The sequence below is a fragment of the Dokdonella sp. genome, assembly GCF_044227025.1.
Lineage (GTDB): Bacteria > Pseudomonadota > Gammaproteobacteria > Xanthomonadales > Rhodanobacteraceae > Dokdonella_A.
On sequence record NZ_JBGAFX010000001.1, the window covers coordinates 738,324 to 795,994 of the forward strand.

Here is a 57,671-nt window from a genome sequence, read left to right on the forward strand (position 1 = left end):
GCGGGGGCGTTGCGGAGGGATCCGCAAACTCCACTAACGCGGCATCGATGCCGTCCGCGCTGGTGCCGGAAATCAGGCCGAGGTAGAGCCGCGTGCCCGCAGGCACGTCAATCGTTGTTGCGGGCAAGCTGCGAGCCGCCGACGAGCTTGAGCTTGGCCAGTACCGGCGCGCTCTGCTGACGGAATTGCGCGAGCTGGCTTGCCGGCAGCGGTTCCGGCGGCGGCAGCGTCACGGTCAGCGGGTCGCGGTGGCCGCCGTCGATGCGGAACTCATAGTGCAGGTGTGGCCCGGTGGCGAGGCCGGTCATGCCGACGTAGCCGATCGTCTCGCCCTGCTTGACGTGGTCGCCGAGCTTTTCGCTGGCAAAGCGCGACATGTGGCCGTAGGCGGTGCTGATGTGCGCGTTGTGCTGCACGATCACGAAGTTGCCATAGCCGGACATCCAGCCGCGGTAGGTGATTTTGCCGTCACCGGCGGCGCGGATTGGCGTGCCGGTCGGCGCAGCGTAGTCGACGCCCTTGTGCGCGCGCATGTAGCCGAGGACCGGATGCATGCGACCGGTCGAGAAGGTCGAGGAAATGCGCGTGAATTCCACCGGCGTGCGCAGGAACGACTTGCGCAGCGGACGGCCGTCCTCGGTGTAGTACATCGTCTCGCCGTCCGCATTGGTGTAGCGAATCGCGGTGTAGCGCTTGCCCTGGTTGATGAACGTCGCCGCGATGATGTCGCCGTCACGCAGGCGCTCGCCCTCGCGATAGAGGTCGTCGTAGATCACGCTGAAACTGTCGCCCTCGCGCAAGTCCTGCGCGAAGTCGATGTCGTAGCCGAACGCGTTGGCGAGCTTGAGTACCATGCCGTCGCTGAGGCCGGCGCGTTCGCCCGCATAGAACAGCGAGCGCGTGACGACGCCATGCGCGACATGGGTGCGGCGTTCCACGGCGCGGTCGGTCGCGTCCTCGCTGACCCCGTCCGCGCCGAAATGCAGCACGACGCGGGTAGCGTCGCCGCGTTCGAATCGCATCGCGCTCAGCGTGCCGTCGGCGGCGCGCGCGAACGCGAACTCCTGCCCGGGCCGGATGTGGCGCAGCGCCGAGGCGTCATCCTGCGAATCGAGCACGCGCTGCAGGTCGTTCGGGCCGAGGCCCTGCTCGCGGAAGATGTCGGAAAGCGATTGACCTGCGCGAACCGTCACCACATGCCAATCCGGCTCGCTCGCCGCGCCATAGGCGCCGATCGCGGCATCGGCCTCGTCGCCGAGATTCGGCAAGTCGAGAGCCATCGTCGTGTAGGGTATCGGGGCCGGCTCGTGGCGGGTCGCGTTGGCGAAGGTTGGAATCACGATGCCGACCAGCGCGGTCAGCAGCACGCAGACGCCGCCGAGGATCCAGTGTTCGGCGCGCCAGCTGATCGGCGATGCGGACACGTTCTGCAGGAACGTCCAGTTGGACACGCGCGAATAGAAATGAAAATGCCGACGCTGCGCGTGGCGCCGGAGGGTGAGGCGACGAGCCTTGTGGCGAGTGTTCTTGAGGTCGTGCTGGTGGTCGGTCACAGGTCGCAGTCCGGTCAATCGCGGGGTACCATAAAGGCGTAGTGAGGTTGCCGTCAACGCCAATGCCGACAAGGACTTGCGAACAATCGTTCACTAACGAATTATTAACCGTGACGTCTGTATTCGCGACGTCCCCATTCAACATCGGTGACGCCCCGGGCATTCGCCGAGTACAGGGATTTTCATGACGGACATGCAGGCAGCGCTCGACCTGATCGGCCGCGGCGCCGACGAGCTCATCAAGAAAGAGGACCTCGAGGCGCGCCTGCGCCTCGGCCGGCCGCTGCGCATCAAGGCTGGCTTCGACCCGACCGCTCCCGACCTGCACCTCGGACACACGGTGCTGCTGAACAAGATGCGCCAGTTCCAGGACCTCGGCCATCAGGTGATATTCCTGATCGGGGATTTCACCGGCATGATCGGCGATCCGACCGGCAAGAATGTCACGCGCAAGCCGCTTTCGCGCGAGGACGTCGCGGCGAACGCGAAGACCTATGCCGAGCAGGTGTTCAAGGTGCTCGACCGCGAGCGCACCGAGGTGCGCTTCAATTCCGAATGGTTTGGCACGATGTCGGCGGCCGACATGATCAAGCTCGCCGCCCAGCACACGGTTGCGCGCATGCTGGAGCGCGACGATTTCTCCAAGCGCTATGCCGCGCAGCAGTCCATTGCCATCCACGAATTCCTGTATCCGCTGGTGCAGGGCTACGACTCGGTGGCGCTGCAGGCGGATGTCGAGCTCGGCGGCACCGACCAGAAGTTCAACCTGCTGATGGGTCGCGGCCTGCAGGAACACTACGGCCAACCGCCACAGATCGTGCTGACGATGCCGCTGCTGGAAGGCCTGGATGGCGTCGCCAAGATGTCGAAGTCGCTCGGCAACTACATCGGCATCGCCGAGCCTGCCATCGACATCGTCAACAAGACGATGAAGATCGGCGACGAGCTGATGTGGCGCTGGTACGAACTGCTCAGCCTCGAGCGGACGCTGGCCGACATCGGCAGGATGCAGGCCGAAGTGACGGCTGGCCAACTCCACCCGCGCGACGCCAAATTGGCGCTTGCGCGTGAACTGGCCGCGCGTTTCCACGATGCAGCCGCGGCCGAGCAGGCAGTCGCGCAATGGACGGCGCTGGTGCGCGAGCAGCGTGTCGACGTCGACCTGCCGCTGATCGACATCGTGGTGCCGGCCGAAGGGATCCGCGTCGCGCCGTTGTTCGTGGCGGCGAAGCTTGCGGGCAGCAATTCGGAGGTCGCGCGCAAGATTGCCGAGCGCGCGCTGCGGGTCGATGGCGCGGTCATCGAGGATCGCGATCGCCTGCTGGCGTTGGGCGGCGAGCACCTTTTGCAGATCGGCAAGCGTTCATTTGCGCGCGTGCGCCTGGTGGTTGCATAGCTTCCCCACCCGGCTCTCTGTCGCCCGGGGGAAAAGTCCGCGCGAGGGCTTGACGAAAATTCGTTTGGTTGTAGGATTCGCGGCCCTTCGCTGCCGACCCTTTCGGGCCATCGGCGAAACGATATCCCCCGCAATGTTGCCCCGCAAAAAAAGTTTGCCGTGGGGGTTGACGAAGCGGGAATCGGATGTAAGATGCGCCCCCCTTCGACGGGAAGCCCAAACGGGCGACGCGGGAGAGGGCAGCGGAAGGCGGAAGATCGCCGGATGCTGCGAAGCGAAAAAAGTCGCTTCGAGGTGTTGACGGATACGAAAAACGATGTAAGATGCACGGCTCACCTCGGACGAAATGTCCTGAGGCGCGGATCAGAAAAGTTCCGCAAGCCAATGATCTTTGACAGTGTGCGCAGGTAACTTGTGTGGGCGCCTTGTGGTGGATGAAAGTCCATTGATACAAAGTGCGTCCAAGCAAACGTCAAGCAGCAATGTTTTACGCAAACGCTTGGTTCTCACTCAGAGGTTTGGTTGGAAGGCTTCGGCCGGAAGACCTGAAGTTTTAACTGAAGAGTTTGATCCTGGCTCAGAGTGAACGCTGGCGGCAGGCCTAACACATGCAAGTCGAGCGGCAGCACGGGGGCAACCCTGGTGGCGAGCGGCGGACGGGTGAGGAATACATCGGAATCTGCCTTGTTGTGGGGGATAACGTAGGGAAACTTACGCTAATACCGCATAAGACCGAAAGGTGAAAGTGGGGGACCGCAAGGCCTCACGCGACAAGATGAGCCGATGTCGGATTAGCTAGTTGGTGAGGTAATGGCTCACCAAGGCGACGATCCGTAGCTGGTCTGAGAGGATGATCAGCCACACTGGAACTGAGACACGGTCCAGACTCCTACGGGAGGCAGCAGTGGGGAATATTGGACAATGGGCGCAAGCCTGATCCAGCCATGCCGCGTGGGTGAAGAAGGCCTTCGGGTTGTAAAGCCCTTTTGTTGGGGAAGAAATCGTACGGGGTAATATCCCGTGCGGATGACGGTACCCAAAGAATAAGCACCGGCTAACTTCGTGCCAGCAGCCGCGGTAATACGAAGGGTGCAAGCGTTACTCGGAATTACTGGGCGTAAAGCGTGCGTAGGCGGTTCGTTAAGTCTGTCGTGAAAGCCCTGGGCTCAACCTGGGAATTGCGATGGATACTGGCGAGCTAGAGTACGGTAGAGGATGGTGGAATTCCCGGTGTAGCGGTGAAATGCGTAGAGATCGGGAGGAACACCCGTGGCGAAGGCGGCCATCTGGACCAGTACTGACGCTGAGGCACGAAAGCGTGGGGAGCAAACAGGATTAGATACCCTGGTAGTCCACGCCCTAAACGATGCGAACTGGATGTTGGGCACACTTAGGTGCTCAGTGTCGAAGCTAACGCGTTAAGTTCGCCGCCTGGGGAGTACGGTCGCAAGACTGAAACTCAAAGGAATTGACGGGGGCCCGCACAAGCGGTGGAGTATGTGGTTTAATTCGATGCAACGCGAAGAACCTTACCTGGCCTTGACATGTCCGGAATCCTGCAGAGATGCGGGAGTGCCTTCGGGAATCGGAACACAGGTGCTGCATGGCTGTCGTCAGCTCGTGTCGTGAGATGTTGGGTTAAGTCCCGCAACGAGCGCAACCCTTGTCCTTAGTTGCCAGCACGTAATGGTGGGAACTCTAAGGAGACTGCCGGTGACAAACCGGAGGAAGGTGGGGATGACGTCAAGTCATCATGGCCCTTACGGCCAGGGCTACACACGTACTACAATGGTCGGTACAGAGGGTCGCAATGCCGCGAGGCGGAGCCAATCCCAGAAAGCCGATCTCAGTCCGGATCGGAGTCTGCAACTCGACTCCGTGAAGTCGGAATCGCTAGTAATCGCGAATCAGCATTGTCGCGGTGAATACGTTCCCGGGCCTTGTACACACCGCCCGTCACACCATGGGAGTTGGTTGCTCCAGAAGCAGGTAGTCTAACCGCAAGGAGGACGCTTGCCACGGAGTGGTCAATGACTGGGGTGAAGTCGTAACAAGGTAGCCGTATCGGAAGGTGCGGCTGGATCACCTCCTTTAGAGAATGACTTCACCATCCCAAGGTGCCCACACAAGATACCTGCATCCAGAGACGCGGCTCGGCCGCGAGTCCCCTCAAGGGGCCATAGCTCAGCTGGGAGAGCACCTGCTTTGCAAGCAGGGGGTCGTCGGTTCGATCCCGACTGGCTCCACCACTGGCATTACGCGGATCCCTCCGCGAGAGCCCGCACATCCTTGTGCGGACTTTCAACGGATAATCCGGGTCTGTAGCTCAGGTGGTTAGAGCGCACCCCTGATAAGGGTGAGGCCGGTGGTTCGAGTCCTCCCAGACCCACCATTCTCTGGATCAGCACACTCTCAGAATTTTTCACGATGCGACGTTGAAGTGCGCATCGTGCTCTTTGAAAACTTGGGACGTAAACAAGCGTTTTGGTTCTGTCGAACCAGACGTGTCGTTGAGGCAAGTAGGCGAAGTGCAAGACAGTAATTCCGAGGCGACTTGGAGTTATATGGTCAAGCGAATAAGCGCATACGGTGGATGCCTTGGCGGTCAGAGGCGATGAAGGACGTGGTAGCCTGCGAAAAGTTCCGGGGAGCTGGCAACAAGCTTCGATCCGGAAATGTCCGAATGGGGAAACCCACCGCGCAAGCGGTATCCCGGTTTGAATCTATAGAACCGGGAAGCTAACTCAGGGAACTGAAATATCTCATTACCTGAAGGAAAAGAAATCAACCGAGATTCCCCTAGTAGCGACGAGCGAACGGGGAAAAGCCCAAAAGTCGTGCAAGTTCTAGTGGAACGGTCTGGAAAGTCCGGCCATAGACGGTGATAGCCCGGTATGCGAAAGGGCTTGCACGATGAAAGTGAGTAGGGCGGGGCACGTGAAACCCTGTCTGAACATGGGGGGACCATCCTCCAAGGCTAAATACTCCTGACCGACCGATAGCGAACCAGTACCGTGAGGGAAAGGCGAAAAGAACCCCGGAGAGGGGAGTGAAATAGAACCTGAAACCGTATGCGTACAAGCAGTAGGAGCCCGCAAGGGTGACTGCGTACCTTTTGTATAATGGGTCAGCGACTTACGTTTTGTGGCAAGCTTAACCGTATAGGGGAGGCGAAGGGAAACCGAGTCTGAATAGGGCGCATAGTCGCAAGGCGTAGACCCGAAACCGGGTGATCTAGCCATGCCCAGGGTGAAGGTGCGGTAACACGCACTGGAGGCCCGAACCCACTCCTGTTGCAAAAGTAGGGGATGAGGTGTGGCTAGGAGTGAAAAGCTAATCGAACCCGGAGATAGCTGGTTCTCCTCGAAAGCTATTTAGGTAGCGCCTCGTGTATCACTGCTGGGGGTAGAGCACTGTTATGGCTAGGGGGTCATCGCGACTTACCAAACCATGGCAAACTCCGAATACCAGCAAGTGCAAGCACGGGAGACACACGGCGGGTGCGAACGTCCGTCGTGAAAAGGGAAACAACCCAGACCTGCAGCTAAGGTCCCAAAGTCATGGCTAAGTGGGAAACGATGTGGGAAGGCATAGACAGCCAGGAGGTTGGCTTAGAAGCAGCCATCCTTTAAAGAAAGCGTAATAGCTCACTGGTCGAGTCGGCCCGCGCGGAAGATTTAACGGGGCTAAGCCATGCACCGAAGCTCGGGGTTCACACGCAAGTGTGAGCGGTAGAGGAGCGTTCCGTACGCCTGCGAAGGTGGATCGTAAGGTCTGCTGGAGGTATCGGAAGTGCGAATGCTGACATGAGTAACGATAAAGGGGGTGAAAAGCCCCCTCGCCGAAAGCCCAAGGTTTCCTCGCGCAACGTTCATCGGCGCAGGGTTAGTCGGTTCCTAAGGCGAGGCGGAAACGCGTAGTCGATGGGAATCTGGTTAATATTCCAGAACCATTCGTGATTGCGATGGAGTGACGGAGAAGGCTAGGTGTACCGGGCGTTGGTTGTCCCGGGGAAAGGAGGTAGGCGGATCCCTTAGGCAAATCCGGGGGGTCATACGCCGAGCACCGAGACGAGTCCTTATGGACGAAGTCACTGACGCCACGCTTCCAGGAAAAGCTTCTAAGCTTCAGATCACGAATGACCGTACCGTAATCCGACACAGGTAGGCAGGGTGAGAATCCCAAGGCGCTTGAGAGAACTCGGGTGAAGGAACTAGGCAACATAGCACCGTAACTTCGGGAGAAGGTGCGCCCAGGAGTGTGGCTACATGCGTAGCTGAGCATTCTTGGGCCGCAGTGACCAGGCCGCTGCGACTGTTTATCAAAAACACAGCACTCTGCAAACACGAAAGTGGACGTATAGGGTGTGACACCTGCCCGGTGCCGGAAGGTTAATTGATGGGGTCAGCCGCAAGGCGAAGCTCTTGATCGAAGCCCCGGTAAACGGCGGCCGTAACTATAACGGTCCTAAGGTAGCGAAATTCCTTGTCGGGTAAGTTCCGACCTGCACGAATGGTGTAACGACAGCGGCGCTGTCTCCACCCGAGACTCAGTGAAATTGAAATCGCTGTGAAGATGCAGCGTTCCCGCGGCAAGACGGAAAGACCCCGTGAACCTTTACTATAGCTTTACACTGAACGTTGAGTTCTTCTGTGTAGGATAGGTGGGAGGCTTTGAAGTGCAGGCGCTAGCTTGCATGGAGCCATCCTTGAAATACCACCCTGAAGTGCTTGACGTTCTAACCTAGGTCCGTAATCCGGATCGGGGACCGTGTATGGTGGGTAGTTTGACTGGGGCGGTCTCCTCCCAAAGAGTAACGGAGGAGCACGAAGGTACGCTCAGCGCGGTCGGACATCGCGCACTGTGTGCAAAGGCATAAGCGTGCTTGACTGCAAGATCGACGGATCAAGCAGGTACGAAAGTAGGTCTTAGTGATCCGGTGGTTCTGTATGGAAGGGCCATCGCTCAACGGATAAAAGGTACTCCGGGGATAACAGGCTGATACTGCCCAAGAGTTCATATCGACGGCAGTGTTTGGCACCTCGATGTCGGCTCATCACATCCTGGGGCTGTAGCCGGTCCCAAGGGTATGGCTGTTCGCCATTTAAAGTGGTACGCGAGCTGGGTTCAGAACGTCGTGAGACAGTTCGGTCCCTATCTGTCGTGGGCGTTGGAGATTTGAGAGGGGCTGCTCCTAGTACGAGAGGACCGGAGTGGACGAACCCCTGGTGTTCCGGTTGTCACGCCAGTGGCACTGCCGGGTAGCTACGTTCGGAAGCGATAACCGCTGAAAGCATCTAAGCGGGAAGCGCGCCTCAAGATGAGATCTCCCGGGACACAAGTCCCCTAAAGGCCCCATGAAGACTACGTGGTTGATAGGTCAGGTGTGTATCGCAGTAATGCCGAGCTAACTGATACTAATGAGCCGTGCGGCTTGATCATATAACTCCAAGCCGCTTCACTGAAAACCTCAACGAAATCGTCTGGCGTACAGCCGACGCTTGAATACGTCCCAAGTCCCCATGCCGAGTCCGCGCAGTTGTTGCGCGACTCGCACCAGTTCCCTGGTGAAATTAGCGCTGTGGTCCCACCCGATCCCATCTCGAACTCGGAAGTGAAACGCAGCTGCGCCGATGGTAGTGTGGCTTAAGCCATGCAAGAGTAGGTCATCGCCAGGGGCTTTACCCAGAACGCCTCCCCGGAAACGGGGAGGCGTTCGCTTTTTGGCGATCAGGAACGGCCGGAGTGGCTGCTATTGCAGGAGCAAATGCAGACGGACGCCAGGATTGCCTGGTCCGCAGGCGCTCCCGGCTTCTGCGAACATTTCCCACGTCCGTGCGAGTCGCATTGCAGGAGCCAATGCAGGCTTTGCAAATGGATGGCGGAACTGCCTCCACCTCTGTCTTGGATATGAATTCCATGTCCCATACGCGTTGCTTCATCTACAGGAGTTCGCGCAAGGTCGGCGCGTATCTGTACGTCGTCAGCGCGGACGACTTCTCTGCGGTGCCGGTGGCTTTGCGCCAAAGGCTCGGTCGCCTGGAGTTCGTCATGGAATTGGAGCTGACGTCCGATCGCAAGCTTGCCCGTGCCGATGCCGCCCAGGTCAGCGCTGCGCTGTCCGATCAGGGCTACTACCTGCAATTGCCGCCCGCCGATACGACGGGTGGCATTGCCTGACGTCCCGCCCGGATGCGTCGTTCAGTGTTTCCTGATCATTGGGCAGCGAGCGTCGATATACTCGATTGATGCGGTATCCGACCGCGCGCCGAACAGAGGTGGGAATGCGAAAACGCGCCTCCAATGGTTTGCAGGTCCTGCGCACTGCGATCCGGTTGCTGTTGCCGGCGTGGTTGTTGTTCGGGGTTGCGGCGCTGGTCGTTCATCCGGTGTCCCTCGTCGCTCTCCTGCTCGCGAACGCGATTGTGATGACCGCGATTTCGCGCGCGATCGGTTTCGATCAGGACACGGGATTCGCGCGGGGTCTCGCGCGCCGCGGCGCTGCCTACTTCGTCGCATCCTCGGCCTATGCCGCGCTGGTGGCTGCATTCGTGGCCCTGCCCGCCTGGTGGCTGCTGAAAGAGGGCTCGCTGCTTGCAGCGCTTGGCTTGTCGGCCGCCTTGATGTTGTCGCTCGTGTGCCTGTGGCGGATATGGCCTGCGTTCGCGCTGCCGCTGCTTTGGGACGACGCGTATCCACATCCGGACGAACGCGGTTCATGGCTTTTGAAGGTATTGCGCAGATCGCTGGCGTTCGCGCGGCACATGACCGGCGAGCACGAATTGTTTTTCACCCGCGGCCTCCCGGCGGCGCTGGGGTTGCTGCTGCTCGCCCTTGGCGCGCTGGCGCTCTCCGGGATCGGCGGACTGTTGTCCGGTGAAGTGCGGACGGTCGCAATCGTCCTGTATGCAGCGATCCTTTCCCCGTTCGCGCACTTGTTGCTTGTCAACCGTTGCCTGCATGCAATGTTGGCCGATGCGCGCGGGCGTCGCCACGCTGCGGTGATCGAGCCGGAGGCACGGTCCGACGCGCAGGACGCCGAACAAGCGCGCATTCCAGATGGAATCGCGCGTGCCGACCTCGATTCCACCTTGCTGTGTGCGGTGCATTCGACCCAGGTGAGCCTCGCGCTGGCGGCTCTGGAGCGCGGCGCCGATCCCGACACCACTCCCGGGCCGTCGCATCGCGATCAGCGCACGCCGCTGATGCTCGCGGTCACCTTGCCGGACCTGCGCCTGTTGCGCGCGTTGATCGCCAAAGGCGTCGACATCAACCGCGTGCACGGCGGCATCACGCCGCTGATCGCAGCAACCCGCGACAGCCATGACGGCCGGCCGGATGCGGTCACGACCCTGCTCGCGAACGGCGCCGATGCGCGCATGCCCGATGCGGCCGGCAACACGCCCTTGCACCACGCCGCGCGTTGCGCGCAACCGATCATCGCGGCGCTTCTGGTTGATGCGGCAATCGACGTCAACGCGGTCAACGCCGAAGGCATGACCGCGCTCGCCGTCGCCTGTGCGAACGCAAACTGGAATGTCGCCACATTCCTGCTTGAGCATGGCGCGAAGCCCGACGTCGAGCACGCGCAACCGGCCCTCCTTTGCGCATGCACGATTGCCGAAGACGATCCGTTCGGCGTCCGATTGCTGCTCAAGCACAAGGCGCGCGTCGATGCACGCGGCATGCTCGAGCGCAGCGCGTTGATGACAGCCGCTTTGTCCGGCCACGCACGCATCGTCGATGCGCTGCTGGGTGCTGGCGCAACACCGGAACTCGCCGACGCGCGCGGCACGACGGCATTGATGGAAGCCGCGCGCGCCGGCTCCGCCGCCTCGATCCATGCGCTGGGAAAGCGCAAGGTGGATGCCGATCGCGTCGACGCCAGTGGCCGCAGCGCCTTGATGATCGCCTGCCAGTCCCGCCATGCCGGCGATGACGCGGTGCGCGCCCTTTTGGCGCTTGGTGCGACGCGCTCGCTGACGGGCGCCGACGGCAAGCGCGCACTCGATTACGCCGCGACCGCAGGACGCTGGCATATCGTCGCGTTGCTCGATCCGACCTACCCGTTGCCATCCAGTCTCTCGGCCGCATCCATCGAAGCTTCGACGGCGAATGCGGACCATCTGCTCGATGCCCTGCGATTTGGCCACTGGAACGTGGCGAACGAGTTCGTTGGCGTGGTCGGAGCCTGGCCCGCGGCCGCGCTTGCCGACCTTTACCTCGACCTTGCCGAGCCCGAGCATGCCGACGCGCGCAACTGGCTGCGCAACCACGGGCTTGATGCAGCGGCGCGCTGCGGATCCGGAACCAGCTTGTTCGACGCGTTGGTCGAGCGGCTTCCACAGGCGATTCGCGCACTCGCCGAGCTTGTCGCCGTCGGTGCACCGCTTGGGGGGGCCGGACTAGTCGCGCGCGTGCTCGCCGCGGCGCCGGCTGCAGAGCCTGCCGCGATGGTCGCGCTCGCGTCCGATCTCCTCGCGCGCGGCGCGGACTGGTGTGGCACCACGGACAGCCACCAGTCCCCATTGCATCTCGCAGCGGCGCTCGGCGAGTGCAATCTCGTTGCTTCCCTGCTGGATCGCGGCGCCGATCCCGATGCGCGTGACGCGCAAGGGAACGCGCCGCTGCATCTGGCGCTGCGCCATGACCACGAAACCGCCACCACGATGCAGCGGTTGTTGATCGCCGCCGGCGCCAACCCCGAGATCGCGAACGCGAACGGCGAAACCGCGCTCGGCCTGGCGCTCGCGCGCGGTGAAGGGGAATGGGTGCACTGGCTGAGCTGGAGCGGATGGCGCTTGCCGTTGCGCCGCCTACGCGACGCCGACCTGCCCGCCGCCGCTGCCGAAGGCGATCTCGAAGCAGTGACACGGCTGCAGGCGCTGGGCATCGCGGTCGATGCCGAGGACGCGCAAGGCGCCACGGCGCTCGTGCGTGCCGCGGGTGCCGGCCACGCCGCGCTGGTCGTTCATCTCCTTGCCGCGGGTGCGGACGTCGCCCATCTGACCCGGTCCGGGGTGCACTGCCTCGCAGCCGCGGTCGGCGCACGCCGCGAAGCGGTCGTTCGCACGTTGCTCGCGCACGGCGTATCGCCGGATCTGCCGATCGCCGGCGGCGGGTCGTGCCTGTTGTTTGCCGCTGCGCTCGCGGACGAGCGCACCGCGCGCGCATTGCTCGAAGCCGGCGCAAACCCGAATGCCGCGGACGAGCAGGGTACGACCGCCCTGCACGCGGCTGCACAGGGCGCATTCGAAAGCGGTGACACGCAGCGATCGCGCGCGATGTTCGACGTGTTGCTGCGTGCCGGTGCGCGCCTCGACGCGCGCAACCGGCAAGGACAGGATGCCCTGCTGGTCTTGCTCGGTGCGCGCTCCCAGCCTGGCGCGCGTTGCGACGCCGAGCACCTGCACCAGCTCGTCGCATGGCTGCTCGAGCGCGGCGCGCGCGTCGACACGCAGGACTCGCGTGGCGTCAGCGCCCTGCACGCGTGCGCCCTGCACGGGCTATCCGGCTGCGCGCGCCTGCTCAAGTCGCACGGCGCACCGCTTGACCTCCTCGATGGTTTCGAACGCAGCGCGGCCGACGTCGCCGCGCTGCTCGGCTACGTCGACGTTGCCGCAGAGCTCGATGGCGCGCGTTCCGCGCCGGTCCCCGGCGTGCGCCAGACCTTGCGGCGCCCGGCGCGCGCATCCGATTGACACGGGTTCTATTCGCGCATGCGGCGATAGAGCGGCCAGGGCAGGCAGCGGACGATCAGTGCGATCAGCGCGAACCTTCGCGGCAGGTACCATCCTGCCGATCCGCGCGTAAGACGCGCGGCCACGATCCGCGCGATCCGCGCGGGATCGGTCGCCGCGATCGGCAACGCCGTGCCGTGGGTCAGGTTGGTCGCGAGGAATCCGAGGCGGTACAGCTGCACGCGCAGGTCACGCGTTGCATGGCGTTGTCGCAGGCTCTCGTACAGCGATTCGAGCGCGCGTTTCGCGCCGGCGTAGACCACGTTGCGCCCGCGCCCGCGCACCGCCGCGACGCTGCCGAACAGCACGACCACGCCACGGTTCGCGCGCAGGCGCGGCAGCAGCGCATGCACGATTGCCAACGGCGCATGCAGGTTGATCGCCAGCAACTGGCCGATGCGTGCCGCGTCGAGGCGGAAGTCGTCGTCGGTGCGCGACAGCCCGACCGGCAGCAACAGCGCATCGAGTGCCGGCAACGCATCCAGCACCTGTGAAAGACGCGCGCCGGGATCGGCTTCGTGGGCGAGCTCGAGCGCGAGCACATGGACGCGGGCCGCGCACCGCAAGGTGAGGTCTGCGGCGATCGCGTCGAGGTCGCGCGCGTCGGAGGAGACCAGCAGCAGCTCGTGGCCGCGGCCGGCGAGCTCCGCCGCCAACGCGCGCCCGAGACCGCTGGATGCGCCGACGATCAGCGTCGTCACAGCGCGAGCCTCCGCACAAGTTCCGAAGTGCGCAGGCCGCCGCGGTTGTGCCCCGCCAGGCGCGTGCGCGCGGATTCGAATCCAGCCAGCGCGCGCCGCACCGTGGTCGCATCGAGGCTGGATTGCTTGATCAGGTTGGGGCGACCGTCGTGGGCGATCGCGATCTCGGTCAGCGCATCGAGGAACGCGCGTTGCGTGGCGCTGGTCGGTGCCGGCAGCTGGATCGCGAGGGCAATGCCCCTGCCATCAAAGGAAAAGCCGTCCGCTGTTCCGGCGAACAACTTGCTCGCAAGCAGGGCGATGCGCGGCCGCATTCGCGCGACGCATTCCGCCAACGCGTTGGCAAACGCCTCGAAGCGCGGGTGCGGCACCAGCCATTGCGCCTCCGTCATGCCGGCGGGTCCGAAACCGGCGAAATACAGGTGCGCGCGGTTGAGCGGAAACAGCGCTTGCGCGAGCGGCAACGGCGTCTGGCCTGGCCGGCACCAGCGCGCCTCCAGCCAGGTGTTGGCAGCGGCGATGCCGACGCGATTCCACAACGCAAACGGCAGCACGGGCAGCGTCGCCGGCAGGTCGTGCGTCGCATCGGGCGATTCGCTGTGTGGCGTGTCGCCGTCATCGCTGGCCAAGCCGACGCGGATCACGCCGCGACCGAAGCGCCCTGCGCGCGCATCATGCCAGCCATACAGCACCGGTGCGTTGGCCGCTTCGCGCAGGACGCGTGCCGCCTCGGCAAGATTGGCGACTGGCACGCGCCGCAGCACGAGCGCACTCGGCGGTCGCGCCAGGCGCAGAGTCGCACGCGTGATGGTGCCGGTCAGTCCGAATCCGGCGAACGTCGCATCGAACAGGTCACGGTCGCGTGCGGGGTCGACGCGGGCGACGCCCGTTCCCGCGCAATGCAGGTCGAACGAATCGACCCACGCGCGGAACGTGCCGTCGCGCGCGGGATTTTTGCCATGCACATCGGCGGCGATGCAGCCGCCGATGCTCGCGCGTGGATGGCCGGGCGCGACCGGAAGATACCAGCCGCGAGCGAGCAGGAAGCGCTGCACGTCGCCGATGCGTGCGCCGGCCTCGACCGTCAGTAAACCGCGCACGGCATCGAACGCGAGCAGGCGGTCGAACGCGCCAAGATCCTGGCAGACCGCGTCATTGCCGAAGCTCGCGCCGACGTACGACACGCCGCCGCCACGCGCGATGCTCGGGGCGTCGGGGGGCAAGGCATCGAGCAGTCGGTAACGATCCGGCCGCTGCACTCGGCAACGCGCGCGGAACTGGCGGTCGAAACTTCCCAGCTCGACGTCGGCGATTGCGTAACCACGCATCTCAGGGCCCTTCATCGTCGCCGAAGTCGGCTTCGAACAGGCGCACGAGATCCTCGCGAGCCTCCTGCGACGTCTGCAGCAGAGCCGCCTCGTCGTCGTAGACCGGATACTGACTGGCCAGCACACGCTCGTCGTGTGCGCGGAAGCGGCGCACGTACTCGGCGGCGGCCGCCTCGTCATAGCCGAGTGCCTCGAACACGCCGCGCGCGATCTCCAGGCTCGAGAAGAACGTCTCGCGCACGATGCTGCCGACACCCAGATCCATCAGCTTGAAAACGTGCTGGCGGTTGCGTGCGCGCGCGAACACCTTGAGGTGCGGAAAATGCCGCTTGAGCAGGCGTGCGGTGCGCAGGTTCGCGTCCGGGTCCTCGGTCGCGATCACGAAGATCTCGGCCTTGTCGGCCTGAGCTGCCCGCAGCAGGTCGAGGCGCGAGGCATCGCCGTAGAACACCGTGTTGCCGAAGTGGCGCATGAAGTCGACCTGTTCGGGGTCGCTTTCGAGCGCGGTGAACGCGATCCGGTTCGCGTTGAGCATGCGCGCGACGATCTGGCCGACGCGGCCCATGCCGGCAATGATCACGCGCGGAGCGGCGGCGTCGACCTTGTCGAACTCGCGCGTCGGCTTGGTTTTCGTGGCCGGCGCGATATCGCTGCGCAAGCGCACCAGCAAGGGCGTTGCCGCCATCGACAGCGTGATGACCAGGATCGCGAGGTCGCGCTGCCCGGTCGATACGAGGCCGTTGGCAGCAGCGAGCGTGAACACGACGAAGGCGAACTCGCCGCCTTGGGCGAGGATGGCCGCCAGCGCAAGCGACTGCTGGTGATCCTCGCGTGCGGCAACACGTGCGACCAGATAAAGCACCAGCGCCTTCGAGACGATCAACGCAAGCAGCAGCCAGCCGACCAACTGCGGCTGCGCCATCGCCAGCTGCACATTCAGCGACATGCCCACGCTGATGAAGAACAGGCCCAGCAGCAGGCCGCGGAACGGTTCGATCTGCGCTTCGATCTCGTGGCGATACTCCGAGTCGGCGAGCAGCACGCCGGCGAGGAACGCTCCGAGCGACATCGAAATGCCGGAAAGTTCCATCAGCCAGGCGATGCCCATCACCACCAGCAGCGCCGTCGCGGTGAACACCTCGGGCGTTCCCACCTGCTGCGCGGCGGCACGGAACATCGGCCGCAGCAGATAGCGACCGCCGACGATGACGAGCGCGATGGTCGCGATCACGCGCAGGGCGGCAAACGCTTCCTGCAACGCGCCCGAATCCGCGTGCGATCCGCCGAGGATCGGGATCAGGGCGAGGATCGGGATCGCGGCGACATCCTGGAACAGCAGGATCGCGAACGCGAGTCGCCCATGCGCACTATTGAGCTCCTTGCGCTCGGCCAGCAACTGCAGGTCGATTGCGGTCGATGAAAGGGCGAGGCCGAGGCCGATCACCAGCGCCGTCTTCCACTCGAGCCCGAAGGCGAGTGCGGCGCCGCCGATCAGCGTGGCGGTCGCGACGACCTGCAGGCTGCCGCTGCCGAACACGCTGCGGCGCATGACCCAAAGGCGCTGCGGCGAAAGCTCGAGGCCGATAACGAACAGCATCAGCACGACCCCGAGCTCGGAGATCTGCGAAATCTGTTCAGTGTTGCCGATCAGGCGCAGGCCGGACGGCCCGATCAGCGCGCCCACCGCGAGGTAGCCGAGCACGGCGCCGAGCCGCCAGCGCTTGGCCAGCGGGACCGCCAGCACGGTCGCGAGCAGCAGCACCACCGCGTATTGCAGGAAACCGTGGTTCTCCACGCGCACTCCATCGAATCCGACGCGAAGTATCGCACGCAGGCCGCGCCGGTCACCCGTCCGGTCGCAGCTTCTGAGATGGGGCGCACGCAGCCTGCGCACTCCAGCCATCCACCCGGAGCCCGTCATGTTCGTTGCGCCGTTTTCGTTGCCGCTCCCCGTCGAGCATCCGCACCCGCGAATGCGCGAAAGCCCGCCGGGCGCGGCTCTGGGCGCGCTCGCCGCATGGCTTGTCAGCGGCGCCTGCCTGCTCGCGCTATTTCCTGCATTGCGTGGCGGTGCGACACTGGGCGCGACGCTGCCGTTCTGGCTCGTCGCAGCACCGACGATCAACCTCGTTTGGCTCGCGCGTGGCCGGATCGCCACTGCCGTCCAGCACGCGCTGCGTCGCCTGCAACGACCTGCGATCCGACAGGCGCGACGCTTTCAATCGCGCGCGCGCCCTGACAGGTCGAGCAGATAGTAGTCGCGGTCGTCGACGCGTATGACACCCGGCTCGCGTTCGAGTTGCCGGGCGACCGCGCCAACGGCTGCCGGCATCCAGGCATATTCCTTTGCCGCGATGGCCGGTTGCGGCAATACAAGGAAATCGATGTCCTGGTCGCGCATGAAGCTCGTGAATCCGGCTTCCGTTTCGACGAACTCGGGGCGTGCGAAGGAGATCGTCAGCAGATTTTCGAATTGCGTCGGCAACCAGAGGCTTGCCGGTTCGGTCGCGTAACCGACTGCGCGGGCATGGGCGTGCGCATGCTCTTTCAGATGGCGTCCGATTTTCTCGATACCGGCGGATGCAAGCATCGTCCATCGCAAGCGGCGATCATCGTGCCAGTTTCGCGTCATCACCAGATCGAAGCTGCGCGTGCCGGGTGCCCAGCCCGCACTGGCAAAACCGTAGGCCGCCTGGAACAGTACGAAGGCCGACAAGCAGACCATCAGGACGAGTCGCACGGAGTCCTTGCCGCGCGCGAACGCGCTGTTCGCCGCGAGCAGCACGCCGGGCAGCAGGCCGATCAGGAAGTAGTTGCCGTCACCGCCGCGCTCGCGGTATCCGATCGCGGTCGCGAGCACGAAAGCAGTGACGGCCATTGCCGCGAGCGGCCAGATGGTTCGCGCGCCCTTCGCGGTGCCTTGGCCGAGCAAGCCTGCGCCCATGCCGAGTACGGCGAGCCACAGCCAGACGTTGCCCATCCAGCCGATCACGATGTGCGGCATCGTCTGCGGGCGGAGCAGCCAGTCGACGAACACGCCGGGCAGGCTGGCCCAGTTCTGCGGCCACGTCCATTGCAGCGTGCCGACGGGGTCGCGCAGCTGCATGCCGAGCGAACTCCACAATTTGAACAGCACATCCGGGCCGATGGTCGGCATGCCCGTCAGCAGCCATGTACGTGCGGTCACGAACACGGCGACGGCCAGCGCGCCGGCGAGTGCCCACACCGCAACGTCCTTGTTCACGGCCGCATCCTGATCCGGCGCATGGCGCTGCGGGCGCCACGCTTGCAGGAGGCTGCCGAGCACAAGCACGCCCATGAACGGAATCGCGGTGAGTTTTGCCATGCAGGCGAGTGCCGCGGCGGCGGCGATCCAGCACCAGTCCGCCCACTGGCGCGTGCGCGCGAACGCGAGCGCGCCGTCCACGGCGATCAGCGCGAACAAGGTGGAGATCACATCCGGTTTGGGTTCGAGCGCAGTGGCGGCAAGCGCGGGCAGCGTCGCGATTGCCGCCAGCACCGGCAGTCGGTCGCGTGCATCGATGCCGATCGTGTCGGCAATGCGCGCGCATACCGCGAGAATCAGCAACAGCACCCAGATCGACATGCCGCTGATGACGCTGCTGTCGCCAAGCGCGCTGACCGGCAACAGAAAGACCTCGTACAGCTTCGGAAAATAGTGGACCGGCGAGACCAGACCGAGCGCATCGAACACGGAATGCCCGGGAGCGAGCACGTATTCTCCCCGCAGCCCATACCAGAGCGAGTCGTAGCCGTGGACGACGTTCGTGCGCGCATACAGAACCGCCAGCCACGCGGCGAGTGCGCCGCCCCACGCACGTGCGAGGCGATCCTGCGCGCGCAGGCTGCGCCAGAGGAAGACAAGCAGCGGCGGCGTGCGCGCCAAAAGGGTCGTGGCACCGAGCGCGAGGGTGATCGCGCGCAACTCGCGGATCGAGCCGACACCGAACGCCGACGCGGTCCAGGCGATGAGACTCCAGGCGATGAAGCCGAGCACGAAGGCCTGCAGGTAGGCGGCCGTGTCGCGGGCGTCGCTCAGGCCGCAGACACGCCGCACGAGCATGCCGAGGCCGATGACGATCTCGAAATACAACAGGTCGATCAGCAACGGAGCGTCGACCGCGTGCCGGCGCAGGAACAGTGCCAGCGCGGCTGTCGCGAGCAGCACCGCCGCCCCGGAGGAACGCAGTGTGAACGCGCCGGCGACCAGCGCGATCAGTGCCAAGGCTTCGAGGCCGCCCTGCACGAACTCGGGCTGCCGGATGTGCCAGTCGAACGGACCGGGCCCGATCAGTTGCCAGGCCGGTATCGCGATGAAGGCCGCGGCGAGCGCGAGGGCAAACCCAGCGAACGCGTGGGTGGAGCGTGCACTTGTCGGCATGTTGTCGAGGTGGCTCGCGCAGGGCGCGCGGGTTGCAATTTCAGGAGGCGGTCTGTGCGAGCGTGCGCGATGCCGTTCAGCCGCGCAAGCCGAGCCGCTTGCGCTCCATCCGGCGCAGGAACTCGTCCATGATGCGGCGGTAGAGGTCGTCGCCGAGGTAGGCATCCTCGACGCTGGCATCGATCGAAGGATTGTCGTTCACTTCGATGACAACCAGGCGATCGCCGGCCTGTTTGAGGTCGACGCCGTAAAGGCCGTCGCCGATCGGCGCGGTCGCCCTCAATGCGAGCTTGAGCACGTCGGCCGGTACTGCGCACGCCGGTGCTCGCGGACCCGATGCGTACCGCCCACGGCGGTGCCGGAGTCCAGCCAATGCCATGGGCAGGGATGGCATCGCCGATGGTCGGCGACGGCCCCGTCGTCTAGAATCTGGCGTGCCGAGCGCGATGGACCGCCATGCCTCCCGCCCAGGCTTTGCGCGCAATCACGTGAGCCTGCCGGAGCAACCGATGTTCGGACGCCTGTTCTTCCTGTTGCGCCTCGTCGGGGTGGGCATCGCCATCGTCGCATCGTTCGACGCGGTGGTGTTCCGCAGCGGATGGTATGCGCGGTGGTTGGAGCCGGAATCCGTCGCCGGCGCAACCCGCAGCACCGTGCGAAGGATCGAAGCGACGACACTGCCGGGGCGGCGCAACATCCTGGTCATCGGCAATTCGAAAGTCGGCGAAGGACTGTCGACCGTGCTCGCGGACAGCGCGGTCTCGACGCACGGCCTCCATTTCGTCGCAGGAGCCATCCCGGGTTCGGATGTCCGTATCTGGTACTACCTGTTGCGGGAAATCGATCCCGATGCACGCCGGTTCCGCGCGATTGTGCTCGCACCTCCATTGGCCGTCGATGAAGACCTGGCCAAGATGGCAGACCACGCCGCGGACATCGCCTATCTCACGACGCTGTTGCGCTTGGGCGACATCGCTTCGTTCCCGTCCTCGTTCGAGGACCCGATCCTTCGCGATCGCGCATCGAGGGCCATCCTCTTCCCGGCCCAGCCATTGCGCCGGGACGTCGCGACGTTCCTGTGGGCGCCTGCGCTGCGATATGCCAAGGTCAAGGACAGCGAGGCGAACGGCGTGGCGAACTACCTTCGCTACCCCGGGCGCAGCCAGGCATTTCCCGATCTCCCGATCGATCCCGCGACGCGGGCACCGTCCCGTTGGGACGGCATCGACGACCCTACCCGGCAAGGATTGCTGGACCACTATTTCCGATGGCTGCACGCACGTCCCGCTCCGGACGTGGTGGCGAGCAACGACCGCTACTATCGCCACTGGCTGGGTCTGCTCGTCGAGCGGTATCGGGGTACCGGCGTGCCGCTCATCCTGTTCGAGGCGCCGCGCGGGCCCTGGCACGGCTCGGAGGTTCCCGCGGCGGAGCCGAACGGTGCCATCGCCGACCTCATCGCGTCCGGCGACGTGCTCGCGTTGCCTGGAAGCACGTTCGTGGACATCGAGAGGCCGCACAACTTCTTCGATTTCCAGCACATGAACCGCGCAGGCCGGGAACTGTTCACCGCGCGCCTGGCGCAGCGCATCGAAGCACTGCTGCGCTGAGGCACGATGCTCTTCGACACGCTCGCCTATTGGCTTTTCTTCGCCGTCGTCCTGGCCGCCTACGCGGCGCTGGACACGCGCCGTGCACGGGTCCTGCTCGTGGTGGCGAGCTACTTCTTCTACGCGGTCTGGGACGTCCGGTTCTGCCTGCTTCTCGGCGGCGCCACGGTGGCGAACTACCTGTTCGGTACCTGGATCGACGCCCTCGATGGCGCGGCTCGCCGCAGAGCCGTCAGCGTGGCGATCGCCGCCAACCTCGCATTGCTCGGATTCTTCAAGTACTTCAATTTCTTCGTGGAGTCATTCGCCGCGCTGTGCGGATTGCCGGCGGACAGCCTGACGCTCCGCATCGTGTTGCCGGTAGGCATCAGCTTCATCACGTTCGAAGGCATCGCCTACGTCGTCGACGTGTACCGCCGCGACCTGCGCGCTGTCCGCAAGCCGCTCGATTTCGCCCTGTTCGTGAGCTTCTTCCCGCACCTGGTCGCGGGTCCGATCATCCGGCCGGTGGATTTCCTGCCGCAAGTCGGCCGGCCATTCGTCCTCGCCGACGACTCCGCGCGCTGGGGCTTGCGTGAAATCCTGAAGGGGCTCTTCAAGAAGCTCGCGTTGGCGAACTATCTCGCGCCGATCGCCGACGCCTGTTTCGGGAACGTGCCGTACGACGGCGTCGACGTCCCCGCCTGGACGGGCGTGCTCGCGTTCTCCCTGCAGATCTACTTCGACTTTTCCGGCTACACCGACATTGCGCGCGGATGCGCGCGCCTGCTCGGATACCGCTTTCCACCAAACTTCGAGCGGCCGTACCTGAGCACGAGCATCACGGAATTCTGGCGGCATTGGCACATCTCGTTGTCCACCTGGTTGCGCGACTACCTGTACATCCCGCTCGGCGGCAACCGTCGCGGTGTCGCGCGGACCTACGCCAACCTGCTGGTCGTGATGGGACTCGGCGGGCTCTGGCACGGTGCGAGCTGGAATTTCGCCGCGTGGGGCGTGTATCACGGCGTCCTGCTCGCGCTGCACCGCGCGCTGCGCCAGCGGATCGATGCATGGGGCTGGGCGCGGATTGTCGACTCGCCATCGGTCGCTCCGCTGTGGATGCTGCTGACGTTCGTCCTGGTGACCGTGGGATGGGTGCCGTTCCGCGCACCCGACTTCACGTCCACCCTGGCGACGCTGAAAGCCCTTTGCGCACCGCCCGACGTCGCGTTCGTCAGCGCGCATCCGGGAACGGTCATCATCCTCGTCGGCAGCCTGGCGTGGTGTCTGCTCGACCGCCACAGACGCTTGCAGGCGTGGTTCGTCGAGCGCGCGCCCTGGCCGGCCGCCGCGCTTGCGGTCGGCCTGGCGGGACTCGCGATCGAATTCTGCGCGTACGTCGACCAGCAGATCCCGTTCGTCTATTTCCAGTTCTGAGCGACCGCGCGCTCGCGGTGCCGTTCAGCCGCGCAAGCCGAGCCTCTTGCGCTCCATCCGGCGCAGGAACTCGTCCATGATGCGGCGGTAGAGGTCGTCGCCGAGGTAGGCATCCTCGACGCCGGCATCGATCGAAGGATTGTCGTTCACTTCGATGACAACCAGGCGATCGCCGGCCTGTTTGAGGTCGACGCCGTAAAGGCCGTCGCCGATCGGCGCGGTCGCCTTCAATGCGAGCTTGAGCACGTCGGCAGGAGCCGAGCGCACCGGCAGCGTCTCGAAGCCGCCGGACTTCGCCGTGCCCTTGGCGCCGTGGTTGTAGATCTGCCAGTGCCCGCGCGACATGTAGTACTTGCACGCGTACAGCGGCTCGCGGTTGAGCACGCCGATGCGCCAGTCGAATTCGGTGAACATGAATTCCTGCGCGAGCACCAGTGCAGTGTGCTGGAACAGGTCGTCAACGGCGGCCTTCAGCTGTTGCGGGTTCTCCGCCTTGACGATGCCACGCGAGAACGAGCCATCGGGAATCTTCAGCACGATCGGGAAGCCGAGCCGGTCGGGCAGTTCGGCGAGTTTCTTCGGCTCGTCGCGGTAGAGGATCTCGGTGCGCGGAGTCGCCAGCTTGCGCGAGCGCAACAGGTCATGCAGGTAGATCTTGTTGGTGCACTTGAGGATCGAGCTCGGGTCGTCGATGACGACCATGTCTTCCTTCTCCGCCTTGTTGGCGAAGCGGTAGGTGTGGTTGTCGAGCGCGGTCGTCTCGCGGATGAACAGGCCGTCGTATTCGGCCAGCCGGGTGTAGTCGTTCTTGGTCAGCGTGTCGACTTCGATGCCGAGCTCGGCGCCAGCGGCAACGAAGGACTTCAGCGCGCGCTTGTTCGACGGCGGCATCGGATCGCCGGGGTCGGCCAGCATGGCGAGGTCGAAGCGGAATTTCTTGCGCGCGCGCGGTTTGCGCCAGAGCTTCTTGGAAAACTTGTCGAGCGCCTGGGCGAACGCGTCTTCCTGTGCGTCCGCAAGCGTATGCAGGCCGGTCGGCTTGATCGCGGCGATCTGCCAGACCCGCTCGCGCTCGAACTCGATGCGCAGGATCGGGCACGGGAATGTCTCGAACACCTGACGCACGATGTCTTCGAGGCTTCCCGACGACGTCTCTCCGAAGTAGACGAGCACGCCGAAGTCGGTCGTGTCACGTCCGCCGTCGGGGAGGAACTTCGCGAGCTTCTGGTTGAGGTCGTCGATGTCGAGGCCGTACAGCGAGCGCCGGCGCAGATCGTTGATCGTGCGCACCGACGGGATCACCTTGTGACCGCGCGCCTCCGCCAGCAGAGACACGTAGTAGCCGGTGCCAAGGTACTTGAAGCTGCGGCACAGGTTGATGACCTGGGTGCGCTCGTCGTCGACGCCGATCGGCTCCTTCAGGTAATCCTGCGCCGTGACGACGTTGTCGGACGGGTAGTAGGAGCCCCAGTCCGAGGCTTTCTCGACGACGATGACGAGTCGACTCATGCACAGCGCCTGGATGCGGTATCGGGGGAGCGGATGCCTCGGGTCACTGCGCGCGGATCGACGGAATTGGCGGGAGCGGCAGGGACATGGGCGTTTGGCGGCGCGCAGTTTGACACAGGCGCGCGCGCGCCGGCAGTGCGAAACCGCGCAGGCGGGAGGTCCGTTAAGCGCGGATAAACGGATCGCGTCGTCGCATTGCGGTGCATGCCGGACCGGACTAGGCTGCGCCGTGCCCGCGCCCGCAGAACTCCACTCCCCGACCTCGACTGCCACGACGCATGTGCGTCGTGCGACCGGCGACGACCTCGATGCCCTCGTCGCGCTGGAACAGGCGACTTTCTCGCTCGACCGCATGAGCGAGCGCCAGTGGCGCCGCCACCTCGACAGCGCGAGCGCCGAGGTGCTCGTCGCCGTGCGCGAGCGCCGGCTGCTCGGCGCCGCGGTCGTGTTCTACCGGCGCGGCGGTGACATCGCGCGCCTGTATTCGATCGCGGTCGCCGCCAGCGAGCGCGGCGCGGGAACTGGCGCGTTCCTGCTCGCCGCGGTGGAGCGGGCCGCGCGTCAACGCGGCTGCAAGCGCCTGCGCCTCGAAGTCCGCGCCGACAACACCGCCGCGCAACGCCTGTACGAGCGCGCAGGCTATCGGTTGTTCGGCCTGCATCGTGCGTATTACGAGGACGGCACCGACGCACAACGCTACGAAAAGTCCTGGTAAGAAGCGCCCCTTGCGCGGCCGCGCCACTCCGGCGACGCCAAGGCATGTCATCCGGTCGCGCGCAGGGTGCGCTGCTACGGAGCGGGCGCGGCGGCGATCCTGCGTGCGGTTTCTTCGTCCGCCGGGCGCGCGACCAGTCCGCCGGCGGCGGCGAGCGTGACGACATAGCGGCCGTCATCGACCAGTGGCAGGTAGGCGGCGCTGCCGTAGTCGGCGTCGATCCATGGCAGCCACTGCGGGAAGCGCCGCTTCAACGTCCACAGGTCCGGCAACACCGAGTCGTCCAGCGCCACCACGCTCTTCATCGCCGTACGTTCCTGTGCGATGTCGCGATAGCGTCCGCCGATGCGTTCGAGCCGGTACAGCGGCGGCGCGCCGAGGATGACCGCGCGCGATGTCCACTTGATCACGCGCGCGTCGAGCTGCCAGTCGTCGCCGGCAAGCTCGACGTGTTGGCGCTCGCCATCCGGCGTCAGGATGTCGACCGCGTAACGTTGGGCAGAAAGCGCACGCGCTTCGATCCGCGCCACTTCGGCTTCCGCGGCGAGGCGCCGATAGCCCAGCAGCACGATGCCGGCGAGGCCGCCGAGCAGGGCGAAGCCGAGGAACACCAGGCACCACAGCACGCGCAAGGTCGCCGCGACGCGCCGCCGCTCGCGCCAGCGCCGGTGCGCGCCGACCCCGTGTCCGGTCGCGAACAACAGGCACACCACGGCCACACCGAACAACACCACCAGCAACGGCGTCAGGGACATCGGCGAGCGCTCCGCCACGACGGAGCCGACAGCATACCGGTGGTCGCGGTGAACCGCGGCTATACTGCCGGGCATGTCATTGCCGGACCCTGCCATGTCGCCTTCCCGATCGTTCCTGCGTCTGGCGCTGCTGCTCGCCGTGCTGCTGCTTGCCGCCTGCGGCAACAAGGGGCCGCTGGTCAAGCCCGCTGCCCCGGCGGCGCCGGCGCCGACGCACTGAACCCGCATGGTGTTGCGCTTCAGCAAGATGCACGGACTCGGCAACGACTTCGTCGTCGTCGACTGCCGTGACGCACCGCTCGGGCTCGACGTCGCGGCGATCCGCCGCCTCGGCGACCGCCACTTCGGGGTCGGCTTCGATCAGCTGCTGACGATCGAGCGCGCGCGGGATGCGTCGTGCACCTTCGCCTACGGCATCTGGAATACCGACGGTTCGCGCGCCGGCCAATGCGGCAACGGCGTGCGTTGCGTCGCGCGCTGGCTTGCGCGCGCGGGTGCGATCGGCGCCGGCATGACCCGCCTCGAAAGTCCTTCCGGCGCGGTCGCGGTCGAACTGCTCGCCGCCGGCGACGTGCGCGTCGACATGGGCGAGCCGGCCTTTGCGCCGAGCGCAATCCCGCTGCGCGCGGAACGCGAAGCCGACGCCTACTCGATCGACGTTGCCGGTCGCGAGGTGCGCATCGGCGCGGTGTCGATGGGCAATCCGCACGCGCTGGTCGAGGTCGACGACATCGACGCTGCGCCGATCGCTGTGCTCGGCCCGCAGATCGAGCATGCGGACGCATTCCCGCAACGCTGCAACGTCGGTTTCGCGCAGGTGCTCTCGCGCGGCGCGATCCGCCTGCGCGTATGGGAGCGCGGCGTCGGCGAGACTCTTGCCTGCGGCAGCGGGGCCTGCGCCGCGGTTGCGGTACTGCGCCGGCGCGCTAAGCTCGACGCCGAGGTGCGGGTCGCGCTGCCCGGCGGCGAGCTCGGGCTGCGTTGGGACGGCCCCGGTCATCCGGTCTGGATGCGCGGGCCGGCCACCTTCGTGTTCGAGGGCGAATGGCACGCCTGACGGAACGAGCACATGAACCGGTTTCACGCGACGAGGATCACATGAGCGAACTCAGCGTCAAGGAAGGTCTGAACGCGATGGACGTCGCGAGCTACCTGCGGCGTCACCCGGAATTCCTGCGCGAATTTCCCGATATCGCGATGGCCCTCGTGCTGCCGCGCGAGCAGGGCCAGGCCGCGTCGCTGGCGAGTTACCAGCTCGACGTGCTGCGCGACAAGAACCGCGAATTGAACCGTCGCCTGCACGATCTGATCGAGATCGCGCACGAGAACGAAGGCCTGATGGTGCGCGTGCACACGCTGACGCTTGCGTTGATGCGCGCACGCACGCTGGCCGAGACGACCAATGCGGTGGTCGCGGCTTTGACCGAGGACTTCAACACCGACCTCGTGCGCCTGGTGCTGTTCCGCGCCGATCCGGACTTGCCGGCGGCCGAATGGCTGATCGTCGAGCCGTCCGGTGCGAGCGCCTTCCCTGCGTTCTCCGAGTTTTTCAAGCGCGCCGACCCGCTGTGCGGGCGCTTGCAGGACGACAAGCTCGACGTGCTGTTCGGCGCGCGCGCGGCGACCGCGCAGTCAGCGGTACTGTTGCCGATTGGCACGGTCGGCATGCTCGCGATCGGCAGCCTCGACCCGAATCGCTTCCATCCGGGCATGGGCACGGTGTTCCTCAAGCTGATCGGCGAAGCGGTATCGACCGCGCTCGCGCGCTTCCCGGCCGGCTGAGATGGCGGCGGTCGCCGAAGGCGCGAGCCTGAGCGGCGCGATCGAGCGCTTTCTGCGCTACCTGCGCGACGAACGGAGCTACTCGGCGAGCACGGTCGAACATTACGCCCATGCACTCGCGCAGCTGGACGCTTTCGCCGAGCAACGCGGTCTCGGACGCTGGCGTGACCTGCGCGCCGATCAGGCGCAGGCCCTGCTCGCCGAACAGCATCGGCGCAAGGGCTACGCGCCGGCGACCCTGCGCGGAATCGCCTCGGCCTGGCGCAGCTTCTTCCGCTGGCTCGCGCGTGAAGGCGAAATCGAGGCGAATCCGGCCATCGGACTGCGTTCGCCCAAGGTCAAGCGCAAGCTGCCGCAGGTGCTCGATGCGGACGAGATGGCGCAACTTGTCGAGGTGCCGGGCGACGATCCCGACGCGGTGCGCGACCGCGCGTTGCTGGAGTTGCTCTACTCGAGCGGCCTGCGCGTCGCCGAACTGTGCAACATGCGCTGGCGCGACCTCGATGCCAGCGACGGTACCCTGCGCGTGACCGGCAAGGGCAACAAGACACGCATCGTGCCGGTCGGTGCGAAGGCGCTCGATGCGTTGCGTGCGCTGCGCGAGCAGGACGCCTGCGGTGACGCCGATCCGCTCGTGCGTGGCCGCCGCGGTGCGCCGCTGACCCCGAACGGCGTACGCGCGCGGCTGAAGAAGCGCGCGCAGGAACAGGGCGTGTGGAAGCGCGTCTACCCGCACCTGCTGCGGCATTCCTGCGCAAGCCATCTGCTCGAGTCCTCCGGCGACCTGCGCGCGGTGCAGGAACTGCTCGGCCATGCCGACATCGGCACGACGCAGATCTACACGCATCTGGATTTCCAGCATCTCGCCAAGGTCTACGACGCCGCGCATCCGCGCGCGAAACGCCGCGGCAGTGCGGGCGACGGGTAAGGTTCGACGGTGGACCAATAGACCGTGTTTCAATCTCCTGACTTTCGAGCCGGTCCAGGCCGAAGCCATCCGGGCTTGCATTCGGTATGGCCGGGCACTATCTCCTCGGTTCAAACCGTCAGGGCCGATCCATGGAAAGCTTCCACGCGACAACCATCGTTTCCGTGCGCCGCAACGGCCGCGTGGTCATCGGCGGCGATGGTCAGGTCACGCTCGGCAACACGGTCATGAAGGCGAACGCGCGCAAGATCCGTCGCCTTGGCAAGGGCGACGTGCTCGCGGGTTTCGCCGGCGCGACCGCCGATGCGTTCACGCTGTTCGAGCTGTTCGAGCAGAAGCTCGACAAGCACGGCGCGAACCTCACGCGCGCCGCGGTCGAGCTGGCGAAGGACTGGCGCACCGATCGCCGCCTCGGCCGGCTGGAAGCGATGCTCGCAGTCGCCGACAAGGACGCTTCGCTGCTGATCTCCGGCAATGGCGACGTGCTCGAACCGGAGCAGGGCATCATCGCGATCGGTTCGGGCGGGCCCTATGCGCTCGCGGCGGCGAAGGCGCTGCTCGAGAACAGCGAACTCGACCCACGCACGATCGTCGAGAAGGCGCTCGGCATCGCCGGCGACATCTGCATCTACACCAACCACAACGTGACGATCGAAGAGCTTTGAATGCAGGGCCGGGGCTGAGGATCGAGGGCCGGAACGCCCGCGAACCACACCCTTTTGGCCTCCGACCCCAGCCCTCGACCCTGAAGCCATGTCCGAACTGACACCCCGCGAAATCGTCCACGAACTCGACCGCTACATCATCGGCCAGCATGCGGCCAAGCGCGCGGTCGCGATCGCGCTGCGCAACCGCTGGCGGCGCATGCAGCTGGAGCCGGCGCTGCGCGATGAAGTCACGCCGAAGAACATCCTGATGATCGGACCGACGGGCGTCGGCAAGACCGAGATCGCGCGGCGTCTCGCGCATCTCGCGAATGCGCCGTTCATCAAGGTCGAGGCGACCAAGTTCACCGAGGTGGGCTACGTCGGCAAGGATGTCGAACAGATCGTGCGCGACCTTGCCGACGCCGCGGTCAAGATGGCGCGCGAGCAGGCGAAGACGCGCGTGCGCTCGCAAGCCGAGGATCGCGCGGAGGAGCGCATCCTCGACGCGCTGCTGCCCAAGCGCCAGCTGCACGGCTTCATGGGCGAGGCGCAGCAGGCCGACACGGGTGATTCGGACACCCGCCAGAAATTGCGCAAGCAACTGCGCGAGGGCGCGCTGGATGCGCGCGAGATCGAGCTGGAATTCGCTGCGAATGTCGGCGTCGACATCATGGCGCCGCCGGGCATGGAGGAAATGACGAACCAGTTGCGCGGCATGTTCCAGTCGCTCGCGGCGGGACAGAAGAGCCAGCCGCGCAAGCTGCCGATCGCACAGGCGCGCCCGCTGCTGGTCGAGGAGGAGGCCGGCAAACTCGTCAACGACGAGGAGATCAAGACGCAGGCGCTCGCGAACGCGGAACAGAACGGTATCGTCTTCATCGACGAGATCGACAAGATCGCCCAGCGCGGCGAATTCGGCGGCGCCGGCGTGTCGCGCGAAGGCGTGCAACGTGACCTGTTGCCGCTGGTCGAGGGTTCGTCGGTGTCCACCAAGTACGGCATCGTCAAGACCGACCACATCCTGTTCATCGCATCCGGCGCGTTCTCGCTGGCCAAGCCGTCCGACCTCGTGCCGGAGCTGCAGGGACGCTTTCCGATCCGGGTCGAGTTGGCCGCGCTGACCGCGGACGATTTCCGCCGCATCCTGGCCGAACCGCAGCACGCGCTGACCAAGCAGTACACGGCCCTGCTCGGCACCGAGGGCGTGACCCTCGAATTCGTGGATGACGGCATCGGGCGCCTCGCCGAGATCGCGTATCAGGTCAACGAGCGCAGCGAGAACATTGGCGCGCGGCGCCTGCACACGGTGCTCGAACGCCTGCTCGACGAGATTTCGTACGAGGCATCGGACAAGAGCGGCCAGCACTACCGCATCGACGCGGCCTATGTCGAGGCGCACCTCGGATCGCTGGTCAAGGACGAAGACCTGTCGCGCTACATCCTCTGAAGGCTGAATGGACCGCGTCGGTCTGCCATTCCATTCCTTGCACCGACCGGCCAAACCTCCGACCATACGCCCATGACTACTGTTGTCCCCTTCAAGGCGCGCGGCGCGCGCGCCGAATTGCGCGAAGCCTTCGAGCAGCGCATCCCGTTGCGGATCATGCGCGAGCGCCTGCATGCGGGCGTGATCCACGGCTACGTGATCGGCCTGTCGCGCGACTTCTGCCTGGTCGCCGAGGTCGGCGACACCATGCGCTACGACGGCTACATCGCGATCGCGATCGCCGACATCAGTGCGATCGAAGTCGACCCGTCGCGCGAGTTCGTCGAAAAGGCGCTTGCGTTGCGCGGCGAGACGCTTCAGGTGCCGGCCGGTTTCCAGCTCGACGACTGGGCCGCGATCGCGCGCTCGGCGATGGCCTGTGCGCCGCTGATCTCGCTCAACATGGTCGAGGACGACGAAGGCGAGATCAGCTACGTCGGCCAGCTCGACGAAGTCGAGGCGAATGGCCTTGTGCTGCGCGAGCTGGACCCGAACGCGCACTGGTATCCCGACAACGGCGCCTACGAATTCGAGGGCATGGGCTCGATCGGATTTGGTTCGGGCTATCTCGACGCGCTGTGGCAGGTCGCCGGAGCGCCCGGTGACCCGCTCGGTGCGCGCGCGCCGATGTCCGACACTCTCCACTAGTGCGACCGACCCTGATCGCGACTCGCATCTGCGCGATCGGGTTTCATCGGCTGGCGGATCGGGGAGTCCGGAACGGCCATCCATGGCCGTACTCTTGACGAACAACCGGAATCCACTCGGCCCGACCGGCGATCATGAACGCTCCGATTCCAACCCGCATCGTCCTGCATCGCGCGTCGCACGCACTCGAAGTCGAATTCGACGGCGGCGAAACGTTCCGCCTGCCAGCCGAATACCTGCGCGTGAATTCGCCGAGTGCGGAAGTACAGGGCCACGGCCCCGGCCAGAAGGTGCTGGTAGCCGGCAAGCGCGATGTCAATATCGACGCGGTCGAGCCGGTCGGCAATTACGCGGTGCTGCTGCGCTTCAGCGACGGCCACGCGACCGGTCTGTACTCATGGGATGTGCTGCACGAACTCGGACGCGACCATGCGCGCAACTGGCAAGGCTACCTCGACGCGCTCGGCGCGAACGGCTTGTCGCGATAAGGCGCTGACGCGGATGCGGCCGGCCCGATCGGGATCGTCCGCGTCGAGTTGGCGGAAAATCACCAGCCACCCCCACCGCCCCCGCCACCGCCACCACCGGACGAACCGCCCCCGCCGCCGCCTGACGACGAGCCGGGCGCGCTCGACGAAGAGGAAATCGCGCTGCCGAACGACGAGCCGATGTCGCTGGCGAATCCGCCAAGGTTGTTGATCGAGCTGCCGTGGTACCAGCCCGCGGCGGCGACCGCGGCGGCCGCTGCGACGGGTCCGACGGCGGCGGCGAATACATTGGTCCAGTTCTCCTCCACGCCGAGCGCGAGTGCGTACGGCAGCATGCGGTGGAACTGGTCCGCGCTCATCGGCGGCGCCTTCTGCGCGGCGAGTTCGTCGCGTTCGGCAACGCCGAGGTAGAGGCGCAGCCCGTCGATCTGGTCAAGCAGGCGGCGCCCGGTCGGGGTCGGCGCCTTCATCAGGTAAGCGAACAGCAGGTTTGTCGCGATCAGCCCGACGAGCGCGATCGCGAACGCCACCCCGGCGATCATCACGAGCATGCCGATTCCGGCCACTTCGCCGGCGATGAACGGCAGCGCGAACACGCTGATGAAGAGCGCGCCGATCGTCGCCGCCGCGCGCTTTCCGAGCGCGCCGCGCCGCACCTTGCGCCATGCGTTCACGACCTGCGCACACAATGCGAACACGCCGACGCTCCAGCCGCCGAGCCAGACCAGCATGAACGCGGCGCCGGCGGTGCGGCCTGCATCGCCCATGAGCAGGGCGGCGCCGATGAGCGCAGCAACGGTGATCAGCGCGCCGATGACGACGAGGCCGGTGTTCCTGCGGAAGTGGCTCTCCGCGTACGCGGCTTTCAACGCCTGCTTGTGCGCGTCGATGGCCTTGGAGATGCGCGCGTGCTCGGCCTGCCTGAACGTGAAATCGCTGGCGCCGCCGAGCAGGTCGGAGACCAGCCGTGACTCGATCGGTGGCAGCTCGGCCTTGCCGGCTCGTTCGATGCGGTAGTCGCCGTCGTCATCGGCGATGCGGATCGCCCCGCGCACCGCGGCATCGACGACGTCCGCCGCGACGCAGCGGTCGTCCCAGCCCATGCGCTCGACGTAGCGCAGCGCGCCCGGCGTGTGTCCGGTCGGCGGCTCGTACAGCGGAATGATCGTTCCCGGTCGTGGATCGCGGCCGACGCGTGACCACTGTACGGTGTAGTAGCTGAGCACCAGCAGCAGCCCGGCGACGAGCGCAAGCACGCCGGCGTTGTCGCCGAGGAACCACGCGACGCGTTGACGGTCCGTTGGCGCGGCGATGACGCCTTTCGGAAAGCCGACTGCAATGGTCAGGCCTTCGTGCGGCGCCAGTGCGTGCGTCGTCGCGAACACCGCGTGCGAGGCGCCGTCGGCGTTCGCGCTGTAGGCCTTGCCCTTGGCGCCCTGTACGCCGGTGTAGCCGTCGAGTTGCAGATGCGCGGGCGAGATCGAACCCGGCAACGCGACCTCGGCGCTGGCGTCGTCGATCGGGAACTCCCAACCGTTGCCGGTCACGTTCCAGTACAGCTCGTCGTGGTCGGCGAAGAAGCCGAGCTGGCGGTTCGTGTGGTAGTCGAACGAATAGGTGTATTCGCCGGGTGCGAGGGTCGTTTCCTTCGCGCCGAAATAGACACGGATTCCGTTGCTCTTGCGCTCGGTGTGGAACGGTTCGCTGGCATCGTCGCGGGTCAGCGCGCGCGGCTCGAACGCGACGCGCACGGCATTGCCGGCGCGGTCGCGATAGTCGGTCGGGAAGTCGCGGTAGATGCCGTGGCGGATGGCGTCCCCTTCCGCGCGCACGCGGATCGTCTCGGACACGTCCATGCCGCCGTCCGCGGCAATGTCGATCTTGCTGTGGAACGACAGGATGCGCTCGTCGGCGGCGGCGGCGAGCGGCCATGCGAGCAGTGCAGCCAGGAGGAATCGCAAGACACGGCGTACGGAATTCATGCGGGCGCCTCCTGGCCTTCACCCTGGCGGAAGAATTCGGCTGTGCCGATGCCGGTCGCGCGCGCAACCAGCAGCGACGGAAACGTTTCGACCTTGTTGTTCAGATCGCGCACGGCCCCGTTGTAGAAGCGCCGCGCGTACTGCAGATGGTCCTCGACGTCGACCAGATCGCGTTGCAGCGCGAGGAAGTTCTCGCTTGCCTTCAGGTCGGGGTAGCTCTCCTGCAGCGCGAGGATGCGTTGCACCTGCTCGGCCAGCTCGCCTTCGAGCCGGGCCTTGTCCTGCAGTGACGCGGCCGCCATCGCACGCACCCGCAGTTCCGTCACCAGCGTCAGCGTCGCGCGCTCGTGCGAGGCATAGCCCTGCACCGCGGCGACCAGCTGCGGCACCAGATCATGCCGGCGCGTCAGCTGTACGTCGATGTCGCTCCAGGCCGCGCGCACCTGGTTGCGCGCGCCGATGAGTTCGTTGAACACGACCACGACGGTCGCGACGACGACGAACGCGATCGCGCCAAGCCACCATATCAGCATGCGGAAGGTCCCCTGCGGCGGTTCGCGCGCATTATGCGTGAAGCGGGGCGGAGGGCGGCGGCCCGTCATCGTGCGGGATTTCGCTGTTCGACTCCGAGTCCTCCGCCCCCAGCCCGCGCCTTTCGGCCCCCAGCCCTCAGCCCTCAGCCCTGCGGTACGATTGCCGCCATGACCCAATCGCCCGACCCCCCAGGTACCACCCACTTCGGCTATCGCGACGTGCCCGAGGCCGACAAGGCGCGTCTGGTCGGCGAGGTGTTCACGTCCGTCGCACGCAACTACGACATCATGAACGACCTGATGTCGTTCGGCGTGCACCGGCTGTGGAAGCGCTATTTCGTCGCCACCAGCGGGGTGCGCGAGGGCGATCGCGTGCTCGACCTCGCCGGCGGCACCGGCGACATCGCGGCGCTGCTGCTGCCGAAAGTGGGCGCGAAAGGTAGCGTGGTCGTCGGCGACATCAACGGCGACATGCTGCGGGTCGGCCGCGACCGCCTGCTCGACCGTGGCCAGCTGCGCGGGCTCGACTGGTCGCAGATGGACGCCGAGGCGCTGCCATTTCCGGACAAGAGCTTCGATTGCGTGACGATGGCATTCGGCCTGCGCAACGTGACCCGCAAGGAGAACGCGCTGGCGGAGATCCATCGCGTGCTGAAGATCGGCGGTCGCGCATTGGTGCTGGAATTCTCTAGCGTGCGAGCGCAGTTCCTCAAACCCCTGTACGACTTCCATTCGTTCGAGGTGCTGCCGCGGATCGGCAAGTTGATCGCAGGCGATGAGGCGAGTTACCGCTACCTCGCCGAATCGATCCGCAAGCATCCGGACCAGGCGACGCTGAAGGCGATGATGGAAGCTGCCGGCCTCGCGCGCGTCGACGTGCGCAACCTGTCGGCGGGCATCGTCGCGATCCATCGCGGCTACCGCGTGTAGGCGGCGGTACGCGCACAGCGCAGGATGGTGTCGTTGCGGCACAATCGCGCGTGGCTTGTTGGCCCTTCGTAACTTCCGAGGTAACTCCGTGCTCCTGTCGCGTCTTGTCGCCCTTGCCGCTGCCTGCTTCGCCCTCGACGCCGGCGCTGCGCCCGATCCACACAGCTACGCGAACACCGATGCCGTGACGGTTCGCGCGCTGGCACTCGACCTCGCGGTCGACTTCGGCAAGCGCGAACTCGCCGGCAGCGCCGAGCTGCAGCTCGACTGGCGCGACAAGGCCGCGCGCTCGCTCGTGCTCGATACGCGCGACATCACCATCGAAGGCGTCGACGCGATCGATGCCGGTGCGCCACCGCGCGCTCTCAAGTTCCATCTCGACGCGCGCGATGCCGTGCTCGGATCGGCCCTGCACGTCGCTTTCGACCGGCAGGCTGCCGGCGTGCGCGTCCGTTACCACACCGCGCCGAGCGCGTCCGGCCTGCAGTGGATGACGCCGCCGCAGACCGCCGGCAAGCAGCAACCGTTCATGTTCTCGCAATCGGAGTCGATCCATGCGCGCAGCTGGGTGCCGCTGCAGGACACGCCTTCGGTGCGCTTCACCTATACCGCACATGTACGCGTGCCGAAGGCGTTGCGTGCGCTGATGAGTGCGGACAACGACGCCAAGCATGCGCTCGACGGCGACTACCGCTTCGCGATGGACAGGGCCATTCCTTCCTACCTGCTGGCGATCGCGGTAGGTGACATCGCGGTGCGCGAGACCGGTCCGCGCAGCGCGGTGTATGCGGAACCTTCGGTGGTCGAGGCGGCGGCGAAGGAATTTTCCGATACCGAGAAGATGATCGAAACCGCCGAGAAGCTGTATGGCCCGTATCGCTGGGGTCGCTATGACATCCTCGTGCTGCCGCCGAGCTTCCCGTTCGGCGGCATGGAGAATCCGCGCCTGACCTTCGCCACGCCGACCGTGATCGTCGGCGACAAGAGCCTGGTCTCGCTGGTCGCGCACGAACTCGCGCATTCGTGGTCCGGCAACCTCGTCACCAATGCGGCGTGGAAACACATGTGGCTCAACGAAGGCTTCACCAGCTACGTCGAGAACCGCATCGTCGAAGCGGTCTACGGCAAGGCGCAGGCCGACGAGGAATTCATCCTCGCCGCCGACGAACTGCGCGGCGAGCTCGACGAGATGCCGAAGCCCGACCAGCGCCTGGTGCCGGACTTCGACGGCCGCGACGCCGACGACGCCGGCTCCGATTTCGCCTACACCAAGGGCGCGTGGCTTCTGCGCACGCTCGAAGCGAAGTTCGGCCGCGACGCGTTTGACGCCTACCTGCGTGGCTACTTCGATCACTTCGCATTCCAGAGCATCACCACCGGACAGATGCTCGCGTACCTGGAGCCGAACCTGCTGGCGAAATATCCCGGCAAGATGAGCCTCGCCGAGGTCAAGGCGTGGATCGATGAGCCCGGCATCCCGGCCGACGCGAGCGTGCCGGCGTCGGAGCGTTTCACCTCGATCGGCAAGCAGCGCGGCGAATGGCTTGCCGGCACGCGCAAGGCCGCCGATCTCGACGCGAAGCACTGGAACACGCAGGAATGGATGTATTTCCTCGACGGTTTGCCGAAGCCGCTGAAGACGGCGCAGCTTGCCGAGTTCGACGCAACCTGGCACTTGACCGGCGCGGCGAACGCGGAGATCGCGCGGCGCTGGTACCTTGCCGCGATCCGCGCCGACTATCGTTTCGCACGCGAGCAGATGGCCGTCTACATGACGCGCATCGGCCGTCGTTATCTGGTCGTGCCGCTGTACGAGGAGCTTGCGAAGACGCGGCAGGGTCTCAAGTTCGCGCACGCGGTGTACGCAAAGGCGAAGCCGGGCTACCACCCGATGACGCAGGCGAGCATTGAGAAGGCGTTGAAGAACAAGCGTTGATCGCTGGAATTCTCTGGCGTAGGAGCTTCAGCGCCGCCCTCGCGACGATCTCCGGTCAGGAGCGGCGCAGCCGCGATCGGCATTTCGCGAGTCTCGGGATTTGCGACGACACCTGCGCATCCTGCGATCCGCAGTGGATGCCGACTTCGCCCCACGGATGGGGCGTCCCCTCCAAGGCAGTCTTTGCGCGGCGCCGCCGTCAGCGGCGCCGCGCCTTTTGATGTCCTTCGACTCCGCGCCTTCCAGCGCTGCGCTCAGGGTGAATGGGGTTCGGGTTGCCCTTCGACTGCGCGCTGGCGCGGCCGATGAAAATCCGCGCCCGTCTTCCATTGCGGGAACGGCGCATCCGCGGCGAGCTGGCGGCCGACGGCGTAGAACGCGTTCACGTCATCGACGACGCCACGGAAATCCCATTGCGGGTCGTAGACGTCGCCGGGCTTGTGGTAGCGGTGTTCGGTGTAATCGGCGTAGGCGCGTCGCCCGGCTTCTTCGCCGCCGTTGACGAGGTTGAGTCCGGAGCGCGCGTACAGGACCGGCACGCCGTGGCGGGCGAAGTTCAACTGGTCGGAGCGGAAGAAGAAGCCCTTGTCGGCGGCATCGTCGGGGACGACGTTGCGGCCCTGGTCGGCGGCCGCGCGGCGGATCCATTCGTCAAGGTCGGACTGGCCCCAGCTGATCACGGCGATGTCGTGCGTCGGCCCCATGATCGGCAACGCGTCGATGTTGATGTCGGCGATGGTGCGCGCGAGTGGGAACGCCGGGTGTGCGACGTAGTAGCGCGAACCGAGCAGGCTTGCTTCTTCCAGCGTATCGGCCAGGAACAGCACCGAGCGTTGTGGCGGCGGTTGCTGCCGCGCGAACGCCTCGGCGATCTCGAGCAGGGCGGCGACACCCGTGCCGTTGTCGATCGCGCCGTTGTAGATCTGGTGTCCGGGCAGCGCCGGATCGCGACCGAAGTGGTCCCAGTGCGCGGAGTAGACGACGACTTCGTCAGGATGCGTGCTGCCGGGCAGCAGGCCGAGCACGTTGTCGGAACTGGAACGCGTGATGCGGCTGTGGAACGCGAGCGACAGCTTCGCCGCGAGTGGGCGCGAGTGGAAACCTCGCAGGTCGGCACTTTGCTTGAGCGCATCGAAATCCACGCCGGCCTGCGCGAAAAGGCGTCGTGCGGCGTCGCTGGTGATCCAGCCGCCGGCGGCGACACGCGGCTCCGGATCTTCCTCGACCGGCAGGCTCTGCTGTCCGCCGCTCCAGCTGTTGACGACGACACTCCACGGGTAGCCGGCTGCGTCGGTGTCGTGCACGATGAGGCACGCGGCGGCACCCTTGCGCGCGGCTTCCTCCAGCTTGTAGGTCCAGCGGCCGTAGTAGGTCAGCGCGCGGCCCTTGAACAGCGTCTGGTCATGGTTGCCCCAGCCCGGATCGTTGGCGAGCACGATCACGGTCTTGCCTCGCACGTCGATGTCGGCGTAGTCGTTCCAGCGGTAGTCCGGCGCGTCCACCCCGTATCCGGCGAACACGATGTCGGACCCGGCGATGTCGACCGTCGGGTTCGCCGCGAGCGCGCCGACGATAATGTCCTTGCGGTAGGCATAGCGCTGTTCCGCCCCGCTTGCGGCGACGCGCAATTCGAGCGCGTCCGCGTCGATCACGCTGGCCTCGACCATCGGCACTGCCTGCAGCCAATGGCCGGCATTGCCGGGCTTGAGGCCGATCGACTCGAACTGCGCCTGGATCCACGCGGTAGTGGCATGCTCGCCCGCGGTGCCGGGCTTGCGTCCGTCGAACTCGTCCGAGGAAATCCGGCGCAGGCGGGCGGCGAAATCCGCGGCGGTGATCGCAGGCGACAAACGGCCTTCTTCGGTCGGCACCACCGGGTTCGTGGTCGAAGGCGATGTGCGCGTGCCGGCTACGGAAATCTCGTGTGTCTGGCAGGACGCCAGTGCGACCGTCGAAACGAGGATCAGCGCGGCACGGGGCGAAACGGGCATGCAAGCATCCTGCTGGCCTGGATGCCCGATTCTAGAACCTAACTCGACACTGCGTAGGCTCTGGCCCGGCGCCGCCCAAACGCGTGGACCTAAGGCTGTTCGCCACTGAACGCCTGCGCCTTCGCGCCCTTGATTTCACCGACCTTCGCGCTGTCGCTGACGTAGAGGTCGACCTCGCGGCGGAATTCGAGCGTGCCCTGCACGACCGCGCGCGGGCCGATCACGATGCGCGGGTTGCGCGGCTTGCCCCAGGACCAGCCGTGCGGCTTGTCGACCACGATGCCACCTTCGACGCGCGAGTCCGCGCCGATCTCGATGTCGCCGGAAACCGTCTCGATGCCGCCGCCGATGTGCGCCGCTTCGAGCACGAAACGGCCGTTCACGTTGGACGCGCGCCCGGCGATCTCGGCGCCCTTGGCGAGGCTTACGCCGCCGTTTACCGAGTCGACCGCGCCGCTGATGCGCGCGCCCTGGCCGAGCTCGATGCTGCCGTTGACGGTTTCCGCCGCGTCGGCGGTCACGCGCTCGCCGAGCTTGATGCTGCCGTTGACGGTCGACACCTTGGCGGCGCTGGCGCCGTCATCGACGCGGATCGAGCCGTTGACGGTACCGAGATCGCCGGCATGCTGGCTGCTCTCGATGTGGATCGATCCGTTTACCTTGTCGACGTCGACGCCGCGCGCGAACGCACCGGTGGCGAGGCAGAGCGAGACAAGGGCGGCGGTGAGGGCGGTCGAGCGATGCATGGCGGGCTCCGTTGGGTCGGTTCGCAGCTTGGATGCGCGTGCGGGCCAAATGGTTTGAACGACCGGGTGCCCCGCGTTCGGCTAGCATTGCGCCCTGTCCCTCGATCCGGAATGTGCCACGTGTCACGACCCAGGCCGATCCTGCTGCTGATCCTCGATGGTTGGGGCTACCGCGCCGAGACCGCACACAATGCGATTGCGCTGGCGAACGTGCCGAACTGGCGTCGCCTGCTGGCGCAGTGCCCGCATGCGCTGGTCGACACGCATGGCGAACACGTCGGCCTGCCGGACGGGCAGATGGGCAATTCCGAAGTCGGCCACATGAACATCGGCTCGGGCCGCATCGTCTACCAGGACCTTACCCGCATCGATGCGGCGATCGCCGACGGTTCGTTCAATACGAATGCCGCGCTGCTCGGCGCTTGCGATGCCGTACGCGCAACCGGCCGGACCCTGCACGTATTCGGCCTGGTTTCACCCGGTGGCGTGCACAGCCACGAGCGGCATATCCACGCGCTGCTCGACCTCGCGGCACGCCGCGGCGTCGCACGCGTGGCCGTGCATGCCTTCACCGACGGCCGCGACACACCGCCGCGCAGCGCCGCCGCGAGCGTCGCCGCGCTGGAGGCGAAATGCGCCGCGCTGGGCAATGCATGCATCGCGACGCTCAGCGGTCGCTACTACGCGATGGACCGCGACAACCGCTGGGAGCGCGTGCGGCTTGCCTGGGGCGCGATCGCGCAGGCACAGGCGGAGTTCCACGCAGCCACCGCGACGACTGCGCTCGCCGAGGCCTACGCGCGCGGCGAGAACGACGAGTTCGTCAAGCCGACGGTGATCGGCGCCGGTGCCGCAGTCGCCGACGGCGATGCGATCGTGTTCATGAACTTCCGCGCCGACCGCGCGCGCGAACTGTCGCACGCGTTCGTCGACACCGAGTTCGACGGCTTCGCGCGTCCGCGCCGACCGCGCCTGTCGGCTTTCGTCACCCTGACCGAATATGAGCAGGGGCTGGCGGCGAGCGCGATCGCCTATCCGCCGCAATCGATGCACAACACGCTCGGCGAGTACCTGGAAGCGCAGGGGATGAGCCAGCTGCGCATCGCCGAAACGGAAAAGTACGCACACGTCACGTTCTTCTTCTCCGGTGGCCGCGAAGCGCCTTTCGAGCGCGAACAGCGCATCCTCGTGCCTAGTCCGAAGGTTGCGACCTACGACCTGCAACCGGAAATGAGCTGTCCGGAGTTGACCGATCGGCTGGTCGAGGCGATCGCGTCGGGCGAATTCGATTTCATCGCCTGCAACATCGCGAATCCGGACATGGTCGGCCATACCGGCATCGAGGCCGCCGCGATAAAAGCCGCCGAGGCGGTCGATGCCGCGCTTGGCCGCCTGGTCGAGGCGATCCGCGCCGCCGGCGGCGAGATGCTGGTGACCGCCGACCACGGCAACCTCGAACAGATGGTCGACGAGAATGGCGAGCCGCACACCCAGCACACGGTTGGCCCGGTGCCGCTGGTCTACGTCGGGCGCAAGGCGCGCCTGCACCACGGCGCACTGCGCGACCTCGCGCCGAGCGTGCTCGCGCTGATGGGTTTGCCGCAACCGCCCGAGATGAGCGGCCGCAACCTGGTCGAATTCGTCTAGGTGAAACGCATCCATCTTGTCGCCGCTTGCCTCGTGCTCGCGCTTGCCGCCTGCGCGCCTGCGCGCGCGCAGGATGTCGAAGCAGCGAAGCGTGCAGCGCAGGAAGCCGAAGCCAAGAAGAAGCTCGATGGCGTGCGCGCCGAGATCAGGGCGCTGGCCGAGCAGCAGCGCGCCGCGAATGGCGAGCGCGACGATGCATCGCGCGCATTGCGCGAGAAGGAACTCGCGCTTGGCTCGGTCGCGCGCGAGGTGCATGCGCTTGATGAGCGCATGTCGGCGCAGCAGCAGCAGCTCGACGAGCTGGACGCGCAGCGCGCGAGGCTCGACGCAAAGTTGAAATCCCAGCGCGACGCATTGGGCGGGTTGCTGCGTTCGGCCTACGCGCTCGGCCACGGCGAGGAACTGAAGCTGCTGTTGCAACAGGACGATGTCGCGGCGATCTCGCGCGTTCTGGCCTACCACCGCTACTTCCAACGCGCACAGGTCGCGCAGATCGAGCGCCTGCTTGGCGACATGAAGCAGCTGGCCGACGTGCAGGCGACGATCCGCAGCGCCACCGCGGAACTGGCCGCGACGCGCGATGCGCGCAGCGCGGAGGGAGCGAAGCTCGAAGCCGAACGCACGGCGCGCACCGAGCTGCTCGCGCAAATCGAGGCGAAGCTCAAGGACCAGGGCGCGCGCATCGCCGCGCTCGGTCGCAACGAATCCGAGCTGACCTCGCTGCTGGAGCGCCTGCGCGACGTGTTCGCCGATATCCCCAAGCAGCTCGCCGGCGACGAATCGTTCGCCAGCCTACGCGGGCGGCTGGCGTGGCCGCTGCAAGGCAAGGTCGTTTCCGGATTCGGCGCGAGCGACGAATCCGGCCGGCGCAGCAGCGGCATGCTGCTCGCGGCGAAGACCGGCAGCGCCGTGCATGCGGTCTCGCACGGTCGCGTCGCGTTTGCCGACTGGCTGCGCGGCTACGGCCTGCTGTTGATCGTCGACCACGGCGACGGCTATCTCAGCCTGTACGGCTGCAACGAAGCGTTGCTGAAGGACGTCGGCGACTGGGTCGATGCGGGTGAAACGATCGCGACCAGCGGCGCAAGCGGCGGGCAGAAGGCGGCTGGCCTGTATTTCGAGCTGCGCGCGAAGGGCCAGGCGGTCGATCCGCGTGGCTGGTTGCGCTGAACGATCCGCGCGATCCGTGGTCTGCAAGCGCGACGCCATGCTGCGCTCGACGCCAACCGTCGAGGTAGGATCTACACTCGTGCCATCTTCGCGAGGCCGCTCCGATGTCCACACGATTCACCGTATCCCTGTCGCTGGCTCTCTGCAGCGCCTGCGCATTCGCGGCTGATCCGCCGCCTGCTGACGTGCCGGCCAAGGTTGCGAGCACGCCCGCCAGCGGCCGCGTCGATCTGGCCGACCTGCGCGCGTTCACCGCGGTCTACAGCCTGGTCAAGCAGGCCTACGTCGACGACGTCGACGACCACCGCCTGATGCAGGCGGCGATCCGCGGCCTGCTCGCCGGCCTCGATCCGCACAGCGAATACCTTGGCAAGCAACAGCTCGAGGACCTGACCGAAGACACCACCGGCAGTTACGCCGGCCTCGGCATCGAAGTCTTGCAGGTCGATGGTTCGCTGCGCGTGATCGCGCCGATCGACGACTCGCCGGCCGAGCGTGCCGGCATCAAGGCCGGCGACACGATCGTGCGCATCGACGGCAAGGCGTTGCAGGCGGACGACCTCGATGCGGCGATCGCCAGCCTGCGCGGCAAGCCGGGTACCCCGATCACGCTGAGCGTGCTGCACGAAAAGCAGACCGTGCCGGTCGACGTGCCGCTCAAGCGCGAGGTGATCCGTGTCGCGAGCGTGCGCGGACGCCTGCTCGAACCGGGCTACGCCTACCTCAGGATCGGCCAGTTCCAGGCCGAAACCGGCGCGCAACTGCGCCGCCGCATCGAACGCCTCAGCGCCGACAACAAGGCTCCGCTGCGCGGCGCGGTGCTCGACCTGCGCAGCAATCCCGGCGGCCTGCTCACCTCCGCGGTCGAGGTCGGCGACGAATTCCTCGACAGCGGCGTGATCGTCAGCACGCATGGCCGCGTGAAGGAATCGGACCTGAGTTTCCGCGCGACGCCGGGCGACCTGCTCGCCGGCGCGCCGATGGTCGTGCTGGTCGACAATGGCACTGCATCGGCGGCGGAAATCGTCGCCGGCGCGCTGAAGGACAACCATCGTGGCCTGCTGATGGGGCGGCGCACGTTCGGCAAGGGCTCGGTGCAAACCGTGCTTCCGCTCGATGCCGAGCATGCGGTGAAGCTGACCACGGCGCGTTACTTCACGCCGAGCGGGACCTCCATCCAGGCCGCCGGCATCCAGCCGGACATCGCCCTCGCCGATCTCTCCCTGAGCCAGCGCGACAGCGAGGCAACACCCGCATTCGGCGAACGCGACCTGCGCAACCACCTCAAGGGCGCGAACGAGAGCGACGGCGGTGACGCACCAGGCACCGCGCGGCGCGACCTGCAGCAGGACTACGCGCTGAACGAGGCGCTGAATGCGTTGAAGGCGCTCGCCCTGCGAGGAAAGCCGCCCGCACCACCTTCAACGCCAAGCAGCAGGGGCTGATCGCCGCTGGCGCGACCGGCCCGCGAGGCAATCGGCTCGTCGCGGTTGCGTACAGCGAGCGCTTCTTCCCTATCCAACGAGAAGACGACATGTTCATGAAAGACTGGATGCACGGCAACAAGCGCTACGTCGCGTTCCTGCTGCTGTTCGGCGTGTTCCGCACAGCCATTGCCGACTGGAATCCGGTCCCGACCGCGTCGATGCGCCCGACCATCCTCGAAGGTGATGTGGTGCTCGTCGATCGCCTCGCCTACGACCTCAAGGTTCCGCTGACCGACATCGTGCTCGCGCGACTCGGCGATCCGCGGCGCGGCGACATCGTCACGTTTTCGTCGCCGGCAGACGGCATGCGCCTGATCAAGCGCGTCGTCGGCGTGCCCGGCGATGTCGTCGAGATGCGTGACAACCATCTGATCGTCAACGGCGAACAGGCGCACTACGCCGGGATCGAACGCGAATCACCCGCGCACGTCGGCCAGCACGGCATCGCCGCATTGCGCGAAACGGAATCGATCGCCGGCAGCGAGCGCATCGTGCAATGGCTGCCCGGGCTGCCGTCGCGTTCGAGTTTCGGCCCGTTGACGGTGCCGCAGGACCAGTACCTCATGCTCGGCGACAACCGCGACAACAGCGAGGATTCGCGCTACATCGGTTTCGTGCCGCGCGAAAGACTCATCGCGCGCGCGACCCGCGTGCTTGTCTCCGCCGACATCAAGGACCGCTGGCAGCCGCGCCTCGGTCGCACGGGCTCGGCGTTGCGGTGATCTTGACGAATCACGAATCCCGTCCTCAGTTCCTCAACCGCCGCGCAATCGCCGGCTTCGACAGCGTCGCGAGCAGGATGCCGATGAGGAAGCCCGCGATGTGGGTCCACCAGGCGACCGCGCCGAACGCGGGGCCGACGTAGGTGAACAGCAACTGCAGCGCGGCCCAGAAGCCGATCAGCAGCGGCGCCGGGATGCGCACGAATTCGAGGAACACGCCGAGTGGCAGCACGAGGCCGAGGCGGGCGCGGGGAAACAACGCGAGGTAGGCACCGACCACCGCCGACACCGCACCACTGGAGCCGATGATCGGTGCGTTGGTGCCGGCCAGCGTCAGCGCACCGACGAGGTTCGCGAGCGCGCCGCAGACGACGAACAGGGCGAGGAAACGCGACGAGCCGAGCGCGCGTTCGGCCGACACGCCGAACACGATCAGGAACAGCAGGTTGCCGGTCAGATGCAGCCAGTCGGCATGGAAGAAGATCGCGGTGACCAGACGCACCGCGCGCAGCTCGAGCAGCTGTTGCCACCACGAGACGTTCGGGTCGAGCAGGGTCGAGGGCACCGTGCCCCAGCGCGTAAGCACGACCAGACGATCCGTTGCGGGCAGGGTCACCAGCCACAGGAACGCGACCACGCACGCGGCGACGATCAGCAGGGTCGCCCACGGCGGACCGGTTCGGCGACGGCTCGGCAACTGCACGAACACGTCGTCGTCTCCGTCTAGCGACCCGCGCGCGGGTACATGAAGCGCTGGCCCTTGAACTCGAGCACCATGCCGTCCGCAGTGATCTCGCGCAGCATCACGCCGTCGCCGAGGTCGTCACCTTCGACGTGGCGTTCGCCCTTGATCACCACGAAGCGGTCGCCCGCTTCATCCGCATAGACGTGCATCGTCAGTGCGAGTTCCGGGATGTCCTTGCGGGTCGAGTACGGCAGGTCCCACACGGTCGGCAACACCGGCGCGGCCGGCGCGGGTCGACTGGCGACGGGCGGTTTCGTCGCCGCCGGCGGTGCCACGGGCTTCGGTGGCGGCGCAGCGGCCGCTGCCGTGGGAGCCGGTGCGGGCGTGGCAACTGGTGCAGGCGGTGGTGCCGTGGTGGCGGGCGTCGCCGGGCCGGTGATGTCAGGTCCAGCCGGATGCGGTGCGCCGGGCCCGGATGCGACGGCCTGTCCCGGCGCGGGCGCGGCAGTTCCTGTTCCGACCGGCATCGCCGGCAAGGGCGCGACCGAACCGGGGCGGTCGGTGGTCGGCATCGGAAGCACCGGCGCGGCCGTGGTGGGTGGCGCGGCGGGTTTCGCGGCCGGTTTCGGACTTGCCGGCTTCGGACTCGCCGGATTCGTGCTGGCGGGGTTGGGTGCGGCGGGTGCATGCACGACGGCCGGGCGGATCGGGTCGACCGGCGGCGTCGCGCCGTTCGTTGCCGGTGGCGTGTGGCGAAACCACCAGCCGACGCCGAGCGCGGCGACGATCAACACGACGACCGCGGGCAGCAGCGAACGACGCCGTCGCGAGAGCGGTGCGGGCGTGCCGAACGTCGGTGCTTCGCCGAGGCGGCGTTGCTGTTCGGATTTCTTCAGGGCTTCGAGGATCAACGACATGGGGTTTTCCGACAGCGTTCGGCGGGACGGTTATTCGACGGTGCGGGCGAGGTGCGGCCCGGCATCGTCGAGCGCCGACAGCGCGAACAGGGTTTCCGGTCCGATGATGCCATCGGCCTTGATGCCATAGCTTTGCTGCAACTTGCGCACGCGCTCTTCGAGCGCCGCGTCGAACGTCGTCGCCACCGTGGTCGTGTTGTCGAACGTCTTCAGACGCTCCGCCGCCCACACGACGCCGGGGCCGCTGGCGCCTCGATCGAATGTCGGCGGCACATCGGCGGGCAGGCGCCAGAGAACGATGAAGTCGCCGTTCCAGACCTTGGACAACGAAGCGCGCGCAAGTTCATGGCGCGTACCCGCGAGATCAATGCGCACATTCTGTTTGCCGACGCCTTGCAGCAAGGCATGCGCGCGGTGTTCGGCATCGTCGCCGAGCAGCAGGATCAGGGGCCGGTCGAAGCGCGCCAGCTGTTCCAGCGATGCGCGACCGCGCAGGCAGGCGATGCCGGGCGCGACGATCGCGGCGCAGCGGCTGGCCTCGCGCACCGACACCGAATCGGCGTCGACCTGCCAGCGTGCGAGCAGCTGCGTGAAAGCGGTCAATTCGGTTTCGGGCTTGCTGGCGAGGTGCGCGGTGAGGCGATCGGCTTCGGCATCGTCCTGGGCGGGCGCGGCGATTGCGGGTGCGGCTGGCACGAAGCGGGTCGGTGCCGGTCGCTGCATCCACCACGCGCCCGCAACTGCCGCCAGCACGAGCAAGGAGGCGATGGCCCAGCGGCCGTATCGTCGCAGCCAGTAGCGCGCATGCCCGGGGAGCGTCTCGTCGGCGGCGCGATCGACGAGGCGTTCGCCGATGCTGTCCTGTTCGCGTGCATAGCCGGCCATCAGGGCGCGGTCGGCGATGATGTTGACCAGGCGCGGAATGCCGCCGGAACGCTGGTAGAGGGCCTTCAGGCCGAGTCGCGAGAACGGCGTGCGCGCGCAGCCCGCGACCGCCATGCGATGACGCACATAGGTCTCGGTTTCGGTGCTGTCGAGCGGCGTGAGGTGGTAACGCGCGGTAATGCGCTGGGCGAGCTGTCGCAGTTCCGGCCGATCGAGGATCTCGCGCAGCTCCGGCTGGCCGAGCAGGATGATCTGCAGCAGTTTCTGCGTCGGCGTCTCGAGATTGGTCAGCAGGCGCACCTGTTCGAGCGAGTCGATCGACAGGTTCTGCGCCTCGTCGACGATCAGCACCACGCGCAGGCCCTGCGCGTAGGCATCGAGGAGGAACGCATTGAGCGTATCGGTGAGTCCCTTGAGGCTGCCGCGCTTGCCGTCGATGTCGAGCTTGAGTTCCTCGCAGACCGCCTCGACCAGTTCGACCGGCGACAGCTTCGGATTCAGTACCAGCGCGACGCGGGTGTTCTCGGGCAATTGTTCGAGCAGCAGGCGGCACAGGGTCGTCTTGCCGGTGCCGACCTCGCCGGTCAGTTGCACGAAGCCGCCCGATCCGCCCTTGCCGATCCCGTACAACAGGTGCGCCAACGCGTCCCGGTGCCGTTCGGACAGGAACACGTAGCGGGGATCCGGGGTGATCGAGAACGGCGGCTCGCGCAGGCCGTAATACTCAAGATACATGTGGCTACTTTACCCGACCGGCACCGACGATCGCCCGGACGCACCCGCCAGGTCCGGCGAAGCGGGCGGCTTCCGGCGTGGCGATCGGCCCGGACAGCGGGCAAAGTGTGACCCAATTCGCATTTGCACGCACCGGAATCGGTGCGCCGAGCTGACTATCTGCGCGTGCCGGTGCGCAGGCGGCGCGAGGTCGCGACTTGCTCGCCCGAGAACAACGCGATTGCGGTGCGCGCGACCTGCCCGGTGTCGTAGTAGGCATAGGCGCCGACCCCGAGCGCGCCGATGACCGGCAGCCAGCGCGTGATGCCGCGGCCGACCAGGCGTTTGGACAGGCTCATCCCGATCCTAGCGGCGATGCGTTCGATCACGCGCAGCGGCAGGTCCTGCACCAGCAGGCGTGCGCCGACCTGCACGCCGATGTCGCGCACGGCCTGAGCCGCCGCATGGCGGAACAGGCAGTACAGCATGTGCGAACGGGTCAGATCCGCGCTGACGCCGTAGACGCCGGCGATGTCGGCGACCATCTGGCGCTGGATGCCCCAGATCGCGACGAGTTCCGGCACGATCGTGAGCCAGCCGAGCGGCCCGGGCGGCAGGGCCAGCGTTCCGGCAGCGAGCGCGGCCTTGTTCGCGGCCGCCGCCGCTATTGCGCGCACGCGATCCTCCGGACTGCGGATCGCATGCTCCTTGGTCGCCGGAATCCGGCCCGCGAGGTCGAGCACGGCACGCGTGAGCCGCTCGCCCAAGGTCGAGTTCGCATCCTCGTCGACGCGGCGCGCGGGAACCTGCTTGCTCATTGTCACCTCATGGTGGCCGTTGTCGCGGCGACCACTCTCGCACGAACCTGCCGGCTCGCAGTTGAACGAAGCGGAGGACTCCCTCAATCGAAACCGTTCGCGAAGAGGTGATCGCCGCCGCGCAAGGTGCCGACGATCAGCGAGCGGGGTGCGCCCGCGGGTACCGGCGGGTCAAGCGGAGCGATCAGCGCGACGACGCCGCCGCTCAGGGTGTCGATGCCGTTCCAGCTGCCGCTCTGCTCGACGCTGGCGCCGGGCAGCGCGAGGGCGAAGAACATGTCGCCGTCGATGGCGTTGCCGGCCGGATCCTCGAACGTCGCGCCGGTGCTGTCCAGGGTCAAACCGAGCACCGACAACAGCGGGCGCGCGACGCTGGTGACGGGGCCGCCCGCGCGTGAACTGGCGGGATCGGGGGCGCCGCGCAGGCGTGCGCGGGTTGCCCAGCGGCCGCCGAGATGATCGAGGTAACCGCGCAGCTCGACCTGCCGCGGCTGCGCGATGCCGCTCGCATAGATCGCGTCGTCGTCGCGCAGCTGCGCCGCCCGACGCACATTGTTGCCGAGCACGGTCACGCTGCCGCTCGCGCCGGGCTGGACGTCCGCCGGTGCGACCGGGCCTTCGAGGCGGATCATCGGCGCATTGAACTGGATACCCTGCGCCGCGAACGCGAGATTCGCGCCAAACACGCCATCCACTTCGAGCGCGGCGCCGGGGACCAGATCGTCCGCGCTGCCGAAGCGGAATTCGGTGGTGTTGTCGTAGCTGACGACGTACGGACCGAACGCGAACGAGGTCGGCGACAACGCGGCGCCGACGACGCCGGTAAGCGCACCCAGGGCTCCGGGCGTGCCGAGCGGCACCGGGCTCACGCAGGCGAGGCGGGTGACGGTGTCGAGCAACGAGGCGGCAGTGAAGCCGGCGATCGCATCCGCGCGGATCTCGACGAACTGACCCACGGCGACCGCCGCGCCGCAATCTATCGGCGTGACGCCGGCGAGGCTGACCCGCTGCGGGCCGAGCATTGCTTCGCTGCCGTTGACCGCGCTGACATAGCCCGACAGCAGCCAGCGTGGCGTCGGCGTCGGCAGGTATTCGATGAACGAGGCGAGCAAGCTGGAGTTCGTGTCGACGTAGCCGCTGACGTCGAGGTGGTCGCCGAGCGCGATGTTGCCGATCGAGCCGCCGGGCACGCCGGTCAGCCCGGTATCGGCCGTAACGGTGACTTCCTGGCCGAGCACGCGCAGCGGATCGATCGAGGTGACCGCCCCGCGCTCGGCATACGAGAACACCACGGTAGCCGCGGCCGGTACGCCGCGTGGCGCCACCGTCGTCGCGTAGGTCGCCTCGATGCGCATGCCTCGCTTGAGGGGCAAGGGCGCGCCGGGCGCGAGCGGCTGGTCATCGACGACGACCTGTGTCTGCGAATCGACGACGACTGTGTGGCCGTTGACGTCGAGCACGTCGGCAGCGAACGCGAGCGTGCTGCCCATGCAAGCGAATGAAGCGACTACGAACTTCCACATGACGAACCCCCAGTTCGACATAGTATGCCGCTGCCCGCCGCGCGCGGGGAGATTGCCATTCAGCAGTTCATGTATTTCCAGTTGCGCGGCTTGCCTTCGGTCAGCCATTCGATCGTCTGCGCGAGACGCTGCGCGCGCGTCGCATCGCGCTTCGCCTCGCCGATCCACTCGATGTATTCGCGCCGGTTGCTGTTGCTGAACGCATCGAGGGTCGCACGTGCTTTGCGATTTTTCACAAGTGCGGTGGCGAGATCCGCGGGCACTTCGGCCGGCGGTCGCGGCTTCGCGGCCTTGGTGCGGCTCGGCGACGTGACGCCGGCCTCGTTCAACACCATCGCCTTCCTGACGAGGCTCGTCAGGTTCTTCTTCGACGGCAGGTCGGCAATGCGCGTGATGCAACCGAACTGGCCCATCGCCTCGTCATCCTTGCCGGTTGCCGCAACCAGCTTGCCGAGCCAGAAGCCGAATGCGACGTGCTGCTTGAACGCGGCCATGCCGCACAGCAGGCGCGCACGGTACGTGAAGTGCGGTGAACTCCACTTCAGCGTCTCTTCGACTTCGGGGCAGGCGGCATGCACTGCTGCGCGCAGATGCTCGAGGATCGGCCGCGCGAACTCGGCGGATTTCGCGATGTAGGCGTCGATGCGCGGATCGCGCGTGACCATGACGCAAATTCGTCAGTGCGTGCCGACGACCACGATGGTCTTGCCGGAGACTTCGATCATGCCCTGTTCCTCGAGCTGCTTGAGCACGCGTCCGACCATCTCGCGCGAGCAGCCGACGATGCGGCTGATCTCCTGGCGCGAGATGCGGATCTGCTTGCCTTTTGGATGGGTCATCGCATCCGGCTCTTCGATCAGGTCGATCAGGGTCTTGGCCACGCGGCCGGTAACGTCCATGAAGGCGAGGCGACTGACCTTGCGCGAGGTGTGCAGCAGGCGGTTGGTCAGCTGCGAGCCGATCGCGAACAGGATCTTCGGGCATTCGTCGCGCAGTGGGCCTTCGAACAGGTTGAACATGCGTTCGTAGCCGATCTCGGCCAGCTCGCACGGCGTGCGCGTGCGCACCATCACTTCGCGGCGCGGCGTCTCGACGAACAGTCCCATCTCGCCGATGAACTCGCCGCGGTTGAGATAGGCGAGGATCAGTTCGCGGCCTTCCTCGTCCTCGGAGGAGACGGTCAGCGAGCCGTCGATCACGTAGTAGAGGATGTTGGCCGAATCGCCGGGCCGGATGATCGCGGTCTTGCTCGCGTAGCGACGACGGTGGCAGGCGGCGAGGAAACGCTCCATCGCGGCCCGATCCGGGGTCAGCATGGCGGGCGCCTGCACGCGATTGATCTCGCGTTGCAGGTTGTAACGAAAATCGGCGATCTTGCCTTGCGCTTCCATCGGTTCCCCTTCCGCACGGTATCGCGGCGGTCAAACAGGCCCAGGGCGGAACGCACGGGCATCCATGCGTTTGCGAGCCCGCCAGGGCCGGACGAATCATCTTATTGCAATTCGCGCCGCGGGTGGCGACGGATTGCCCGGTGCGGGCGCCGACTCGGTTTCATCGGCCTGCCGCTTGGCCCATAATCCGCCCCCTTGGCGGGGCGTCGCGGATTCCACGGACGGCCCTTCGTCGTCCATGCCGCATTCGAGGTGGTGAGCCGTGGTCAAACCGATCCCGCGCCTGCAATTGCAGGGCTTCAACAACCTGACCAAGGCCCTCAGCTTCAACATCTACGACATCTGCTATGCGGTGTCGGAGGACCAGCGCCGGCGCTACATCGAGTACATCGACGAGCAGTACGATGCCGATCGCCTGACCCAGATCCTCACCGACGTGGCCGAGATCATCGGCGCGAACATCCTCAACATCGCGCGCCAGGACTACGATCCGCAGGGCGCCTCGGTGACGATCCTGATTTCCGAGCATCCTGTCGTCGACAAGCTCGGCAAGGACATGATCTCCGACGCGGTGGTCGCGCATCTGGACAAGAGCCACATCACGGTCCACACCTATCCGGAAACGCATCCACACAACGGCATCGCGACGTTCCGCGCCGACATCGACGTCGCCACCTGCGGCGTGATCTCGCCGCTGCGCGCGTTGAACTACCTGATCGACAGCTTCGAGTCGGACATCGTCACGATGGACTACCGCGTGCGCGGCTTCACCCGCGACGTGAAGGGCCGCAAGCATTACATCGACCACAAGATCAACTCGATCCAGGACTACCTGGCCAAGCACATCCGCCAGAAGTACGAGATGTTCGATGTCAACGTCTACCAGGAAAACATCTTCCACACGAAGATGCACGTGAAGGACTTCGACCTCGACACGTACCTCTTCGAGGCACAGGCCGACGATCTCTCGTTCAAGGAACGCGCGCGCATCGAGCAACTGCTCAAGCGCGAGATCGAGGAGCTGTTCCACGGGCGTAATCTGATGTGAGGCCCGTGGTTGGTGATTTGCAGGGCATTCGGTATTGCCGCGCTTCTGCATTTCCGAACCACGGTTCGCCAATCACGAATCACCGCGCTACAAGCGGTACGCCACCGCCTTCATCACGTTCGACGCAAACCGCATCAACGCCGGAATCGGCGCGGGCAGCGCTATGCCGCCGGCGGCGAGCGCGTGTTCGGCGTGGCGTGCCTCGTCCTCTTTCATGCGCGCGACGATCGCGCGGCTGCGTGCGTCGTTGGCGGGAAGGGCTTGCAGGTGTTCGCCGAGGTGGGCTTCGACCTGGCGTTCGGTTTCGACCACGAAGCCGAGGCTGATGCGGTCGCCGATCAGGCCCGCGCCGGCACCGATCACCCACGCGCCGGCATACCAGAGCGGATTGAACAGGCTGGCGCGGCTGCCCAGTTCTTCCAGGCGCTCGCCGCACCAGGCGAGGTGATCGGTTTCCTCGGCGGCGGCACCGAGCATCTGTCGACGCAAACCCTCGTCGCGCGCGACCGCGGCCTGGCCGAAGTAGAGCGCCTGCGCGCAGACCTCGCCGACATGGTTGATGCGCATCAGGCCGGCGGCGTGGCGGCGCTGCGCTTCGTCGTCTGTTCCATCGGCGAGATTGCCTGCGGGCGAGGGCGTTGAAGCGGTCGGCCTGGATACCGATACGGTTTCCAGTGCGCGCCCGATCTCGACGAGCAGGCGGTCGAGAGGCGACAGTGGGCGTTTGATCATGGCGACGGATTCTCCAGCTGTTGCGCGAGCAAGGCCAGCGGGTGGAGCACGGGGACGGAGTCGGCGCGCGATTGCAGGCCGTTGCCAAGGTGGATGCGGCAGCCGATGTTGGTAGTGAGCAGGAGTTCGGGAGCGAGCAGCGCGACCTGTTCCAGCTTCTCCTTGCGCAGGCGATCCGCGAACACCGGGTGCTCGATGAAATAGCTGCCGGCGGCGCCGCAGCAGCGCGGTTGTTCCGGCAGCGCAAGCACTTCGAGTTGCGGCACGCGAGCGAGCAGGTCGCGGATCGGCGCGGTCGCGCCAACGACATTGACCTGGGTGCATGGCAGGTGCAGGGCGGCACGCGCCGCACGCGGACGAAAGCGCAGCGCGGCGAAGCCGGGGTCGTCCGCGAGAAAGGCGTGGACATCGAGCACCCGCAGGCCGGTGCCGGCGGCGACCTGATCGCGCAGGTCGCCGTGGCAACCGCTGGCGCAGCTCAGGACCACCTGGACCCCGGTTTCGCACAGCGCTTCGCGCGTTGTCGCGGATTCGGCCGATGCACGCGCGAGGTCGCCGGCATGGCGCGGGAGCGCGCCGCAGCAGCGGGTTCCGGCGAGTTCGACCACGGCATGGCCGCTGGCTTCGAGCAGGCGTCGGGCTGCGGCGAGCGTGTCGCGGTCGTATACGCTGGCCACGCAGCCGCGGAACAGTGCGACCCGCGACGCTTTTGCCACTCTTGTCGGCCCGGCGGCGCGCGGAATCGGCGGCACGCCGGGCACGGTCGTCGCGAGCCGTCGCCAGCGCGACCCGCGCGGCAGCAGGCGCGCGATCCAGGGCGCCCAATGGGCTGCCCCGGTCGCCGCGCCAAGTCGGGCGAGGATGGTCAGCCGCTGCGGGTCGTGCAACCAGGTGGCCAGCCCGGTGGCGCGCGGCACGAAGGCTGCGCGGGTCTGTACCAGGATTTCCTCGTACTGCACGTCCGACGGACAGACCTTCTGGCAGGACAGGCAGCCGAGGCAATGGTCGAGATGGGCGAGCGCGGCGGGTGTCGGGTCGAGCCGGCCGTCTGCGAGCGCGCGGGCGAGCGCGATGCGCCCGCGCGGGGACTCCGCTTCGACGCGTTCCAGCCGGTAGGTCGGGCAGTGCGGCAGGCACAGGCCGCACATCACGCACTGGTCGGCGAGGGCCGCCAGGCGGTCGGTGCCGCCGGTCAGGCCGGAAAGAGGGACGGGCATGCGATTCATGCTAACATTCGCGGCTTGCACTGGATCGCGTCCCCGGCTTGCCAGCCTGGGGGACTTCCGCTATCCTCCCGCGCCCTCATTTAATGGCCCTCTTTCGGGGCCCAGCCAGAGTCTTACGGATATGAATACGATCAGCGCCAAGGCTGAAACCGTCAAACGCGACTGGTACGTGGTCGATGCCGCCGGCAAGACGCTCGGCCGCCTGTGCACCGAACTTGCGCACCGCCTGCGCGGCAAGCACAAGCCGATCTACACCCCGCACGTCGATACCGGCGACTACCTCGTCGTGATCAATGCGGAGAAGATCGCGGTCACCGGCAACAAGCTGGAAGACAAGAACTACCACCGCTTCACCGGTCACATCGGCAACCTCAAGACGACGTCGCTGAAGGACATGCTGGCGCGTCATCCGGAGCGCGTGATCGAGATCGGCGTGAAGGGCATGCTGCCGAAGAATCCGCTCGGCCGCGCGATGTACCGCAAGCTCAAGGTCTACGCCGGCACCGAGCATCCGCATGCGGCGCAGCAGCCGCAGGTCCTGGATATCAAGGCGTAACGCGGGAAACCACGCGAGTCCCTCGCAGGAGCCCGCACTTTCCGGTGCGGACTTTTCAATAACAGCAGCGAAATCACTATGGCTATCACGCAGAATTACGGCACCGGCCGTCGCAAGTCCTCCGCAGCGCGCGTGTTCCTGCGCAAGGGCAGCGGCGCGATCATGGTCAACGGCAAGACGCTCGACGACTTCTTCGGTCGCGAGACCTCGCGCATGATCGTGCGCCAGCCGCTCGAGCTGACCCAGAACCAGGACAAGTTCGACGTGCTCGTCACGGTCGAAGGCGGCGGCATGACCGGCCAGGCCGGCGCGATCCGCCTCGGCATCGCCCGTGCGCTGGTCGAGTACGACGAGGCGCTGAAGTCGCCGCTGCGCAAGGCCGGGTTCATGACCCGCGACGCGCGCGAAGTCGAGCGCAAGAAGGTCGGTCTGCACAAGGCCCGCCGCGCGACGCAGTACTCCAAGCGCTGATCGGTCTATGCGCTTGCGCCATCGGCGCAAGCGTCGGGCCGGTTCGCCGGCCCGGGGATGTGGAAGCCAGCTCAGACGGCCCCGCCGTGGCATCCGCGCAATCCCGCCCGTATTGGGGGATCGTCTAATGGTAGGACAACGGACTCTGACTCCGTTTATCTAGGTTCGAATCCTAGTCCCCCAGCCACACGTCTAAGCCCCTGTTTCGACAGGGGCTTTTTCGTTTCTAGCCCTCGTGCGCGTGGTCACCGGCTTGGACACTCAAGCCATGCGCATCCCGCACTACCTGGTTCGAACCCCCTCGGGCACCTACCACTTCCGCCTCAAGGTCCCTGCGGCGCTCCAGGCGGCGCTGGGCGTGCGCGTCGTCAAACGGAGCCTCGCGACGCGGGACGCGCGGGAGGCCGCCCTGCGTGCGTGTGCGTTGGCCGCGCGCTACGCTGCCGCCGTCGCGTGCGTCACGGAGGACGGTGTGCCCAAACCCCCATCCATCGACGACCTGGTGAGGCAGGCAGGCGAAGGCGGCATCCGCCCCTTCGAGCTGGAGCTCGACCCGGCGACCCGGGTGCCGACCCGAATCAAGACCGACGGCACAGCCGAGGATGCCGCGGCGGCCCTCGCCGCGATGAAGGTGGTCTTCGCTGCGCCGTTGCCCGAGCGCCTTGCACCACCACCGCCGCCGAAGCGAGTGAGCATGAGCCTCGGCGAAGCGCTGCGGACGTACGAGCTGACGGAAGGCCCGAGCCTGACGCCGAACACGCGTCGACAGCGCGCCCGCGCGTTCGCGTCGTTCCTGGAAACGATGGGTGCCGCGACACCCGTCGCCGACATCACCCGCCCGCAGGCGGCTGCATGGTCGACCAACCTCATTGCCGGCGGCATGGCGAAGCGCACCGCCGCGAACAACGTCAGCCATGTAGCGCAACTGTTCGAGATGCTCATCGCTCGCGGTGAAATCGAGCAAGGAAAGAACCCTGTCAAAGGGCTCGTTGTGATGAGCAAGCAAGAGAAGCGACGGAGAAAAGCGGAGGGTCACACCTGGGAACCGTTTGAGCTCGACGACCTCAAGCGCCTTTTCGCGCCCGAAAACTTCCGACGGCTGACCAGCGATCACGCGCGGTGGGGGGCGCTCCTGGGGCTCTACACCGGCGCACGGGTGGGTGAAGTGGCCCAGCTGTACCTGCGGGACTTCAGCATTGAAGGCGCACAACCGTTCGTGTTCATCCGCGCGGACAGCGATGGGCAGTCCGTGAAAACGGAGTCGTCGGAGCGCAAAGTGCCCTTGCATCCGGACCTCATTGAACTGGGTCTTTTTAAGTACATCGAGCGCTTGAAGAAGGATGGCGCAGAACGCCTGTTCCCGCACATGCGAATCGACGGCAACGCGGGCTCGGGAAATGCGATTTCGAAAGCGTTCTCCTACTACCTCAAGCAGCTCGGCGTGAAGCCGCGCCGTGAGAATGGCCGGATTGGCTTTCATTCACTGCGTAAGAACGTCGTGCAGGCGATGCAAGGCGCGAAGGTGCCGGGTGAACTGCGAAGGGCCTTCGTGGGGCATGAGGTGGGTGACAAAGACGTCCACGAGGAAATCTACATGCGGGAGTGGACTGCCGAGGAACTGGCCACCGTTTTCCCGGCGCTGTCGTGGAGCGAGTGGCTGGACATCGCGGTGCTACGCGCACTGTCGGTCTGATGGTTGTCTTTCGGCCCGCATCTATCCGCGATGGCTTCCTAGAGCGGAGCGCAGAGACTGCATCGCGAGCAATAGGCCCGTCTGGCCTCGGACGCCCATCTTCGCGCACACAGTCTTCAGCCTCGTGCGCATGCTGCCCAGTGTGATGCACATGGCATCCGCCGCGTCCGCGAGGCTGCGCGAGCCGTCCAACAGACACGCCAGTTCTGCCTCACGCTCCGTGAGTCCGTACGCATCACGCAGCGCGCGCCTAAGCGTCGTCCGGCTGGCTTTCGCTTCGGTGCGTTGAACGAACAATGCGACGCGCACCGCTCCGCCGTATTGCCCGCTCATGATGGGGTGAGCTGCTGCGTGCGCGACCGTTCGTCCGCTGGCGTCCGTCAGGCGCACTGCCATCGCCATCGCGTGAACAGAAGGACCGTTCGCTGCGGCGTCGATCGCTTGAGCGAGGAGCAAGGTGCCTTGGCCGTGGAGCGCGGCGGGCCTCCCGCGGCGGATGGCGAGCCAATCTTCTCGGGCGAGTAGAGCATCGGCCGCTGCGTTCGCTCGAACGAGCACGCCGTTTTGGTCGAGCAACAACACCGCCGTGGCCACCCATCGAGGACATCGACCAGCCCGCGCTCGGCATCGGTGAGGAGACCCAGTCGTTCGCGCAGCTGGCACGCGACGACCCAGTGCGGCGCGAGGCGACCCAGCAGTGCGAGCTCGGCGCCGCGGTAGGGCCCGCGCCGTTCGTCCCGCAGCAAGGTAAGACTTGCGAC

47 protein-coding genes, 3 tRNA genes, 3 rRNA genes and 1 pseudogene (2 of these 54 cut by a window edge) are annotated in these 57,671 nt (G+C 66.2%); 31 read left to right on the forward strand and 23 right to left on the reverse strand.

Annotated elements, in window-relative coordinates; translation table 11 throughout:
* A protein-coding gene (locus ACILRJ_RS03245; protein WP_395680333.1) for an anhydro-N-acetylmuramic acid kinase crosses the window boundary here: on the reverse strand, positions 1-106 show its 5' end (the start). The gene continues 1,070 nt to the left of window position 1, outside the view; only the first 106 of its 1,176 coding nucleotides appear in the window; its start codon is at positions 104-106; its stop codon lies off the left edge, out of view.
* A gap of 1 nt (position 107) precedes the next feature.
* The gene (locus ACILRJ_RS03250) at positions 108-1,553 is read right to left on the reverse strand and encodes an OapA family protein (RefSeq protein WP_395680335.1); all 1,446 of its coding nucleotides are present in this window, start codon (positions 1,551-1,553) and stop codon (positions 108-110) included.
* Positions 1,554-1,737: 184 nt separating this feature from the next.
* Here ACILRJ_RS03250 and tyrS point away from each other — a divergent pair, with 184 nt between their 5' ends.
* From tyrS to ACILRJ_RS03290, 8 genes are all read left to right on the forward strand, one after another.
* Positions 1,738-2,949, forward strand: a complete 1,212-nt coding sequence (gene tyrS, locus ACILRJ_RS03255) for a tyrosine--tRNA ligase (RefSeq protein ID WP_395680337.1) — start codon at positions 1,738-1,740, stop codon at positions 2,947-2,949.
* Positions 2,950-3,503: 554 nt separating this feature from the next.
* A 16S ribosomal RNA gene (locus ACILRJ_RS03260) occupies positions 3,504-5,042 on the forward strand.
* 80 nt (positions 5,043-5,122) lie between these two features.
* A tRNA-Ala gene (locus ACILRJ_RS03265) sits at positions 5,123-5,198 on the forward strand.
* A 66-nt stretch (positions 5,199-5,264) separates the two neighbouring features.
* Positions 5,265-5,341, forward strand: a tRNA-Ile gene (locus ACILRJ_RS03270).
* Between the two features lie 174 nt (positions 5,342-5,515).
* Positions 5,516-8,391, forward strand: a 23S ribosomal RNA gene (locus ACILRJ_RS03275).
* A gap of 121 nt (positions 8,392-8,512) precedes the next feature.
* Positions 8,513-8,627: ribosomal RNA gene (gene rrf, locus ACILRJ_RS03280) — 5S ribosomal RNA — on the forward strand.
* The 16S, 23S and 5S rRNA genes sit together here with 2 tRNA genes alongside, the layout of an rRNA operon.
* 241 nt (positions 8,628-8,868) lie before the next feature.
* Positions 8,869-9,129, forward strand: a complete 261-nt coding sequence (locus tag ACILRJ_RS03285) for a YcgL domain-containing protein (protein ID WP_395680339.1) — start codon at positions 8,869-8,871, stop codon at positions 9,127-9,129.
* Between the two features lie 104 nt (positions 9,130-9,233).
* Entirely contained in the window at positions 9,234-12,650 is a 3,417-nt protein-coding gene (locus tag ACILRJ_RS03290; RefSeq protein WP_395680341.1) for an ankyrin repeat domain-containing protein, read from the forward strand.
* An 8-nt stretch (positions 12,651-12,658) separates the two neighbouring features.
* Here the strand turns inward: ACILRJ_RS03290 and ACILRJ_RS03295 are convergent, their stop codons facing one another.
* Genes ACILRJ_RS03295 through ACILRJ_RS03305 form a run of 3 tightly spaced genes read right to left on the reverse strand, consistent with a single transcriptional unit; the run spans position 12,659 to position 16,513 of the window.
* Positions 12,659-13,390 (reverse strand): SDR family NAD(P)-dependent oxidoreductase, encoded by a 732-nt coding sequence (locus tag ACILRJ_RS03295; RefSeq protein WP_395680343.1) that lies wholly within the window; start codon positions 13,388-13,390, stop codon positions 12,659-12,661.
* Positions 13,387-14,718, reverse strand: a complete 1,332-nt coding sequence (locus ACILRJ_RS03300; RefSeq protein WP_395680345.1) for an FAD-binding oxidoreductase — start codon at positions 14,716-14,718, stop codon at positions 13,387-13,389. The genes ACILRJ_RS03295 and ACILRJ_RS03300 overlap by 4 nt, the downstream gene beginning before the upstream one ends.
* Before the next feature lies 1 nt (position 14,719).
* A complete protein-coding gene (locus tag ACILRJ_RS03305; protein WP_395680347.1) occupies positions 14,720-16,513 on the reverse strand; it encodes a monovalent cation:proton antiporter-2 (CPA2) family protein in 1,794 nt (597 codons plus the stop codon).
* A gap of 124 nt (positions 16,514-16,637) precedes the next feature.
* Between ACILRJ_RS03305 and ACILRJ_RS03310 the strand changes: the two genes are divergently transcribed.
* Positions 16,638-16,973 carry a hypothetical protein gene (locus tag ACILRJ_RS03310; protein ID WP_395680349.1) on the forward strand — a complete coding sequence of 112 codons (336 nt, stop codon included), beginning with the start codon at positions 16,638-16,640 and terminating at the stop codon, positions 16,971-16,973.
* On the opposite strand, the gene ACILRJ_RS03315 is transcribed toward ACILRJ_RS03310, so the two are convergent.
* Both ACILRJ_RS03315 and ACILRJ_RS03320 read right to left on the reverse strand, forming a co-directional pair.
* Positions 16,937-19,120, reverse strand: coding sequence for a hypothetical protein (locus ACILRJ_RS03315; RefSeq protein WP_395680351.1), 2,184 nt, complete (start codon positions 19,118-19,120; stop codon positions 16,937-16,939). The genes ACILRJ_RS03310 and ACILRJ_RS03315 overlap by 37 nt on opposite strands.
* A 76-nt stretch (positions 19,121-19,196) precedes the next feature.
* A pseudogene (locus ACILRJ_RS03320) lies at positions 19,197-19,427 on the reverse strand (RimK family alpha-L-glutamate ligase); the annotation flags it as partial.
* A 202-nt stretch (positions 19,428-19,629) separates the two neighbouring features.
* Here ACILRJ_RS03320 and ACILRJ_RS03325 point away from each other — a divergent pair.
* On the forward strand, positions 19,630-20,730 hold the full coding sequence (locus ACILRJ_RS03325) for a hypothetical protein (protein WP_395680353.1): 1,101 nt from the start codon (positions 19,630-19,632) through the stop codon (positions 20,728-20,730).
* 6 nt (positions 20,731-20,736) lie between these two features.
* On the forward strand, positions 20,737-22,149 hold the full coding sequence (locus tag ACILRJ_RS03330; protein WP_395680355.1) for an MBOAT family O-acyltransferase: 1,413 nt from the start codon (positions 20,737-20,739) through the stop codon (positions 22,147-22,149).
* Between the two features lie 24 nt (positions 22,150-22,173).
* Here ACILRJ_RS03330 and ACILRJ_RS03335 read toward each other — a convergent pair whose 3' ends face one another.
* Complete coding sequence (locus ACILRJ_RS03335) at positions 22,174-23,658, reverse strand: RimK family protein (protein ID WP_395680357.1); 1,485 nt, start codon at positions 23,656-23,658, stop codon at positions 22,174-22,176.
* Between the two features lie 229 nt (positions 23,659-23,887).
* On the opposite strand from ACILRJ_RS03335, the gene ACILRJ_RS03340 reads away from it, so the two are divergent.
* Positions 23,888-24,373, forward strand: a complete 486-nt coding sequence (locus ACILRJ_RS03340) for a GNAT family N-acetyltransferase (protein ID WP_395680359.1) — start codon at positions 23,888-23,890, stop codon at positions 24,371-24,373.
* Between the two features lie 74 nt (positions 24,374-24,447).
* Here the strand turns inward: ACILRJ_RS03340 and ACILRJ_RS03345 are convergent, their stop codons facing one another.
* A complete protein-coding gene (locus ACILRJ_RS03345; protein ID WP_395680361.1) occupies positions 24,448-25,128 on the reverse strand; it encodes a hypothetical protein in 681 nt (226 codons plus the stop codon).
* 94 nt (positions 25,129-25,222) lie between these two features.
* On the opposite strand from ACILRJ_RS03345, the gene ACILRJ_RS03350 reads away from it, so the two are divergent.
* From ACILRJ_RS03350 to ACILRJ_RS03385, 8 genes are all read left to right on the forward strand, one after another.
* Positions 25,223-25,348, forward strand: coding sequence for an LPS translocon maturation chaperone LptM (locus tag ACILRJ_RS03350; RefSeq protein WP_395680363.1), 126 nt, complete (start codon positions 25,223-25,225; stop codon positions 25,346-25,348).
* A gap of 6 nt (positions 25,349-25,354) precedes the next feature.
* Complete coding sequence (gene dapF / locus ACILRJ_RS03355; protein WP_395680365.1) at positions 25,355-26,185, forward strand: diaminopimelate epimerase; 831 nt, start codon at positions 25,355-25,357, stop codon at positions 26,183-26,185.
* Positions 26,186-26,226: 41 nt separating this feature from the next.
* Positions 26,227-26,910 (forward strand): DUF484 family protein, encoded by a 684-nt coding sequence (locus ACILRJ_RS03360; protein WP_395680367.1) that lies wholly within the window; start codon positions 26,227-26,229, stop codon positions 26,908-26,910.
* A 1-nt stretch (position 26,911) separates the two neighbouring features.
* Complete coding sequence (locus tag ACILRJ_RS03365) at positions 26,912-27,838, forward strand: tyrosine recombinase XerC (RefSeq protein ID WP_395680369.1); 927 nt, start codon at positions 26,912-26,914, stop codon at positions 27,836-27,838.
* A gap of 131 nt (positions 27,839-27,969) precedes the next feature.
* The gene (hslV, locus tag ACILRJ_RS03370; protein WP_395680371.1) at positions 27,970-28,503 is read left to right on the forward strand and encodes an ATP-dependent protease subunit HslV; all 534 of its coding nucleotides are present in this window, start codon (positions 27,970-27,972) and stop codon (positions 28,501-28,503) included.
* 88 nt (positions 28,504-28,591) lie between these two features.
* Positions 28,592-29,932 (forward strand): ATP-dependent protease ATPase subunit HslU, encoded by a 1,341-nt coding sequence (gene hslU, locus ACILRJ_RS03375; RefSeq protein ID WP_395680373.1) that lies wholly within the window; start codon positions 28,592-28,594, stop codon positions 29,930-29,932.
* A gap of 72 nt (positions 29,933-30,004) precedes the next feature.
* A complete protein-coding gene (locus tag ACILRJ_RS03380) occupies positions 30,005-30,619 on the forward strand; it encodes a hypothetical protein (RefSeq protein ID WP_395680375.1) in 615 nt (204 codons plus the stop codon).
* 134 nt (positions 30,620-30,753) lie between these two features.
* Complete coding sequence (locus ACILRJ_RS03385; protein WP_395680377.1) at positions 30,754-31,107, forward strand: gamma-butyrobetaine hydroxylase-like domain-containing protein; 354 nt, start codon at positions 30,754-30,756, stop codon at positions 31,105-31,107.
* Between the two features lie 59 nt (positions 31,108-31,166).
* Here the strand turns inward: ACILRJ_RS03385 and ACILRJ_RS03390 are convergent, their stop codons facing one another.
* Both ACILRJ_RS03390 and ACILRJ_RS03395 read right to left on the reverse strand, forming a co-directional pair.
* The gene (locus ACILRJ_RS03390) at positions 31,167-33,089 is read right to left on the reverse strand and encodes a DUF2207 domain-containing protein (RefSeq protein ID WP_395680380.1); all 1,923 of its coding nucleotides are present in this window, start codon (positions 33,087-33,089) and stop codon (positions 31,167-31,169) included.
* Complete coding sequence (locus ACILRJ_RS03395; RefSeq protein ID WP_395680382.1) at positions 33,086-33,622, reverse strand: LemA family protein; 537 nt, start codon at positions 33,620-33,622, stop codon at positions 33,086-33,088. The genes ACILRJ_RS03390 and ACILRJ_RS03395 overlap by 4 nt, the downstream gene beginning before the upstream one ends.
* Before the next feature lie 168 nt (positions 33,623-33,790).
* Here ACILRJ_RS03395 and ubiE point away from each other — a divergent pair, with 168 nt between their 5' ends.
* Positions 33,791-34,552: a bifunctional demethylmenaquinone methyltransferase/2-methoxy-6-polyprenyl-1,4-benzoquinol methylase UbiE gene (gene ubiE, locus ACILRJ_RS03400; protein ID WP_395680384.1), complete on the forward strand. Its 762-nt coding sequence runs from the start codon at positions 33,791-33,793 to the stop codon at positions 34,550-34,552.
* Between the two features lie 88 nt (positions 34,553-34,640).
* Positions 34,641-36,488, forward strand: a complete 1,848-nt coding sequence (locus ACILRJ_RS03405) for a M1 family metallopeptidase (RefSeq protein ID WP_395680386.1) — start codon at positions 34,641-34,643, stop codon at positions 36,486-36,488.
* Positions 36,489-36,742: 254 nt separating this feature from the next.
* On the opposite strand, the gene ACILRJ_RS03410 is transcribed toward ACILRJ_RS03405, so the two are convergent.
* Positions 36,743-38,479 (reverse strand): M28 family metallopeptidase, encoded by a 1,737-nt coding sequence (locus ACILRJ_RS03410; RefSeq protein ID WP_395680388.1) that lies wholly within the window; start codon positions 38,477-38,479, stop codon positions 36,743-36,745.
* 89 nt (positions 38,480-38,568) lie between these two features.
* Complete coding sequence (locus ACILRJ_RS03415; protein WP_395680390.1) at positions 38,569-39,225, reverse strand: hypothetical protein; 657 nt, start codon at positions 39,223-39,225, stop codon at positions 38,569-38,571.
* A 120-nt stretch (positions 39,226-39,345) separates the two neighbouring features.
* On the opposite strand from ACILRJ_RS03415, the gene gpmI reads away from it, so the two are divergent.
* The 4 genes from gpmI to lepB all read left to right on the forward strand — a co-directional run bounded on the left by gpmI (position 39,346) and on the right by lepB (position 44,251).
* Entirely contained in the window at positions 39,346-40,872 is a 1,527-nt protein-coding gene (gene gpmI, locus ACILRJ_RS03420; RefSeq protein ID WP_395680393.1) for a 2,3-bisphosphoglycerate-independent phosphoglycerate mutase, read from the forward strand.
* Entirely contained in the window at positions 40,873-42,042 is a 1,170-nt protein-coding gene (locus ACILRJ_RS03425) for a murein hydrolase activator EnvC family protein (RefSeq protein ID WP_395680395.1), read from the forward strand. It begins immediately after the preceding gene.
* 104 nt (positions 42,043-42,146) lie between these two features.
* Positions 42,147-43,487 carry a S41 family peptidase gene (locus ACILRJ_RS03430; RefSeq protein WP_395680397.1) on the forward strand — a complete coding sequence of 447 codons (1,341 nt, stop codon included), beginning with the start codon at positions 42,147-42,149 and terminating at the stop codon, positions 43,485-43,487.
* A gap of 89 nt (positions 43,488-43,576) precedes the next feature.
* The gene (gene lepB / locus ACILRJ_RS03435) at positions 43,577-44,251 is read left to right on the forward strand and encodes a signal peptidase I (RefSeq protein ID WP_395680399.1); all 675 of its coding nucleotides are present in this window, start codon (positions 43,577-43,579) and stop codon (positions 44,249-44,251) included.
* A gap of 25 nt (positions 44,252-44,276) precedes the next feature.
* Here the strand turns inward: lepB and ACILRJ_RS03440 are convergent, their stop codons facing one another.
* The 7 genes from ACILRJ_RS03440 to crp all read right to left on the reverse strand — a co-directional run bounded on the left by ACILRJ_RS03440 (position 44,277) and on the right by crp (position 51,085).
* Entirely contained in the window at positions 44,277-44,960 is a 684-nt protein-coding gene (locus ACILRJ_RS03440) for a rhomboid family intramembrane serine protease (RefSeq protein ID WP_395680401.1), read from the reverse strand.
* 14 nt (positions 44,961-44,974) lie between these two features.
* A complete protein-coding gene (locus tag ACILRJ_RS03445; RefSeq protein WP_395680403.1) occupies positions 44,975-45,853 on the reverse strand; it encodes a general secretion pathway protein GspB in 879 nt (292 codons plus the stop codon).
* 30 nt (positions 45,854-45,883) lie between these two features.
* Positions 45,884-47,473 (reverse strand): AAA family ATPase, encoded by a 1,590-nt coding sequence (locus ACILRJ_RS03450; RefSeq protein ID WP_395680405.1) that lies wholly within the window; start codon positions 47,471-47,473, stop codon positions 45,884-45,886.
* 155 nt (positions 47,474-47,628) lie between these two features.
* Positions 47,629-48,270: a hypothetical protein gene (locus ACILRJ_RS03455; RefSeq protein ID WP_395680407.1), complete on the reverse strand. Its 642-nt coding sequence runs from the start codon at positions 48,268-48,270 to the stop codon at positions 47,629-47,631.
* Positions 48,271-48,353: 83 nt separating this feature from the next.
* The gene (locus tag ACILRJ_RS03460) at positions 48,354-49,793 is read right to left on the reverse strand and encodes a DUF5666 domain-containing protein (protein ID WP_395680409.1); all 1,440 of its coding nucleotides are present in this window, start codon (positions 49,791-49,793) and stop codon (positions 48,354-48,356) included.
* A 59-nt stretch (positions 49,794-49,852) separates the two neighbouring features.
* Positions 49,853-50,458, reverse strand: coding sequence for a YdeI family protein (locus ACILRJ_RS03465; protein ID WP_395680411.1), 606 nt, complete (start codon positions 50,456-50,458; stop codon positions 49,853-49,855).
* 12 nt (positions 50,459-50,470) lie between these two features.
* Complete coding sequence (crp, locus tag ACILRJ_RS03470; RefSeq protein WP_395680764.1) at positions 50,471-51,085, reverse strand: cAMP-activated global transcriptional regulator CRP; 615 nt, start codon at positions 51,083-51,085, stop codon at positions 50,471-50,473.
* A 361-nt stretch (positions 51,086-51,446) separates the two neighbouring features.
* On the opposite strand from crp, the gene speD reads away from it, so the two are divergent.
* Positions 51,447-52,232: an adenosylmethionine decarboxylase gene (speD, locus tag ACILRJ_RS03475; RefSeq protein WP_395680413.1), complete on the forward strand. Its 786-nt coding sequence runs from the start codon at positions 51,447-51,449 to the stop codon at positions 52,230-52,232.
* An 87-nt stretch (positions 52,233-52,319) separates the two neighbouring features.
* Here speD and coq7 read toward each other — a convergent pair whose 3' ends face one another.
* Positions 52,320-52,964: a 2-polyprenyl-3-methyl-6-methoxy-1,4-benzoquinone monooxygenase gene (gene coq7 / locus ACILRJ_RS03480; protein WP_395680415.1), complete on the reverse strand. Its 645-nt coding sequence runs from the start codon at positions 52,962-52,964 to the stop codon at positions 52,320-52,322.
* A complete protein-coding gene (locus ACILRJ_RS03485) occupies positions 52,961-54,190 on the reverse strand; it encodes a (Fe-S)-binding protein (protein WP_395680417.1) in 1,230 nt (409 codons plus the stop codon). Before ACILRJ_RS03485 ends, coq7 begins: the two co-directional genes overlap by 4 nt.
* Positions 54,191-54,311: 121 nt before the next feature.
* Between ACILRJ_RS03485 and rplM the strand changes: the two genes are divergently transcribed.
* The 4 genes from rplM (at position 54,312) to ACILRJ_RS03505 (ending at position 56,910) form a co-directional block, all read left to right on the forward strand.
* Positions 54,312-54,746, forward strand: a complete 435-nt coding sequence (gene rplM, locus ACILRJ_RS03490) for a 50S ribosomal protein L13 (RefSeq protein ID WP_395680419.1) — start codon at positions 54,312-54,314, stop codon at positions 54,744-54,746.
* A gap of 78 nt (positions 54,747-54,824) precedes the next feature.
* On the forward strand, positions 54,825-55,217 hold the full coding sequence (gene rpsI / locus ACILRJ_RS03495; RefSeq protein ID WP_395680421.1) for a 30S ribosomal protein S9: 393 nt from the start codon (positions 54,825-54,827) through the stop codon (positions 55,215-55,217).
* Between the two features lie 113 nt (positions 55,218-55,330).
* Positions 55,331-55,404: transfer RNA gene (locus ACILRJ_RS03500), tRNA-Gln, on the forward strand.
* Between the two features lie 81 nt (positions 55,405-55,485).
* Positions 55,486-56,910, forward strand: coding sequence for a DUF6538 domain-containing protein (locus ACILRJ_RS03505; RefSeq protein WP_395680423.1), 1,425 nt, complete (start codon positions 55,486-55,488; stop codon positions 56,908-56,910).
* A gap of 380 nt (positions 56,911-57,290) precedes the next feature.
* Here ACILRJ_RS03505 and ACILRJ_RS03510 read toward each other — a convergent pair whose 3' ends face one another.
* On the reverse strand, positions 57,291-57,671 hold the 3' end of the coding sequence (locus ACILRJ_RS03510; protein WP_395680424.1) for a hypothetical protein. It continues 468 nt past the right edge of the window; the window shows 381 of its 849 coding nt (coding positions 469-849); its start codon lies off the right edge, out of view; its stop codon occupies positions 57,291-57,293.

Coding starts and splice junctions, on each gene's coding strand:
- crp (WP_395680764.1), bottom strand. CDS start 51,085: ATGGAGCGTTTCCTCGCCGCCTGCCACCGTCGTCGCTACGCGAGCAAG.
- ACILRJ_RS03335 (WP_395680357.1), bottom strand. CDS start 23,658: ATGAGTCGACTCGTCATCGTCGTCGAGAAAGCCTCGGACTGGGGCTCC.
- ACILRJ_RS03350 (WP_395680363.1), top strand. CDS start 25,223: ATGTCGCCTTCCCGATCGTTCCTGCGTCTGGCGCTGCTGCTCGCCGTG.
- lepB (WP_395680399.1), top strand. CDS start 43,577: ATGTTCATGAAAGACTGGATGCACGGCAACAAGCGCTACGTCGCGTTC.
- rplM (WP_395680419.1), top strand. CDS start 54,312: ATGAATACGATCAGCGCCAAGGCTGAAACCGTCAAACGCGACTGGTAC.
- rpsI (WP_395680421.1), top strand. CDS start 54,825: ATGGCTATCACGCAGAATTACGGCACCGGCCGTCGCAAGTCCTCCGCA.
- ACILRJ_RS03315 (WP_395680351.1), bottom strand. CDS start 19,120: ATGCCGACAAGTGCACGCTCCACCCACGCGTTCGCTGGGTTTGCCCTC.
- coq7 (WP_395680415.1), bottom strand. CDS start 52,964: ATGATCAAACGCCCACTGTCGCCTCTCGACCGCCTGCTCGTCGAGATC.
- ACILRJ_RS03445 (WP_395680403.1), bottom strand. CDS start 45,853: ATGTCGTTGATCCTCGAAGCCCTGAAGAAATCCGAACAGCAACGCCGC.
- ACILRJ_RS03345 (WP_395680361.1), bottom strand. CDS start 25,128: ATGTCCCTGACGCCGTTGCTGGTGGTGTTGTTCGGTGTGGCCGTGGTG.
- ubiE (WP_395680384.1), top strand. CDS start 33,791: ATGACCCAATCGCCCGACCCCCCAGGTACCACCCACTTCGGCTATCGC.
- ACILRJ_RS03485 (WP_395680417.1), bottom strand. CDS start 54,190: ATGAATCGCATGCCCGTCCCTCTTTCCGGCCTGACCGGCGGCACCGAC.
- ACILRJ_RS03410 (WP_395680388.1), bottom strand. CDS start 38,479: ATGCCCGTTTCGCCCCGTGCCGCGCTGATCCTCGTTTCGACGGTCGCA.
- ACILRJ_RS03505 (WP_395680423.1), top strand. CDS start 55,486: ATGCGCATCCCGCACTACCTGGTTCGAACCCCCTCGGGCACCTACCAC.
- ACILRJ_RS03330 (WP_395680355.1), top strand. CDS start 20,737: ATGCTCTTCGACACGCTCGCCTATTGGCTTTTCTTCGCCGTCGTCCTG.
- hslU (WP_395680373.1), top strand. CDS start 28,592: ATGTCCGAACTGACACCCCGCGAAATCGTCCACGAACTCGACCGCTAC.
- ACILRJ_RS03285 (WP_395680339.1), top strand. CDS start 8,869: ATGTCCCATACGCGTTGCTTCATCTACAGGAGTTCGCGCAAGGTCGGC.
- ACILRJ_RS03385 (WP_395680377.1), top strand. CDS start 30,754: ATGAACGCTCCGATTCCAACCCGCATCGTCCTGCATCGCGCGTCGCAC.
- ACILRJ_RS03360 (WP_395680367.1), top strand. CDS start 26,227: ATGAGCGAACTCAGCGTCAAGGAAGGTCTGAACGCGATGGACGTCGCG.
- ACILRJ_RS03465 (WP_395680411.1), bottom strand. CDS start 50,458: ATGGTCACGCGCGATCCGCGCATCGACGCCTACATCGCGAAATCCGCC.
- ACILRJ_RS03290 (WP_395680341.1), top strand. CDS start 9,234: ATGCGAAAACGCGCCTCCAATGGTTTGCAGGTCCTGCGCACTGCGATC.
- ACILRJ_RS03415 (WP_395680390.1), bottom strand. CDS start 39,225: ATGCATCGCTCGACCGCCCTCACCGCCGCCCTTGTCTCGCTCTGCCTC.
- ACILRJ_RS03460 (WP_395680409.1), bottom strand. CDS start 49,793: ATGTGGAAGTTCGTAGTCGCTTCATTCGCTTGCATGGGCAGCACGCTC.
- tyrS (WP_395680337.1), top strand. CDS start 1,738: ATGACGGACATGCAGGCAGCGCTCGACCTGATCGGCCGCGGCGCCGAC.
- hslV (WP_395680371.1), top strand. CDS start 27,970: ATGGAAAGCTTCCACGCGACAACCATCGTTTCCGTGCGCCGCAACGGC.
- ACILRJ_RS03365 (WP_395680369.1), top strand. CDS start 26,912: ATGGCGGCGGTCGCCGAAGGCGCGAGCCTGAGCGGCGCGATCGAGCGC.
- ACILRJ_RS03310 (WP_395680349.1), top strand. CDS start 16,638: ATGTTCGTTGCGCCGTTTTCGTTGCCGCTCCCCGTCGAGCATCCGCAC.
- ACILRJ_RS03450 (WP_395680405.1), bottom strand. CDS start 47,473: ATGTATCTTGAGTATTACGGCCTGCGCGAGCCGCCGTTCTCGATCACC.
- ACILRJ_RS03395 (WP_395680382.1), bottom strand. CDS start 33,622: ATGCTGATATGGTGGCTTGGCGCGATCGCGTTCGTCGTCGTCGCGACC.
- ACILRJ_RS03380 (WP_395680375.1), top strand. CDS start 30,005: ATGACTACTGTTGTCCCCTTCAAGGCGCGCGGCGCGCGCGCCGAATTG.
- dapF (WP_395680365.1), top strand. CDS start 25,355: ATGGTGTTGCGCTTCAGCAAGATGCACGGACTCGGCAACGACTTCGTC.
- ACILRJ_RS03430 (WP_395680397.1), top strand. CDS start 42,147: ATGTCCACACGATTCACCGTATCCCTGTCGCTGGCTCTCTGCAGCGCC.
- ACILRJ_RS03455 (WP_395680407.1), bottom strand. CDS start 48,270: ATGAGCAAGCAGGTTCCCGCGCGCCGCGTCGACGAGGATGCGAACTCG.
- ACILRJ_RS03300 (WP_395680345.1), bottom strand. CDS start 14,718: ATGCGTGGTTACGCAATCGCCGACGTCGAGCTGGGAAGTTTCGACCGC.
- ACILRJ_RS03390 (WP_395680380.1), bottom strand. CDS start 33,089: ATGAATTCCGTACGCCGTGTCTTGCGATTCCTCCTGGCTGCACTGCTC.
- ACILRJ_RS03325 (WP_395680353.1), top strand. CDS start 19,630: ATGTTCGGACGCCTGTTCTTCCTGTTGCGCCTCGTCGGGGTGGGCATC.